This window comes from Haliea sp., from assembly GCF_041395985.1.
GTDB lineage: Bacteria > Pseudomonadota > Gammaproteobacteria > Pseudomonadales > Halieaceae > Haliea.
On record NZ_JAWKZJ010000003.1, the window covers coordinates 401,022 to 455,288 of the forward strand.

A 54,267-nucleotide genomic window follows, 5' to 3' on the forward strand; every position below is an offset into this window, starting at 1 on the left:
AACCGCGGATAGACATCCCCTCGCCCCTCCGCCAACTGGCAGAACTTGAGGGCGCTGCCGCTATTTTCGCGCTGTAGCGCGCCACAGCGCGACTCCAGCCACGCCAGACAGGCATCCAGCTGTGCATTGCGATGGCGTCGGCTGGCCAATACCGTCACGCCACCCGGAGCGTCGCCCAGCGCCCGGGTCGCCAGCGCCTGCTGCTGCCAACCGCCCTGGTTATCCGCGGTGAAGCGCGCCGACAGCTCCCCCGGCACACCGACACAGGCGACCTTCTGCAGCGGTATATAGAGCACCCCCAGCACAGGCCGGTGCGCGTCGATCAACGCGATATTGATGGTGAACTCGCCCGTACCGGCGATGAACTCCTTGGTGCCATCCAGCGGATCCACCATCCAGAAGCGGCCCCAGGCATGACGCCGGGCCTTCTGCGCGGGAGATGACTCCTCCGAGAGCAGCGGCAGGTCCGGCGTTAGCGCCGCCAGTCCATCGCGCAGGCAGGCATGGGAATCCATGTCGGCGTGCGTGAGTGGGGAATTATCCGTTTTGGCGCGCAGGCCACTGTCGCCGGGGGCGTGATAGTGCTCACAGATCAGTTCCCCCGCCGTCCGGCAGAGTTCGAGAAGCGGGGGTACGAGAGCGGTTAAATCGTGCACTGCGGGCGCCTGCAGAATCCAGCAGTGATTGTAACACCCTGTTTTGCCGCGCGCTGTCGCGCCGACCCCTTGCCCGGGGTAAATCCCGCCTGCTCCCAGCCCCCGGCATGCGGCTCGGGCCGAAAAACGGCATACTAGGCTGCCTCGAAACAACGGTGAACCGCTGGCATGATCAACTGGGACAGCATCGATACAGTTCTGCTGGACATGGACGGCACCCTGCTGGACCTGCACTTCGACAACTACTTCTGGCTGGACCACCTGCCCCGCCTGTACGCGGAGAAACACGGTATCCCGGAAGCAGATGCCACTGCTGCCCTGCACGGGCGTTTCGACGGCCGCCAGGGCACGCTGGACTGGTATTCGCTGGATTACTGGAGCGCGCAACTGGACATGGATGTACCGGCACTGAAGCAGGAACTGCGGCACATGATACGGCTGCGGCCCCACGCCCTCGAGTTTCTGCAGCGGCTGCACGCCGGCCCCCGCGAAGTGGTACTGGTGACCAACGCCCACCGCAAGACACTGGACATCAAAATGGCCCAGGTGGACATCACGCCGTGGTTCGATCGCATGGTGGTGTCCCACGATCTCGCCGCTCCCAAGGAGGATCAGGCCTTCTGGCACGCCCTGCAGGCACTGCATCCATTCAATCCTGCTCGCACCCTGCTGATTGACGATACAGAAAGTGTGCTGCAGTCAGCGCATGACTATGGCATTGCCCACCTGCTCACCCTGCTGCAACCCGACAGTCAGCTGCAGAAGCGTCTGGACACCCGCTTCCCCGGCATTCATCACTTTGATGAGATCATGCCGGATGCGCATTCAGCGAGTGCTATAACGTGAGCGAGCACAAACTTCGCATCGATAAATGGCTGTGGGCGGCGCGCTTCTTCAAAACCCGCAGCCTGGCCAAAACCGCCATCGAAGGCGGCAAGGTGCAACTGGACGGGCAACGCATCAAGGTGTCCAAGGAAATTGCCGTGGGTGACCGACTGCTGATTCGCCAGGGCTGGGACCTGCGCGAAGTGATCGTCGACGCGCTCTCCGACCAGCGCCGCGGCGCTCCGGAAGCCCGCCAGCTTTATACCGAAACCGAGGCCAGTGTCGCGCGCCGCGAGAGTGAAGCCGAGGCCCGCAAGGCGGCCGGGGGCATGATCGAGCGACCACTGCACCGGCCGACCAAGAAGCAGCGGCGACAGATCCACCGTTTCAAGGACCTGTCAGACAGCGAGTAAGTGGTAGTGCTACCACACGGAAATGATCGCAATCCTCTCCGAATACGCTAAAATCTGACCATGTTACGCGATATTCCTGTCACACTTCCCAGTACGCCCCTGCTGAGCGCCGTCGATCAGGGGCGCTCACTGCGCACGCTGAATGAGGCAGAGCTGGCCCAGTTGTGCGAGGAGCTGCGCGCCTATCTTCTTTACAGCGTGGGCCAAAGCGGCGGCCACTTTGGCGCCGGCCTCGGCGTGGTAGAGCTGACCGTGGCACTGCACACCGTGTACGACACACCGCAAGACCGCGTTGTGTGGGACGTTGGCCATCAAACCTACCCGCACAAGATTCTCACCGGACGCATGCAGCAGATGCGCAGCATACGCCAGTCCGGCGGCCTCGCCGGCTTCCCCAAGCGCAGCGAGAGCGAGTACGACACCTTCGGGGTTGGCCACTCTTCGACCAGCATTTCCGCCGCCATAGGCATGGCCCTCGCCGCACGCCAGCAAGGCGTCGACCGACACGTGGTGGCGGTAATCGGGGATGGCGCCATCACCGGGGGCATGGCCATCGAAGCGCTGGCTCACGCCGGCCATGTGCGGCCCAACATGCTGGTCGTGCTCAATGACAACCAGATGTCCATCGGCCACAACACCGGCGGCCTGGCCACCTATTTTGCCAAGATATGGGCCAGCAAGACCTACATCAGCCTGCGAGAGGGGTCCAAGAAGATCCTCAAGCGCATCAAACCCGCCTGGGACCTGGCCAAGCGCACCGAAGAACACATGAAGGGCATGGTCGCGCCAGGTACTCTGTTCGAAGAGCTGGGCTGGCACTACATTGGCCCGCTGGACGGCCACGACCTGCCCCAGCTGCTGCAAACCCTGGAGAACATGAAGGACCTGGAAGGGCCCCAGTTCCTGCATATCCGTACCATGAAAGGCAAGGGCTTCGCACCGGCGGAGAAAGACCCGGTGGGCTACCACGCCATCAACAAGATCGAAGCCGTGCCCAAAGGGCCACAGGCCAACCTGCCCGCCCCGCCCGCCGCGCCGCGCAAACCCAAGTTTCAGGACGTATTCGGGCGCTGGCTGTGCGATATGGCCGAGCAGGACCCAAAACTCGCGGGCATTACGCCTGCCATGTGTGAAGGCTCAGGCATGGTAGAGTTCGCCGAGCGCTTCCCCCAGCGTTACCACGACGTTGCCATCGCCGAGCAGCACGCGGTCACACTCGCAGCCGGCATGGCCTGCGATGGCCTGAAGCCCGTCGTGGCGATCTACTCCACCTTCTTACAGCGGGCCTACGACCAGCTCATTCACGATGTCGCCATCCAGAACCTGGACGTCACCTTCGCCATCGACCGCGCTGGACTGGTGGGCCAGGACGGCCCCACCCATCATGGCGCCTTCGACCTCAGCTACCTGCGCTGCATCCCGAACATGGTGATTGGCGCGCCCTCCGACGAAAACGAATGTCGGCAAATGCTCTATACGGCATACCAGCACCCGGGGCCCGCAGCGGTCCGCTATCCGCGCGGCACCGGCACCGGTGCGCTGATTGCGGAAACCATGACCGAACTCCCCATCGGCAAGGCCGTTACGGTGCGCGAGGGTCATCGCGTGGCCATTCTCGCCTTCGGGACCGTGCTACCCGCAGCGTTTGAAGCCGGCGCTGCGTTGGATGCCACGGTGGTCGACATGCGCTGGGTGAAACCGCTGGATGAAGCCCTGGTGCTCACACTCGCCGGCAGCCACGACCTGCTGGTCACGGTGGAAGACAACGCCATTGCCGGCGGTGCCGGCAGCGGCGTGCACGAACTACTCGCGGCAAGGCGCGTTGATACCCCATGCCTGCATGTGGGAATTCCCGATACATTTGTGGAGCATGGCAGCCAGGCCGAACAATACGCAGCAGCCGGATTGGACGCGGCAGGTATTGTGACAGCGGTGGAGTCTCGCTTGCTTGACGCGGGGCTGGCGCATGGCGAGGTTAGGGCCAATGCTGTGCCGGTGGTGGGGTGATTGCTTGAACACCGAGGGCGCCTGACACGTGGCCCCCATCAATGTGCTCTGCGCTGCCACCTCCTACCCTGCCGACAATGAGGACTGGCGAGGGGTGTTCATCCGGCATCTGGTCGATGCCCTGGCACGCCGCGAGGATATCCAACTTTCATTGTGGGCCCCACCAGGCCCCTTGCCCGACAACGTGCGCTACCTCCCCAACCATGATGAAGAGCGCATGCTCTCCGGACTAATGGCCGCCGGGGGTATCGCCCATCTGATGAGAAGCCGCAGCTTGAGTGGTTTCACTGCACCACTGAAACTATTGCGCTCCCTTCACTCCACGTTTCGCAGAGAGTCAAAAACCGATCTTTACCATCTGAACTGGCTACAAACGGCTCTGCCGCTTCCTGCCGATGGAAAGCCGGTGCTGGTTACGGTTTTGGGGACGGATTTGAAGCTACTGGCGCTACCCTTCGTCAAGTTTCTCATCCGTCGATCTCTGGCCTCTCGACCAGCAGCAATATGCCCGAACGCTGATTGGATGGTTTCGGAACTCAGGGACGCGTTTGGCGATAAGGCCCTGATCGAGCCGGTCATGTTCGGAATTGACCCCGTCTGGTATGCGGTGCAAAGACGACCAACCGCGCAAAAGCCAAAGTGGCTGGCAGTGACTCGACTGACGCGCGAAAAGCTGGGACCGTTATTCAAGTGGTCTGCACCACTTTTTAATGGGCAAGACCGAGAGCTGCATCTGCTGGGACCGATGCAGGAACAGGTGACTATACCTGATTGGGTCCACTATCACGGGCCCGCCTCGCCAGAGGCGTTAGCGAATGAGTGGTTTCCACAGGCCCACGGTTTGATCACACTTAGTCGACATGACGAAGGAAGACCGCAAGTGATGCTGGAGGCCATGGCTTCCGGCCTGCCAATTATCGCTTCTGATATGCCAGCACACGCCAGCCTTGTACAATCAGGCGTGACGGGTTCTCTGTGTGAGTCTCAGCAAACCTTCGCCGCAGCGCTCTCGGCACTGGAAGACCTGCCAAGCAACCGACACCATGGCGAAGCGGCTCGCGCGTGGGTGAAGGCAGACGTTGGGACCTGGGATGATTGCGCGCAGCGCTATGCGGCCATCTATAACCGACTGGCAGGGCACAAGATTGGATAATAAGGTCTTGGTCGTTGGTGCAGCCGGGTTTCTAGGCACAGCGATATGCCGCGGCCTGGTCGCAATGGGAAAGGCTGTTATCACAATGGGGCGCCACAGTGGCCCTCAAGCAACCCACCCCCAGCCATCGCTGGCAAAGGGCGTGCGGAGCGACTCTGTTCCCCGAATGATAGCCAGTGAAATTGGCTCTGTCATTTATCTGGCATCAGCAACTACTCCCGGGAGCAGCGCCGGACAGCCCACCCTTGAGGTAAACGAAAATCTAGCGCCGCTGGCAGACCTGCTTGAAGCGATGGGTGAATCAGCTGAAAGGCACCTCATCTACTTTTCTTCGGCGGGCGCACTCTATGGCACCTCTCCCGATGTCGCCTCCAAAGAAAGCGACCCACCGATGCCACGCTCTTATCACGGCGCGGCGAAAGTAGCCGCCGAGCAGTTTATTCGCGCTTGGACCGTGCAAACCGGAGCAAAAGCGACCATTCTCCGCCCATCCAACGTGTACGGTCCCGGGCAGGCCGAAAGACTGGGATTCGGCATTATCCCAACCGCACTCGGAAGTATTTTGAGAGACGAACCACTAACAATTTGGGGGAGCGGGGAAGCGGTAAGAGACTATCTGTATATTGATGACCTTGTTTCGTTGACTCTTAGCGCGATGGACAATGACATACACAGCGGGTGCCGCATCCTGAACGCGGCTGGTGGCCACGCGGTATCCATCAATGAACTCATGCTATTGGTCGAGAAAATAACGGGACGCCGCCTGCAGCGAATCTATTCACAAGGCCGCTCGATTGATATGGATCGCGTGCTAGTGGACATTCAGAAGGCGGAGGATATGTTCGGTTGGCAGCCAATTGTAAGCCTGGAGGAGGGTCTGGAACGCACATGGAACTGGTACGTACGCACTCATCCGTAAACAGGCCCCTCGCCCCTCTTTGTTCGATATGCATCGCACACTTTAGGGGCCATGAGTTAATAGCCGAATGTATCGAGTCCGTATTAGCGCAAAACTGCGATTTCTCATTTGAAATCATTGTTCATGACGATGCTTCTCCCGATGATTCGGTCGCCTTCATGCTAAGCCAATACCCGCAGATCGAAGTCTTGGAGAGCAAGGAAAACGTAGGCTTTTGTGTCGCCAACAATCGCATGGTGGAGTACGCACGTGGGAAGTACGTGCTGCTGCTGAACAACGATGCAGCACTTTTTCCCGATGCACTTTCCACTCTTGCAGACTCCGCCGAGAACAGCGAGGAAACAGGCATACTGACACTGCCTCAATACGACTGGGAGAGTGGCGAGCTTGTAGACCGGGGCTGCTTGCTGGATCCATTTTACAACCCGGTACCAAACCTTGACCCGGAGCGCACTGAGGTTGCAATGGTCATTGGCGCATGCCTGTGGATAAGGCGCGAAACATGGCAGGATCTGGGTGGTTTTCCTGAGTGGTTCGAGTCGATTGCTGAGGATCTTTACCTTTGTTGCTTGCTGAGACTGGGCGGCAAGAAAGTTGGCGTTACAAATCTGAGCGGCTACCGGCACAAACAAGGCACCAGCTTCGGTGGAAATAGAGCTACTGAAAAGGGTCTATCAACAACATACAGGAGAAGATACCTTAGCGAACGTAACAAAACCTACGTCCTAATTCTAGCGCAGCCCAAAGTGTTATTGTTACCAGCCCTGACTTTACACATCGCCTTTTTACTGGCAGAGGGTCTAATCTTGTCAGCATTCGCGCGCAACTTGAATCCCATCAGGAAAATCTACTGGCCAGCTCTTGCATCGGTGTTTTACGAAAGAAAATCACTGGCTCATAGGCGGCTGAGAATCCAGCAGGCACGGACTTGCCGTTGGCGAAACTACGGGGAAGTTTTCACCGTGGTACCCAGAAAACTTCAGTTAATCGCCGGGCACGGCATACCCAAAATAGAATATTAGCAAGCCACAATGAACAAGCGCATAGAGGGTCAACCTAAAGTCACGATCATCATACCGACCTTCAATAACTTGAAGAATATGCGCGGGTGTATCGAGAATGTAAAATTAGTTTTAGGCGCGGACCTGGGAAAGAACGTATTACTGCATATTCAAGACGGTGAATCTACAGATGGCACATATGACTTTTTGAATCAGCTGAGATCGCCTCATATTAGCTATGGAGTAGAGAGCGACCGTGGCGTATACGATGCGATGAATCGAGCGATCAACAAGGTGGTGACTGATTGGGTCTTCTTCCTAGGAGGCGATGATAGGCTTCTCCCTGGCTTCGTGTCCGCCATCAAAGAACTACATGGACCAAATATATACTATGCAAATGTACGTTTCGCCTCGGACAACCGAAGGTACGATGGGCGATTCACGCCCCGAAAGCTAGTTTTTCGAAACATCTGCCATCAAGCAATGTTCTTTCCAACTAGCGCCCTAAAAGTTAGGCCATATTCACTTGATTATCCTATAAACTCTGATTGGGCCCACAACATCATCCTTATGAGATACTATCCTTTCAAATACCTCGCAATTGATGTCGCTCGCTTTACTGACACTGGAGGCCTCAGTTCAACCAAAAATGATATTGCTTTTGATACGGACAAGGGGCGGCTTTTTTTAGAGAATCACGGCTACTTCGAATTTTTCTTGTGCCGATCGGCACCACTTCTAACAAATCTCTTCAGACTAGCAAAAAAACTCGCCAGATATTTCAAGTTACATCTTCAGCGTACTTCTAGAAAATATAACACCAAAAAGTGAAATTAGGTTCGCCAGCGACAGGCGTATACTACCAAGCAGTTTAGGGCCGTTAACCTGAGGCAACACTTTCCCGCCACACTGCTCAATCATCGCGATAGAGGCCTTCATCTCTCTTAAATAGGGACGATAAACGTATTTGATCAGCGGAGCCGGGAGGGGAAATTTGCCGACCAAAACTCTTCCTGAAGCAGTAAGTCTTAGCTGATGAAAATGATAAAAAATCCCCTCTGAGAAAGGGAACCTGGAAGCATTCCAAGGTCCTAGTGCTAGCGACTTATCGCGTAACACGTGGACATCGCTAAAAAACATGCTCACCCATGCTTCAAGATATTTTTGATCACCAAATTTACCGTCCTCTACACGAGCATAACACCATTCGATACACCTCTCCTCCCACCATTTCCTAACTTTTTCTCCACCATACCGATCGAACGTAATAAACTGAACACAATAAATACCATTGGGCTCAGACAGATCAAACGCAGGTGAGAACGCGTGCTCGGTAATGAGCACTGATTTACGCGATTCATCCAACTCAGAGAAAATCGCATCCGGGGGCTTGCGAAACCAAATGTCAGCATCGATGTATGTGACTCGCTGTACGGAAGAGTCGTGCTCAAAAACAAATCGCGGGGCATAGGGCGTAAGGGTCCAACAATATTCACCCCTACTTCTCTTGTGCTTTACGCTTAGCAACTCAGGCGTTTCGAGATCAGACAACTTCAGTAGTCGAACGTTTGACAGAGCCAAGCTCGACAATACCTGATGGGCCTCTTCGTCAACACAGAGTATCCATAGTGAATATTGTCCTGCGTGCCGCTCCATAGACTGATGCAACGTCACGACCTGGGGCAAAAACAGGCTATCGAGCAATGTAACATAATGCTCCACACTCACACCTCGAAGCGGTTGATAGTGGAAATCACTTTACTCACATCATCATCAGACAACTGTGGATGACATGGTATAGACAAACAAGTGTCTGCGTGGTGCTCCGCGGCTGACAGTCCATGCGCATCCCTTCGCAGGTGCAAGCAAGGTGGCTGAAGATGTATAGGTATAGGGAAATGAATTAGAGCCTGTATTCCGTTAAACCGAAGATAGTCTATCAGGCGATCCCTGTACGGCGTGGTCACGACGTAAAGATGGTGAACGTGGGCGGCCAATTCATTTGCAGGGGCAAGTTTATCGACGTGAACGTTCTCGATCTCCTTATGATACCGCGTCGCGATTGCCCGCCGCCGGCTTGTAAATTCATCCAAAAAATCAGCTCTCACTCGCAAGATAGCTGCTTGCAGCTCATCAAGACGACTGTTGAGCCCTACCACAGGGTGTGAATAACGGCGACTTTGTCCATAATTTCGCATCTTTAACGCCATTTCCGCTATCACCCCATCATTTGTAACAATCATTCCTCCATCACCGGCTCCACCTAAATTCTTAGTCGGATAAAAGCTGTAAGCGCCGGCTGCACCGAAGCTCCCAGCAACTTTTCCGTCACGCGAAGCCAGATGCGATTGCGCGCAGTCCTCTACGAGATAGATACCGTGATCGGCACAAAGCTCTTTCCATGAAGCCATGTCCCCCAGCTGTCCATACAGGTGAACCAAGACCAGAGCCCTTGTTCTAGAAGAAAGGCACCTTAAAACACTATCTCTATCTAACAACGCGGAGCTTGGTTCGATATCTGCAAGCACAGGTTCCGCGCCCGCTCGCAAAATTGCCAAAACCGTTGCAAAGGCGGTCATGGGTGTTGTTATGACCTCATCCCCGGGACCGACACCTAACGCCCTGAAGATAATTTCCAGAGCGTCCATGCCATTCCCCACTCCAATCGCGTGCGAAGTTTTACACCGTGCGCTCCATTCGCTCTCAAAGGATGCAACCTCATCGCCTAATACGAACTGACCAGAATCAATAACACGCCGCACAGCGCCATACATTGCTTCGCGGAGGGAGGAAGGCTCAGAACGAAAGTCATTCATCAAAATCATACGTACGCATCCAACTGGAAGGACGGAAACACCAAGAGACCAGTCATAGCCTTACTAAAGGTAATACGAAATATTCTCACGATAATAGGATATCGTTCTTTGCAGACCCTCCTTTAAGTCAACAACTGGAAGCCAAGAAAACTCTCTGTTCAAACGACTGAAATCACCATAGTAATCTCCAATATCAATCGCCTTACGTTCCGACGGAAACTCTACAATCTCATAAGAGGCCTGCGGCTCGATTTCTACCAGCAGCTCTGCTAAGGACAATAAGCTTACCACCTCCGAACTACCAAGATTGTAAACCTTCCCGTTTGAGACATCACTGGCACCGACCGCCAAAAGGGCTGCAACGCAATCACTAACATAGTTGAAATCTCTTAACTGATCGCCACTACCAAAAACCTGCAAAGGGCGCCCCTCGATGATCCTACTCACCCAGATTCCCAGAAATGTCTGCCGAGCATCCTTGACGCGCATCCCGGGCCCGTATGTATTAGTCAACCTCAAGGCACACGCACGAACACCGTAGACGTCGTTATACAGGATATGATATCCCTCGCCAGCCAACTTATTTATCCCGTTTACGTCAACAGGCCGTAGTGGGTGTGATTCATCAACGGGCAAATACAAAGGCTTCCCGTAAATCTGCCTGGTACTAGCAAAAACCACTTTAATCGAAGGATTGTGCTTTCGGCACACCTCCAAAATGGATAACTGAGCCGCCGAATTTATATCTAAATCGGTAAACGGGTCATGCATAGAATCAACGTGACTAGTCTGACCGGCTAAATTGAATAGAAAATCTTGCTCTTTGAGCAGATAAGCCATTGCAAACTCATCGCGTACGTCACACACATTAACCCTGACCTCTTCAATTATATCGTGGATATTAAAAAGATTGCCGCCATAAATAGGTATTAAGCTGTCAACTAACGTCACTTCTGCACCAAGGTGAACTAGCTGCCGAGCTAGACTGGACCCAATAAAACCGAGACCGCCCGTTATTATTACCTTCTTCCCAAAATATGGTTTCACACTGACCTCTCCGATATGACGACCTGGTCTAGGTACAAATCAGGATTTCCAGGAAGAATACATTTAAAAATTAGCCCCATCACGTTGAAAACTGGAACAACGGTTAGAGTAAAAAACAGTCGAACACTCCTCGGAGACGTCAAGGTGACTTTATAAATGTATGCATTCGCGAGCTGGCAAAGGATGCTGGCATCTGCTCCGAGCTTCTTGTGATGCTTGACGTCGAAACCGTTCCGATTCAATACTGACATCAAACCAAACGATGTGTATCTCGCAAAATCATTAGGTTGCTCGTGCTCGTCCCATACAAACGGCACACTAAGGAGGAGTGCAGCGCCCGGCCGCATGACGCGAAACAGCTCTCCAAGAAATCTATCTGGCTCGAAAACATGTTCGAGAACCTGATTACAGACAACTGTATCAAACACTCCATCGGCGAAGGGGAGCGATACACCATCATAGATCACATCTGCCCCTCCAACAGTCCCGAATACCTCAACACCTAAGTAGCTATCTGCCTCAAATAAGGATTCATAAGGTTTCGAACCACATCCTATATCGAGCACAAGCCCTTTGACTCTAGGCGCCACTTCCCGCATGGCTATTGCTAGGCCGCGACGTGCGAGATAAAAGTGACTAGAGAAAACTTCACGAAATCCAGGCATAAAAGGCTTTGGGGCCAAGATTCTAGGAGTTCTCACGACAAGGACTTCAGAATAATCGATTTAAAAGTAATGTCCCCTCTCCCTGCATCCATTACCCCATCGAACGAATCAGAAATCGAAACAACTTTCCAGCTCTCTTCGCACTGAGCTACAAACTTTGACTCACAGAAAATCCAGGATGGATAACTGGCCGGGTATATGCTGGAGGGAACCCTTTGCACCGTAATTCGATCTGAAGCTTCTTCGTGAAAGGGAATTCTATCAATAAATATGATGTCGGACCCCGTAGAAAGAATATCCTGTAAAGATTGGCGGGGATGCTCCAGATACTGGAGAACGCCCGACATGACGACAGCGTTTGGGCTTCTATCACTCAAACACACGTTTAAATCGTCGAAGAATACTACGGTTTCGTCTTCGACAAACTTTCTTCCGGCCTCAACAAACCGTGACTGCTCTACAATATTCCATTGTAGAGCAGGTAGACTACTGAGAATATCTTTATGCTGAAAATACAGGCTCCCCAACGCCCCGCCATAGTCGAGAACGCTCAACTTCCCATTCGAAACACCGGCGGCCCACATGAGAGCCGCCAGAAGACGCCAATTATATTCCATGACGTGGAATACCACGGAATCTCTCTCGTATGCGGCTTCTCCACGCTTCACCCTGAGGGTCGCATCCAAAACGCTGTTAAGAATAGCGTCAAGATCATAACCTAAAGAATTATCTAGAGCTTCCTGCCAAGATGAATAGTCGCCGCTGAACCGGATAGCACGCCCCGTAGCCTGCCGTAACCAGCGCATAGCCAGCGGTGGAATGACATGGCGAAACCAAGAAAAGTTAGCGACCATTGAATGAAACCGCTCCAAACAATGATGTGCAAAGCCGCCTAATCCGGCCGGCACCATTAATAGAATTAGTGGTTCGCAAATATTCTTCAAATCTATCTCTTACCCATTGGTTCGCGCAGAGATCGATTGCGTTCAGTTTAATTGGGGAGGAACTGAGTTCAGTATCGTATGCCTTCGTATGCACGCTATGCACACCGCTCATATCGTTCCCAATGTTGTGAACAAGACTCCGTCCGGGATAAAGCGTCAACCTGTCAGATAGCAGAGCAGACGCATACCAACGTATCGCCCATGAATCATTTCCTCCAAGTATCTGGTCTCTGAGCATCTTTGAAAAAGGAAAAGCACCGTTGTAGTCGAAGTAGTTTAGCAATTCGCGGCGCTCCAACTCATAAAGCAATTTCGCACCATCGGGTTCAAAGTCGGCCCAAGAATTCCTCCATGTAGCCCAGCCCCAACAGTCGGCGCCCGGTAGGAAAAACGCCTCCGGCAAATTATCTTTAACTGGGAACACGTATCCATGAATGCACGCAACGCTGTCTTCGTTTCGATAAATGCTTAGAGCTTGATTCATATAGTTTAAGAAATGTGGAGAAGTGACCATGTCATCCTCTAACACAATCACTCGGTCGTACTCGGTTAAAACCTGGCTCACACCTTCAACAATGGATTTAGAGAGGCCATAGTTATATGGTCTCTCAATAACGCGGACGTTTTTGAAGCCTTCGATATTCCGGAGCAACGCTCTTACTTCCGCAACGGACTTCGTGTCTGATTTATGTTTTGGGGCATCACTAAATACGATCAACTCTGAGTCGTCTGCTCCGTAGTTCGTCTTTAGCGACTCCAGAGTTAGACGGAGATGCTTTGCGCGCGCATAACAGAATAGCACTACAGGAGCATTCAAATCGATTCCTCCACAGCCTACAATCTTTGGAAATAAGGGCCACCGTATCCGTTCAAGCATCGCCACTAGTTGCCCTAGCCCAGAAGGATTAAATGTAGGCGATCAACAACTATTGCGACATTCAGAGGACCTCCAACCGTTTCCTCGACAACATAGTACCGTAAGCTCATAGGAATTGCGGTCAGGGCGTGCCTCTTGGACGCTTTCCCGTTCATAGAAGCAAAAAACATGCGCATTCACACCTAATCTAGCACCCTAAAGAACACCGTATTCATACATTTCGCATACACCTCATACCCCCTATCCCGCATGAAACGCCCAACATCGCTGCCTTCAACCTCGTGAAGGCTGCTCTTCAGCACTTCAACAAGAACATACTCCGGTCGGTACCGATTCCAGTCATTGGATTTGAGCACGTCAAGATCCAGACCCTCAACATCGACCGTCATAAAGTCGATCTGCTGGCCGGCAGGCAAGTGCGCTTCCAGTATCTCCGCGAGGGGCAACACCGGGATTTTTCGGGTCGAGATGATTCTGAATCGGTTGTCGGCCTGCGCACGCTCTTCTGATAGCGCAGCGGAAAACCCGTTCAACGCAGGCTCGTTGAACATGTAGTAGTCCAACTCCATTGCCACTGCCCCCACGCCCATTTCAAGGTTGATATCGCGCTTCCGCTGCTTGCGGAAGGCACGCATGCTATTGGGCATTGCATCGATGTTGATGCCGCGCCAGCCTGCCTTGTAGAACAGACAGGTATTCGAGTAACGCTGTGGATGATGCGCCCCAACATCGACATAAAAACCGTCTTTCTTTTCCGGGAAAATCCGCTTCAGGACGAGGTCTTCGCCTTCCTGCGCCCAAGAGCATTGTTGCCATTGATCCCAACGAATGTTGTAGAGCACGCGCCTGATGAGACTCTTGATAAAATCGGGCACGTATTCCCGTATAAATTCACGCATTAGCCATTCACCACCGAGACCGGGTCATCCTTGCCGTCACACCGACAATATTGAACGACGCCACCTTCATCGCGAAGATTCTTCGCGTCTCCCGCTGCAGCAGATCCGCAAAGAACGCAGCTGTCGCATAGGACAGGACCGTAGCCCATGCCGCACCCAACGCACCATAGGACGGAATGAGGAACAGGTTTAAAGCAATATTAGCCAGCATGCCCAAAACCGCCCTCTGCAAGCTCAGCACTTGACGGTTCTCGGCAAGATACCAGTTACTGCTGGCAACCCCCAAAAATACAAATATCGCCGCCCAAATGTGAACCGCCAGCACCTCGCCGGCAGCCGCATAGTCACTGCCAAACAGCAATGTCACCACAGCGGTGGACAGGAACGTCATAGGCACGGCAACACAGACTGACAGCCAGACCATAATATCGAACAGCGACTGCAGGCGCCTGTAGTACTGCGCTTCGTTGGCCATCCGGGACTCCAGAATAGCCGGCAGCACCGAGGCCATGACAGCCATGGGGACAAAGTACCAGACCTCACTGACGCGTGTCGCCGCGCTATAGACCCCTACCTCAGTATCACCAATCATTTGCCCAAGCATGATCTGGTCAACTTTCATATAAACGGTAATCGCCACACCGGACAGCAGCAGAGGCCAACTGGCTTCTAGCATAGCCCTTGCCCTGCTGGCAGAGGCTCTGAGTTCGACAAGTGGAAATCCATACAGCCCGAACACCCAAAGCAGCAACGCCGCGCCCACAAGCGCTTCGCCCATAACGGCCCAGGCGAAGAGCACCAGGGGAGCATCCAGCAGAATGAGTACCACTTTGACCACGGCAAACGCTAGAAAGGTGGCGTTCTGTACCATCACGGTGTATTTGGATAGCACCTGTGACTCAAACCAGTAGGCCGCGGCCTCACTGACCTTGAAGAGCATCATTGAACCGAGTATCGCAACCAGCGTTTGCGCCAGCCTGTCCTCGGGGCGCAGCCAGAAGATAACCAGCAAAATCAGGCCGTAGGCCAGCGTTCCGCCCGCAAATTGCAGGGCAGCGGTGGTACCTATGGTCACCCCCCTGCCGGCCGGTTCGCGCACGATATCCCGCACAACAATACCCTGCAGCCCGAGCCCTGCAACGGCTCCGAAGAGCCCCACAAACGCAGTGGTGTAGCTGAGCAGGCCAAACTGCTCGGGGCCTAGGTAGCGGGCAATCCACACCCCAACCAACAGCCCCACGCCCATGCGCAGGACCTTGTCAAGAAATAGCCAACCGATGTTGTCAATGATCTTCAACAGGCTGGGGCGATGGGCGATACGACGCCTGACAATGTCGGGGACTATGCTCAAATCGATAGCTGGCGCCACATCATCGGAGCCCTCCAGCCTCGAATAATGGCGCTTCAGTCTCGCGACCGGTTGCGGACTTCACCACGAATTCCCTCTCCATACTTCGTACGAGCAACAAAATACGTTCGGCGCTAGCGCGGCACCCCCTTTCCGGCCAGGAAACCACACAACCCGACCCGATGCTGGCAGTACAACAATACTGCTCAAGCAATGCTAGACTTTCCACCGAAAACATCCGGAACCCAAAAGGCCACAGCATTGTCCAAAATAGCACTCATAACCGGCGTCACCGGCCAGGACGGCTCTTATCTCGCCGAGTTACTCCTGGACAAGGGCTATGAAGTACACGGCATCAAACGCCGTGCATCATCGTTCAACACCCAGCGTGTGGATCACATTTACCAGGATCCTCACGTAGATAACCAGCGCTTCATCCTTCACTACGGCGACCTGACTGACTCTTCCAGCCTCACGCGCATCATCCAGCATGTCCAGCCAGACGAGGTCTACAATCTGGGTGCACAGAGCCATGTCGCAGTGAGCTTCGAAGCACCTGAGTATACTGCTGATGTGGATGCCATGGGCACCCTGCGCATTCTGGAAGCCATTCGGCTGCTCGGTCTGGAGCGCAAAACGCGATTTTATCAGGCATCAACCTCGGAGCTGTATGGGCTCGTACGAGAGACGCCGCAACGCGAATCAACGCCGTTTCACCCACGGTCACCCTACGCGGTTGCCAAACTCTACGCCTACTGGATCACGGTGAACTACCGCGAAGCCTACGGCATGTATGCCTGCAACGGGATACTCTTTAATCACGAGTCTCCCCGTCGAGGCGAAACCTTCGTAACCCGAAAAGTCACCCGTGGCCTCGCCAACATTGCCCAGGGGCTGGAATCCTGTCTGTACATGGGGAACATGAATTCTCTCCGTGACTGGGGACATGCAAGAGACTATGTGCGCATGCAGTGGCTGATGCTTCAGCAAAGCGAAGCCAAGGACTATGTTATTGCCACCGGCAAGCAACACTCAGTGCGTGACTTCGTGCGTTGGAGCGCAGAAGAACTGGGTATCAAACTCGAATTCGACGGCAATGGTATCGATGAGCGGGGTATCGTGGCAGAGGTCCGCGGGACCAGCGCGCCGGCGGTAAAGACCGGAGATGTGCTGGTGCGTATCGACCCGCGCTATTTCCGACCGGCAGAAGTAGAGAGCCTAATGGGAGATGCTTCGCGTGCACGGCAGGAGCTGGGTTGGGAACCGGAGATTTCGGCGCAGCAAATGTGCGCAGAGATGGTCGCGGAGGACCTCAAAGTCGCAAAGCGAAACGCATTCCTCAGGCAACACGGTCACGATGTGTCCGTCACGGTAGAAAACTGATGACTCAGACAGCCATCTACGTTGCCGGTCACCAGGGCATGGTTGGTTCTGCCATCTGTCGACTGCTTGAACGGCGCAGAGACGTCACTGTGGTCACCGCGACTCGTGGCGACCTGGACCTGTCCCGACAGACGGCGGTAGAAGCCTTCTTCGCCGAACACGCTATTGATCAGGTGTACCTGGCGGCGGCCCGGGTCGGGGGCATACACGCGAACAACAGCTATCCTGCTGAGTTCCTGAGTGAGAATCTCCTCATCCAAACGCATATCATACAGGCAGCCCACCGGACGAATGTGCAAAAGTTGCTGTTCCTCGGCTCTTCCTGTATCTACCCGAAGTACGCCGAGCAACCCATCCGCGAGGATGCGTTGCTGACCGGCGCTCTGGAACCTACCAACGAGGCCTATGCCATCGCCAAAATAGCCGGCATAAAACTCTGCGAAAGCTTCAAACGCCAATACGGACGCGATTACCGATCAGTCATGCCAACAAATCTGTATGGGCCTGGCGACAACTTCCACCCGGAAAACAGTCATGTGATTCCCGGCCTACTGCGCCGGTTCCATGAAGCGGCACAGGCAGAGGCGGAGAGCGTGCGCGTCTGGGGAACGGGCACGCCCAGGCGCGAGTTCCTCCACGTCGACGATATGGCAAGTGCCTGCCTGCACATCATGGAGCTTCCTCTCGAGCAGTATGAGCAGCATACACAACCCAGGCTCAGCCATATCAACGTGGGGACGGGAACCGACTGCTCGATTCGCGAGCTGGCAGAGACCATTGCCAGGGTTACGGGCTTCCAAGGGCGACTGGAGTTTGATGCCAGTAAGCCGGACGGAGCCCCACGTAAACTACTGGATGTGTCCAAATTGATTGCCCTCGGCTGGCGAGCGACGACAGATCTGGAGGCAGGCTTGAAGGAAACATATAAGTGGTTTCTTGAGCACGATAGGTCTGAGCCTGCCTGACAGGACACCCTGATACTACCCAACCAACCTGCGACGACTGGTATCATACCCCCACCCCAACCCACACAGCCGGACCCCATGACCAAGAAGCAGCCACCCACCTTCGCCGAGACCCTGAGCCAGCTCGAAGCGCTTACCGCCCGCCTCGAAGACAGCGAGACCTCTCTGGAGCAGTCGTTAAAGGACTTTGAGCAGGGCGTTCAACTCATTCGCCAGGCACAGCAGTCCCTGCAGGAAGCCGAGCAAAAAGTGCAGCTGCTGCTCGAGAAAGAGGGCAAACCTGTCGCGGCGCCATTCCACGACGAAGACGAGGAAGGCGCAGCAGAGTGAACCCGGCCCTGAGTACCTTCATGGCCCACAGCCGCGCGCGCTGTGAGGCTCGATTGCGGGCCGTGAGCCGCTTAACCGCGCAGGATCCTCGCGCCGCAGCCTCGCTCGGCGGCCTTGAGGCGGCGGTGAGCTATGCGCTGCAGGCCGGTGGCAAGCGCATCCGGCCCTGTCTGGTGTACGCCGCGGCGCAGGCCGTTGACAGTAACGGGCCCGCGGAAGTGGCGCTGGACAATGCCGCCTGCGCCATAGAGTTGGTGCACACCTACTCCCTGATCCACGACGACCTGCCAGCCATGGACGACGACGCGCTGCGCCGCGGGCGGCCGACCCTGCACAAGGCCTTCGATGAGGCCACGGCTATCCTGGTTGGTGATGGCCTGCAGGCGCTGGCCTTTGAGTTGCTGAGCGAGGCACAAGGCGTGCCGGCGGAAGATCAGATAGCCATGGTCAAGGTGCTCGCACAGGCCAGCGGCCTCGGCGGCATGGTCGGCGGCCAGTATGTCGACATCGCTGCCACCGGCAGTACCCTGACCCTGCAAGAACTGCAGGGCTTGCATGCGCTGAAAACCGGCGCCCTGATTCGCGCCGCATTGAGCCTGGGTGCCGTCGCAGCCGGCGCATCAGCCTCCGAACGGGCAGCGCTGGAGATGTTTGGCCAGCATCTCGGCCTGGCCTTCCAGGTGGTGGACGACATACTTGATGTGGAGGGCAGCGCTGCCACTCTTGGCAAAACTGGCGGCAAGGACGCCCTCGCGGGCAAAACCACCTATGTCAGCCTGCTCGGGCTGGAGGGTGCCCGCACCGCCGCAGACGCGCTGCTGGCCGACGGCCTGCGTGCGGTCGAGGGCTTTGACCAGCGCGCCGATCCCCTGCGCGCGCTGGCCGAATTTATTGTTCAACGGCAGACCTGACCACAAAAAAGTCCGCCACAGTCGACCCACGGCTCTGCCTTTTTGAACCAGATATTAGCGTTTTGCGTTTTTTCATTGCCCTTATTGACGCAAACCGACATATCTACCATCCTGAAGACTGGAAATGGCCGAAAAGCCGCTCCATCAAAGCGCGACAGACGCTCGCCCACACACGCTTACCGCACCCTACGGGGGGAACCACAATGAACAAACAACGCCTCATGCTTGCGATCACCGCTCTTAGCGCTGGCCTGCCCGCCGCCGCACTGCCTACGCTCGGCCACGCCGCCACACTCGAGGAAGTGGTGGTGACTGCCCAGAAGCGCTCTGAGAACCTGCAGCGCACACCCATTTCGATTACCGCGCTTTCAGGAGAGGATCTGGCTCGTGCCGGCATCAATCAGCTCACCGCCATCGAACGCCAAACCCCAAACCTGAATTTTACCGTTGGCACTGGCGGCGGCAGTTCCACGGTCAATGCGTTCCTGCGCGGCGTGGGTGAATCCGATTTCATTCTCACCACCGACCCGTCTGTCGGCCTCTACCTGGACGGCATCTATCTGGCGCGCGCCTTTGGCGCCAACATGGAGTTGGCGGATGTGGAGCGCATCGAGGTCTTGCGCGGCCCCCAGGGCACGCTGTTCGGCAAGAACAGTATCGGCGGTGCCATCAGCGTGATCACGCGCAAACCCACTGGGGAAAACAGTGCTGAATTTGGCCTGGCATCGGGCTCACGCAATCTGGGCGAGGTCTCGTTCTACGGCCAGAGCGCGCTTAGCGACACACTTTCCGGCAGTATCTCCTATCTGCGACGCAAGGCCGACGGCTGGCAGAGTCGTCCGGGCGACGATGCCGGTGACAGTGACCTCTCCACCGCCCGCGCCATCCTCAACTGGGCCCCTGTAGACAGTTTCGAGTCAACACTTTCCGTCGACTGGCACGAACAGGACCAGACGGGCTACCCCAACGTAATGCTCACTTGGCAGGACGGCACTCTGTTTGGCGACCTGTGGAACCAACTGAACCCGGATAACCCCTGCTGCACCCCAAACGCCGACATCGATGTGTCGGGCATTGCAGGCCCACTGCCGAGCGATGACGTGGAGGGCACGGGCGTCACCTGGACCAATACCTGGCAGGTCAGTGACGCACTGGAGTTCAAATCCATCACCGGCTACCGCGAAACGGAAGCGCTGTTCGGCCGCGACGGCGACAACAGCGCACTGAACTACTCGGGCGATATTCACGACCAGGACCACGACCAGTTCAGCCAGGAACTGCAGCTGGTAGGCACAAGTGGCGCCCTGGAGTGGGTCGGCGGGCTCTACTACTTTGCGGAAGACACCCGTGACCTTACGGACCTGATCATCATTCAGGGCCTTGGCACGTCGGTATCCTTCGATAACCGTCAGGAGACCACCAGCTACGCCGCCTACGCACAGGCCAGCTATGCGGTGAACGACCAGCTGGATGTATTTGCGGGCATTCGCTACACGGAAGAAGAAAAAGACTTCACCCAGCAAATCAGCAATTACGACTTCGGCGTGCCCCACGTCTTCCCCATTCCCGGCGCACCCGTAAGCAGCTGCGCATTTGATGAAGCCATCGCGTATTTTGACTGCTCGCAGGACTGGTCGAATACGTCACCGAAAGTGGGCGCATCCTGGCAAGTAAACGATGACGTCATGGCTTACGCCCACGTGAGCCGCGGCTTCCGTAGCGGCGGCTATAACGGCCGTGCCTTCGGCAGTGCGGCAGATCTGCAAGAGTACGAACCGGAAACCCTCACCGGCTACGAGGCGGGCATCAAGGCCGACCTGCTTGGCCGCAGCCTGCGCTTGAATGGCGCCGTGTTCTACAACGACTACGAGGACATCCAGGTTCTGATCACCCGGGCGGGCTCCGTAGCGGTGGAGAATGCTTCCAACGCAAGCATTGAGGGTGTTGAACTGGAAGCCACCTGGCTGCCCGCCGAAGAGTTCCAGCTGCAGGCAGGGGTGGGTTACCTGAATGACGATTCCGATGGCTGGATCGATGTCACCGGCGACTTCACCGACACCGAGCTCAAGCATACGCCAGAGTGGACCTTCAACATGGCGGCGGACTACCGCTACGACCTGGGCGATATGGGCGACCTGCTGTTCCGTGCAGATATGCGCTATACCGACAGCTATTTCCTCAATGCGGTAAACAGCGCCGTGTTGCAGGTGCCCGGCCATACACTGTTCGGTGCAGGCCTGATCTACACCTCGCCCAGCGAGCTGTGGGAAGTAGGGCTGATCGGTACCAACCTGGGTGACAAGCGGGTGCTCAACTCGGGTTTCGATGGCAGCGGCTTCTTCGGGTATTTCGAAGGCAGCTACAACCGTCCTCGCACCGTTGAACTGAGCCTGACCTTGCGCATCTGACTGAATGGCAACACCCTCCGCCTATCAGCCTGACGCCCTCGACGCCGCCATCATAGCGGCGCTCGAGGGTGATATCCGGCGCTCCACCCAGTCGCTTTCCAACACCGTAGGTGCGACTCCAATAACGGTGCGGCGGCGTATCGAACGTCTGCTGGAGCAGGGAGTCATCAGTCTCGCGCCCCTGGTAGACCTGCACGCAGCCGGATACCCCAACCTGCTGCTGATCGGGGTCAACGTCGAGCACATCTCGCCGTTTGACGTGGCCGGTGACATCGCCTCACTACCCGCGGCCCTGACGGTCAATGTGGTTCTGGGACGGCACGACATCGAACTGGTCGCTGCCTTGCCCAGCCGCGAGGAGGTAAGCACCTTTCTCACCGAGACACTGCCCCGTGTCGCCGGCATCGCGCGGGTAACCCCGGCCCTGGCACTGGACGTATGGAAATTTCGACGTGGCTGCCAGGCCCACTCCACAGAGGATGTGCCGCGCCGACAACCGCCGCTGGACACCACTGACCGCAAAATCGTCGCCAGCCTGCGACAGAACGCGCGCAAGAGCAACCGCGCCGTAGCCGCTGAAATCGGTGCTTCGGAATCAGCCGTGCGCAGCCGCATCAAGCGTATGCAAAACACGCGGCAAATCAGCTTCGAGTACCTGCAGGTGCACCCGGATGGCCCGATGAGCGCGGCGTTCGTCGGCATTGACGTGCATGGAGGCAGCGGGCGCTCGGTATGCCGCGCGCTGGCCACCATTCCGGAAGTCAGCTTCGTCGCCACCACACTGGGACGACACGACCTCATCTGCACGCTGAACGTCACGGAGGTGGAGCAGCTGACGGCACTGCTGCACGAAAAAGTGGTACCCATCGAGGGGGTTAAAAGCACCGCGCCCTCGCACTGCCTGCAGCAGATTGCCCATCAGTCAGAGCTGGGCTTTATTCTCTGACTGCAGCGCGTCCTAGCTTGTCCGCCCGGTAAACAGGTGCCCGAGCTTCGCACCCTTGGTTTTCAGGTATTTTTCGTTGTGCGGATTACTCGCGCAGTGCAGCGGCACGCGTTCTACCACGCTCACCCCGTTTTCCTCCATCGCGGCAACTTTACGGGGGTTGTTGGTCATCAGCCGCACCCGGGTGATCTTCAGGTGCCTGAGCATCGGTCCGAGGATGGAATAGTCGCGCATGTCAGCGCCGAACCCGAGCTGTTCGTTGGCCTCGACGGTATCGGCGCCGGCGTCCTGTAACTTATAGGCCTTGATCTTGTTGAGCAGACCGATACCGCGGCCCTCCTGGCGGAGGTAGAAAATGGCGCCACGGCCGGCTTCTGACACTGCCTTCATCGCCGCCTCCAGCTGGTTACCGCAGTCGCAGCGCAGGCTGAACAGGGCATCGCCGGTCAGGCATTCAGAATGGATACGTGCCAGCACCGGTTCACCGTCGCTGACATCACCCATGGTGAGCACGATATGCTCCTTGTTGGAATCCGGATCCTCAAAGCCGTGGATATCAAACACGCCCCAGGCAGTGGGCAGGCGGGAGGTCTCTACGTAGCGTACTGGCACGGGGAAATCCGGTGGCGAAAAAAAGGGGCGTAGTTTAGCACTTAATCGCCCCGGGTGTGGGGCCGGCCATTACCATTCACGGGACAGCGACAGCACCCCGTTACGCTCACGCATTTCCACATGCTGCAGGTAGCTCATGCCGAGCAGGATGGTGCTGGGGTACTCGCCAACCACCACGGTGGCCCGCACACCTTCAACCGGGATGCCGCCCACTTCGACCCGTTCGAGGTTCAGCAGCCAGGCATCGACAACGCCGCTGGCGGTTTCCAGCGTCGAGGGAATGCCGGCGGCATAGTCAAGGCCCAGCGCTTCGGCCTGACGGGTGTTGAGCGCCACCACGTTGGCACCGGTATCCACCATCACCTGCACGCTGCGACCGTTGATCAGGGCACTGGTGATGTACTGCATGCGATCGTTCCGGGGGATCTGCAGTTCACGCCGCTCGGGCGCCACGTAGTTGGTGGTTATATTGCGGTTCAGGCCCACGCGCTGGCGTGTGCCGTTGATCTCCAGCACCGCCCCGCTGGCGTCGGCGCTGAGCAGCTTCACCCCGTCGACGCTGTCGCCGGCGCGCAGGGTCTTGCGCTGGCCGTTGATCATCAGCACCGCGGTGTTCGGCAGCAGGGCCTCCACCGTAACCGAGGCGGCAAAGGCAGCGCCACTGCCCAACCACCACAGCAGCAGTAGCGCGGGCAGCCATGCGCGGCAAGGGGCGTTGCGGGACGTGAACACCCCGCAGTGCTGTCGCTGGGCCCGTTGCATCACACTACCCCGCCGCCATCAACCAGAGCGCGATGTGCAGGGTGATGCAGGCCATCACGCCAGCCACCATGTCATCGACCATGATGCCGAAACCGCCGCCGACCCTGCGATCCAGTGCCCCTATCGGCCAGGGTTTGGCGATGTCATACACCCGAAACACCACAAAACCGATGATCACCCACATCCAGCCGGCCGGCACCGCCCACATGGTGATCCAGTAGCCCACGAACTCATCCCAGACGATACCCGGGTGATCGTGCACGCGCAGTTGCTGGCTCGCGCGCTCGCAAATCCAGACGCCCGCCACGGCGGTCGCCAGCACAAACAGGGTGTACCAGAGCAGGGGTAGTGCGGTGCGCGCCAGGAGGGCGTCCACCAGCAGGAACAGTGGCACCGCGGCCAGCGTACCCACCGTACCGGGGGCCACCGGCGACAGGCCGCTGCCAAAACCGAAGGCGAGCAACTGCACGGGATTGCGCAGCAGCGCGGGAGGCGGCGTGGCAGCGGGCTTGGCCATGGGACATCTATCCTTCCTGACGTCGTGTCAGTTTACTGCGCTTTGGCGGCGGAACAACCGGTCATTTCCCCTGGCGGGCACCCGCAACCGAACCCGTGCGCCTGCAATCGCGAATCAGAAATGGCGGTAGCCCGTCGCGAGGTGCTCGAAGCCGGGGCAGACGACACCGGCGCCCGCTGCAACCTCGCCGATGCGGGTGCAGCCGGCGGGTGGCGATGCACCCGCAGGCAGGCAAAAACACAGTTCGTAGTCATCGCCGCCGGCCAACGCCCAGGCCAACGCCTGCGCACGGTCCGGATGGGCCTGCAACGCAGCGGACAGTGGCAGCGCCTGGGCATCGATGCGCAGCTGCACGCCGCTGGCCGCGGCGATGTGGCCGGCATCCGCGAGCAGGCCATCGGACAGGTCGATCGCCGCCGTGGCGTCATGCAGCAGCGATGCGCCCAGTTGCAGCCGTGCTGTCGGCCGGAAAAAACGGCCCTCAAGGTATTCAGCGACCTCAAGCTCCGGCCGGTAGCGACCCTGCAGCACCGCCAGGCCCGCTGCAGCATCCCCCAGCGTACCCGACACATACAGGCCGTCCCCCGGCCGCGCTGCGCCGCGCGTGAGTGCTCGGCCGGGCGGCAGGGCACCCAGCACCTGCACGGTAATGGTCAGGGGCCCGCGCGTGGTATCGCCTCCCACCAGTGGCAGTGACAGCTCGCTGGCGGCTGCGGCCAGACCCTGACTGAAACTGTGCAGCCACAGCTCGTCGGCGGCGGGCAGTGTCAACGCCAGGGTCATGCCCAGCGGGCGTGCCCCCATCGCGGCGAGGTCTGAGGCAGCTGCCGCCACCGCGCGGTAGGCCACGTCCTCGGGCAGACTGTCAGCGGGGAAATGTACCCCCTCCAGCACGGTATCCACCGAGGTGGCCAGGCACTCGCCGGGAGCAAGCTGCAGCAGGGCACAGTCATCGCCCACCCCCAACACCACGGCCGGGCCGGCACCCAGAGAGGAGAAATAGCGGGCTATCAGAGAGAATTCGTCAGCCGGCATCAGGCGCTGGCGTCGGTTTCGGCCTTGCGCAGCTGGCGAGCCGCCTTGTCCAGCACACCGTTGATGTACTTGTGGCTGTCCGTGGCACCGAATTTCTTGGCCAGGGAGACGGCTTCGTTAATCACCACTTTCCACGGCACATCGATGCGCTGCTGCAGCTCGAAGACACCCATGCGTAGCAGGCTGCGCTCAATTGGGTCCAGCTCGTCGAGTTTGCGGTCCAGCAGGGGCGCCAGCACCGCCTCGAGTTCGTCCACGCAGCCCGGCACCCCGTGCAGCAACGCCTGAAAGTACTCAATGTCGACATGATTGAAGTCGTAATCCGTGCGGAACTCGGCTTCGATCTGGTTGATCGGCGCCTCCGCCATGTGCCACTGGTACAGCGCCTGCATGGCATAGTGCCGGGCCTTGTGGCGCTCGGCCGCCAGAGTATTGCGGGCTTGTTTGCTCACGGCAGCGGTCAGCTCCCGATCCGGCCCAGCAGGCTGACCATTTCCAGCGCTGACAGCGCCGCTTCGGCGCCTTTGTTACCGGCCTTGGTGCCAGAGCGCTCCACCGCCTGCTCGATGGAGTCCACGGTGAGCACACCGAATGAGATGGGAATGCCGTGTTCCAGGCTCACCTGGGCGATGCCCTTGGTGCATTCGCCGGCCACGTAGTCGAAGTGCGGTGTGCCACCGCGAATCACGGCACCCAGGGCGACGATCGCGTCGAAACCGCCCTGTTTTGCCACGCGCTGGCAGACCAGCGGTATCTCGAAGGCACCCGGCGCACGCACCACCGTCATCTGCTCATCCTTCACGCCGTGCCGACGCAGGGCGTCGATTGCACCCTCCAGCAGGTGTTCGACCACAAAACTGTTCCAGCGGCCCACCACCAGTGCGTAGTGACCGCTGGCCCCCGTGAAATCCCCTTCGATCGTCTTGATGTTTGTCATGCGAAATCCTTGTTCGTGTGTGCCCGGCGCTAGGGTGCCAGGTATTCGAGCACTTCCAGGTCAAAACCCGAAATGGCATTGTACTTGATGGGTGCGCCCATGAGGTGGATTTTTCCCACGCCCAGGTCCTTCAGGATCTGGGAACCCAGGCCCACCTTGGTGTAGGTATCCGGCAGGGCACGCGCGCTGGAAGGCGCCCTGCCCAGCGCCATATCGATACTGTCCAGCAGTTGCTCACTGCTCTCATCGCCCGCCAGCAGCACAATCACCCCGCGGCCCGCTTCGGCCACGCGCTGCATACAGGCGCCGAACTGCCAGGAGGCGCGCCCGTCGATGCGACTGGCCACCATGTCGCGCAGGGTCGACGCCACGTGTACCCGCACGAGCGTGGGCTCTTCAGCCGTGATTTCGCCGCAGGTCAGCGCCAGGTGCAGATCGCCGGCGGTGTTGTCGCGGTAGGCCAGCAGGCGAAAACGACCCCAGGCGGTGTCGATGTCACCTTCGCGCACGCGCTCAATGGTGCGTTCGTTGACCATGCGGAAGTGAATCAGGTCGGCAATCGTGCCTATTTTCAGCCCGTGGCTGCGTGCGAACTCGACCAGTGCCGGGCCATCTGCCAGCAGCCCTTCCGGCGTGAGGATGTCAGCGATCACCGCCGCTGGCAGCAGGCCCGCCAGCGCCGCATAGTCGCTGGCCGCCTCGGTGTGGCCGGCCCGCGTCAGCACACCGCCAGGCAGCGCCGTGAGGGGAAAGATATGCCCCGGCTGGACGATATCGGACGGCACCGCCTGGGGGGCGACGGCCGCCTGCACGGTGCGGGCGCGATCTGCCGCCGAGATGCCGGTATCGATGCCCTTCGCGGCTTCAATGGACAGGGTAAAGTTGGATTTTTCCCCGTGGGCGGCGGGCACCATGGGCGGCAGGTCGAGCTGGCGGCAACGCTCCTCGGTCAGCGCCAGACAGACCAGCCCGCGCGCCTGGCGGGCCATGAAATTGATATGCGCCGCGCTGACATGATCGGCCGCCACCATCACCACGCCTTCGTTGTTGCTGTCGTCATCGTCATCCATCAGCACCACCATGCGGCCCTGACGGATGTCACTGATCAATTCGTCTACGCTGTTTCTCTGCATGCCTTTGCAATCCTTATGGGACAGTGCGCGCCTAACCGCGCAGGTAGCCGTTATCGGCGAGGGTCGCGAGGGAGATACCCGCCTCATGCTGCGGTACAGCGGCCGCATCCCCCAGCACCAGACGCTCCAGGTAGCGCGCAATCACGTCCACCTCCAGATTCACGCGGCTGCCCGGACGGTACTCGGCGAACACGGTTTCCGCACGGGTCTGGGGAATGATGTTGAGGTCAAATTCCGCACCGCGCACGGCATTGACGGTGAGGCTGGTGCCGTCCACGCAAATGCTGCCTTTGTGGGCGATGTACTTTGCGAGGCCGTCCGGCGCGCGCATCACATAGCGCCAGGAACGGCCGTCCTCCACCGCGCTGACCACCTCACCGACCCCGTCGATGTGGCCGCTGACGATATGGCCGCCGAGGCGGCTGGCCGGCGTAAGGGCCTTCTCCAGGTTGACCCGGCTGCCCGGCTGCAAGCCGCCAAGCGTGGTGAAGTCCAGAGTTTCGCGGGACACGTCTGCCCAATAGCCGTCACCGGGCAATTCAGTCACTGTGAGACACACGCCATTCGTGGCGATACTGTCGCCGAGCTGCACATCGGCCAGATCCAGCTTGCCGGTGTGTACCCGCAGGCGCAGGTCGCCCCCGGCGGGCTGCAGGGCGGCGATGGAGCCCACGGCCTGGATGATTCCTGTGAACATAGTCTGTCCTGTGTCGTTTGACGCGAGCCCGGCGTCGGGGCCAACGCTCAGCTCGCGGGAACGGCGGTAAATCGCCAGTCCTGGCCCACTTGCCGCACATCGCGCAGGAGCAGGGGCACGTTGTCCGCCATGTGCTCCAGCGGCAACTCCAGCAGCGGTCGCGCTGCGCTCCCCATCAGGGTTGGTGCCATGTATACGATCAGTTCGTCCAACAGGCCCAATTGCAACAGTGCACCCGCCAGGCGGGGGCCGGATTCTACCAGAATTTCGTTGCACTGCCGCCTGTTGAGTTCGGCAAACAGCCCCTGCAGGTCAAGACCGTGGGCCAGACAGGGCAACGCCAGCAATTCGGTGCCTGCGGAGGGCGCAGGCCTGACGGCCCCGAGGGCCGCGTCGTGGCACCAGAGTGTGGGCGCCTCGGCACTGAACACACGCGCCGTCACCGGGGCACGCTGCTGTGAATCCAGCACGACGCGCAGGGGCTGACGAGCGCTGGCGCGCGCGGCGGTGGCGTCCGGTAAACCCAGTTCCTCCGCGCGCACAGTCAGGGCACAATCGTCGGAGAGCACGGTACCGGCCCCCGTCACCACGGCGCAGCTCATGGCCCGCAGGCGCTGTACGTCACGCCGGGCCGGCGCACCGGTGATCCATTGGCTTGCGCCGGAGGCCATGGCCGTGCGGCCATCCAGCGACATGGCCAGCTTGGCCCGAACCCGTCCGCGGCCACGCCGCATACGGGCGATAAATCCGGGAATCACCGCTTCAGCCTCGGCCTGTAACACACCGCATTCCACCGCCACACCCGCGGCGCGCAAGCGGGCGAGACCCTCACCGGCCACCTGCGGATTCGGGTCCTGCATTGCCGCCACCACCCGCACCACACCGGCCGCCAGCAGGGCGTCGGCGCAGGGCCCGGTTTTGCCCTGGTGGCTGCAGGGCTCCAGCGTCACGTAGGCCGTGGCGCCGCGCGCGTTGCCGGCCATCGCCAGTGCTTCAATTTCCGCGTGGTTGCCGCCGGCAGGCTGGGTGAAACCCTCGCCAATCACCTGACCGTCGCGCACCAGCACACAGCCCACATGAGGGTTGGGCATCGCGGAATAACGGCCTTTACGGGCGAGCTGCAGCGCCCGCGCCATCATCCGGGTATCGAAAACCGGGTCAGGCATGACGTCCGGCAGCGCCACTCAGGCGCTGCCGCGCTCCGGCCGCGGCTCGGACTCCAGGAGTTCAATGGCATCGCGAAACTCGGCGATATCCTGGAACTTCCGGTACACCGAGGCGAAGCGCACGTAAGCGACCTGATCCAGCTGCTTGAGATGCTCCATCACCAGCTCGCCCACCACCCGGGAACCCACCTCGCGCTCGCCGGTAGCGCGCAGGGCATGCTTGATATGGTTGATCGCCGCCTCGACCTCTTCCACCGGCACCGGTCGCTTCTCCAGTGAGCGCTGGAAGCCAACGCGCAGCTTGGCCTCATCAAAGGGCTCGCGGTTGCCGTTATGCTTGATCACCCGCGGCATGACGAGCTCCGCTACCTCGTAGGTGGTGAAACGCTCGTGGCAGCTCAGGCACTCACGACGGCGCCGTATCTGGTCGCCACCAGCGACCAGCCGCGAGTCGATCACCTTGGTATCATCAGCAGCGCAGAACGGGCAGTGCATTGGCTCTCACCTTCAGTACAAGTGCCTGAAGACTAACACATTTTGGCTCTGACTAGCGCGGCAAAGGCAGCGCGATTGGGGTCACCGCCGCAACTTTGCTATCCTCCAGAGTCCACCAGAGGAGACGCTCATGCCCCAGAGCCTGCAGAAACACCTTTTTCACCGCGCCCTGGCGCTTACACTGGCCTGCAGCATGGTCTGGCCCACGACCGTGTTGGCACAGAAGACAGCGCGCCCCGTACTCCTTGGCAAACACTGGGTGGCGGTGACCGGCAAGCCTCAGGGCGCTACCGCCGGCGCCATGATTTTCCAGCAGGGCGGCAACGCGATTGACGCGGCCGCTGCGATGCTGGCGGTCACCGCGACCCTGTGGGACGTGCTCGGCTGGGGCGGCGAAACCCAGGCGCTGATTTACAACCCGAATACCGGCAAGGTCATCGGCCTGAACGCCCTGGGTGTCGCACCCACCGGCGCAACGCCTGAGTTCTTTCGCAACCAGGGCATGCTCTACCCGCCCGAATATGGGCCGCTGGCGGCGGTTACCCCGGGCACGCCGGGTGGTCTGATGGTCATGCTGGCGGAGTTCGGCCGGCTGAGCCTCGCCGAGGTGCTGGCCCCCGCCATGGAGATGGCCCGGGGATATCCGATTGAGGCCACCCAGGCACGCTTCATCGAGAGCCGCCGCGACATCCTGCAGCAGTGGCCCGACTCGCAGCGGGTATTCCTGCCCCACTACAACAGCGACAGACCGGAACAGCGCGCGGCACCGGCGCCCGGCGAGATATTCCGGCAGGCCGATCTGCTCGCCACGCTGCAGAAACTGGTGGATACGGAGGCCGCTGCACTGGCCGCGGGCGCCGACCGCAAGGCGGCCATCATGGCTGCCTACGAACGCTTTTACCGCGGTGACATCGCGGCCGAAATCGTGCGCAGCAACCGCGCCGCCGGCGGGCTGATCACCGCGAATGACCTCGCCGGTTGGGAGGTGATTCTGGAAGAACCCGTGAGCGTCAATTACCGCGGCATCGATGTCTACAAGCTCACCACCTGGACCCAGGGACCGGCCATGCTGCAGGCCCTGAACCTGCTCGAGGGCTTCGACCTCAAGGCCATGGGCTACAACAGCACACGCTATATCCACACGCTGTACCAGGCCATGAACCTGGCGTTCGCCGACCGCGATTTCTACTACGGCGATCCCTACATGCCCCCGGAGGAACCGGTTGCAGGGCTGCTCTCCAAGCGCTACGCCGAAGAGCGGCGCAAGCTGATGCCCGCAGACCACAACCTCACGGACCTGAAACCGGGTGACCCCTACCGGTTCCAGCGCGGCAAGAACCCCTTCGAATCTCTGCGCCAGCAATGGACGCCAATACCGCCCGCCGCCGACGCCGCTGGTGCCGAGAGCTTTCAGCAGGCCAGCCGCATGACGGCGGACGAGGCTTTTCTCGCCGGCACCACATCGATACAGGCGGCGGACGCAGAGGGCTGGGTGATCTCTGTAACCCCCTCCGGCGGCTGGATTCCGGCGTTCATCGCCGGCAACACCGGCGTTGGCCTGAGCCAGCGTATGCAGAGCTTCGTGCTGGACGAGGCCCTGAACCCCTACAATGTCGTGCAACCTGGCCAGCGTCCACGGGTGACGCTCACACCGTCGCTGGCGCTGCGTGACGGCAAACCTCTCATGGCCTTCTCCGTGCAGGGCGGCGACACCCAGGACCAGAACCTGCTGCAGTTTTTCCTCAACATGGTGGAGTTCGACATGAACGTGCAACAGGCGGCGGAGGCGCACAATATCCTCAGCTACCAGATGCAGAGCTCATTCGGCGCGCACCAGTCCGAGCCTGGGCGGCTGCAGGTCACGCCGCTTGTATCACCGTTTACGCGCGCCGAGCTGGAACGCATGGGGTACGACGTGGAGGTGGTGGAGCGCACCTACAACCCGACCACGGCGATCTGGTTCGATCACGAGCATGGGGTGATGCAGGGTGGGGCGTCGGATTACGGGGATGACTACGGGATTGCCTGGTAGCTGCTGACGGGCTGTCGCTCTTACGTATTACCGCTCTGCCGTGCTACCGGGCTGGCGGGCTGGCGGGCTGGCGGGTATAGCGCTTCGTAGCAGCGAGACAACCTGGGAGATCGCGGCGAGAACGGCCACTCGTTTTCCATCATCTCCGGGCGGCTGCGCAACTCGACCATTTTTGCTGCGCAAAAATTGGGACTCGAACAGTGCTCGCCGTAAAGCCCCCTCCGATAATGGAAAACGAAAGCTGTGGCCTGGTTGTTCTCGCCGCGATCTCCCAGGTTGTCCCGCGTACAGTGCGTATTTCTCAGAGGCGACCGGCTCGCACAGTGGGGATTGCCCAGAGGTGGCCGAGTTGACACGCTCCCTGGCTTGAGGTGGATTAAGCTAAACCGTGTCGCTTATTCTGAATGTTGCGGCGTTGACCCGACGCGTTCTGGACTTGCCGCCTGCTATTTCCCCAATTCCTTTCGCAGGCTCCGTCTTCAGGCCCGATGCGGTGCACGGATGGGCGAACAATCAGGCCACAGCTTTGGCTCGCGATCACCGTAGGGGGCAGTCCGCGAGCACTGTTCGAGTCCCAATTTTTGCGCAGCAAAAATGGTCGAGTTGCGCAGCGGCCCGGAGGTGATCGCGAGACAGTGGCCGTTCGCCCATCCGTGCACCGCATCGGGCCGCGCTACGAAGTCCCAACCACAGCCCAGCCCACAAAAAAGGGGAGCCAAAGCCCCCCTTCTTGTCAATCAGCCACTCGATTCACCGATACACAGGAAACCGCGCACAGATGTCCAGCACCTTGGCCTTCACATCAGCAATCGCCGCATCCGCGGAACCCTGCTCCAGCGCCTCCAGCACATCGCACATCCAACCCGCCAGCTGCACAGTTTCCGCCTCCTTGAAGCCGCGGGTGGTGATGGCCGGCGTGCCCACCCGCAGGCCGGAGGTGATAAATGGCGAGCGCGGATCGTTGGGTACCGCGTTCTTGTTCACCGTGATGTTCGCGTTGCCCAGGGCCTCATCGGCATCCTTGCCCGTGTAGGGCTTGCCGATGAGGTCAACCAGCATCAGGTGGTTGTCGGTGCCCCCGGATACGATATTGATGCCGCGATCGATGAAGGTCTTCGCCATCGCCCGGGCGTTGGCCACAACCTGCTTCTGGTAGGCGACAAACTCGGGGCTCTGGGCCTCTTTGAAACTGACGGCTTTGGCCGCAATCACGTGCATCAGCGGGCCGCCCTGGCCGCCGGGGAAGACGGCGGACTGGAACTTCTTCTCCAGCTCTTCGTTGGCGCGCGCCAGAATGATGCCGCCGCGCGGACCGCGCAGGGTTTTGTGGGTCGTGGAGGTGACTACATCGGCATGGGGAACCGGGTTGGGGTAAACCCCGGCGGCCACCAGACCAGCGACGTGTGCCATGTCCACCAGCAGGTAGGCGCCCACCTTGTCAGCTATTTCGCGAAACCGTGCCCAGTCCATGACACGAGAGTAGGCGGAGAAACCGGCCACGATCATCTTTGGCTTGTGCTCCAGCGCCAGCGCCTCAACCTGGTCATAGTCCACCTCGCCGGTGCTCGCCTTGAGGCCGTACTGCACCGCGTTGTACATCTTGCCGGAAAAATTGGGTTTGGCACCGTGTGTCAGGTGACCGCCGTCGGCGAGGCTCATGCCCAGTACCGTGTCGCCGGCCTGGCACAGGGCCTGGTAGACCGCGGAGTTGGCCTGGGAGCCGGAGTGCGGCTGCACGTTGGCGTAGTCCGCCCCGAACAGGGCCTTGGCGCGGTCAATCGCCAGTTGCTCGGCCTTGTCGACGTACTCGCAGCCACCGTAGTAGCGCTTGCCGGGATAACCCTCGGCGTACTTGTTGGTGAGCACGGTGCCCTGGGCCTGCATCACGCGCGGGCTGGTGTAGTTTTCCGAGGCGATGAGCTCGATATGCTCTTCCTGGCGACGCTCTTCCTCCTTGATGGCGGCGAAAATCTCGTCGTCAAATCCCTCAATGGTCATGCGCTGGTCAAACATCGGTGTCCCCTGGCAGGCGGGGCCGCGGTGGCCCGTGAAAAGAGCGCTGCATTTTACCCAAATTCGGTCCGGCATATAAGTGGCGAGTCACCCGGAGGGGATTCCTGTATTATTTCTGTCACTGTTATGACATACAGTGGGCAGCCATCAGTAAACGGCGATACAGGAACCCCCGGAAATCGATGAATATCAGCATATTTGGCAGCGGCTACGTGGGCCTTGTACAGGCAGCGATTTTTGCGGATGTGGGCCACAGGGTGATCTGCATGGATATCGACGCTGCGCGCGTGGACCACTTGCGCGAGGGCGATGTACCGTTCTACGAGCCGGGCCTGTCGCAGCTTATCCGCAACGGTATCGGCAGCGGACTGCTGTCATTCACCACGGATGCGAAAGAGGCCGTGCAGGCCAGCGACTACCTGTTCGTTTGCGTGGGCACGCCTGCCGGCAATGATGGCTCCGCCGACCTCACGTACGTGATGCAGGTAGCGGACTCCATCGCCCGCTACATGACCAGCCGCAAGGTGGTGATCACCAAATCAACGGTGCCGGTAGGCACGACCGACAGGATTCATCGGCATATCCTGGACGCGCTGCATAAACAGGGCCGCTCGATTGCCGTCGAGGCCGCCTCCAACCCGGAGTTCCTCAAGGAGGGCTCCGCGGTCGCCGACTGCCAGAGCCCCGACCGCATCATTATCGGCACCGAGTCCCCCCGCGTGCTGGAAGAGCTGCGGCGCATGTACCAGGCATTCAACCGCAATCACGAAAAAGTGATGCATATGGATCCGCGCAGCGCGGAGATGACCAAACTGGCCGCCAATGCCATGCTCGCCACCAAGATCAGTTTCATGAATGAAATGGCCGCCATTGCGGAGGTGGTGGGCGCCGACATCGAGCTGGTCCGGCGCGGCATGGGTTCGGACCCGCGCATTGGCTACCAGTTCATCTACCCCGGTTGCGGCTACGGCGGCTCCTGTTTCCCCAAGGATGTGCGCGCGCTCAAGCACCTGGCAGAGCAGCATGGACACCGCGCGGGCATTCTCACTGCCGTACACGACACCAACCAGCGGCAGAAAAACAAGCTGGCAGAGCGCGTCATGGAGCGGCTCGGTGCCGACCTCAGCGGCAAGACCATCGCGGTATGGGGATTGTCGTTCAAACCCAACACCGACGACATGCGCGAGGCCCCCAGCCGCTACCTGATCGAGGGCATCTGGTCCTGTGGCGGTCGCGTACAGGCCTTTGACCCACAGGCCATGCAGGCCTGCCGCGACATCTACGGCGAACGCGATGAACTGGTACTGTGTGCGCACAAGGAAGATGCCCTGAAAGGCGCTGATGCGCTGGTAATCTGCACCGAGTGGAAGGCCTTCTGGTCACCCGATTTCGAGCTGATCAAGCGCGAGCTCAGCACGCCACTGATTTTTGACGGCCGCAACCTGTATAACCCGGCACAAATGGAAGAGCTGGACATCGAATACTACGGCATCGGCCGCGGCCGCTCACTGGCCAGGCCGGCGTGAACGGGCAGGTCACCCTGGGATGGCGGGAGTGGCTGGGGCTGCCAGAGCTCGGCATTGCCCACATCAAGGCCAAGATCGACACCGGCGCGCGCACCAGTGCCCTGCATGCCTTCTACGTTGAGCCATTTGAACGGGATGGTGAGCTGTGGGTGCGTTTTGGCATCCACCCGCGCCAGGGCGACACTGAACAGGTGGTGGACTGCGAAGCACGGGTTGTGGACCAGCGCCAGGTCACCGACTCGGGCGGTCACCGGGAAAACCGCTACGTCATCCAGACTCTGATCGAGCTCGGTGGCGAGCGCATCGAGGCGGAAATCACACTCACCGACCGGGAGAACATGCGCTTTCGCATGCTGCTGGGCCGCACCGCCATGCGTGGCCGCTGCCTCGTCGACCCCGGCCAGTCCTACCTGCTCGGCAGGCGGGCACGCACGCAGGATTAACGGCAGATGCCGGCAAACGGCAAGGTACTGGACATAGGCGGCCAGCGGGTTCAGCCCGGCGAACGCAAGGTGATCGACATCCCCGTCGCGCCCACCTACACCCGCGACAACCTGTCCATCAGCGTGCAAATCGTGCGCGGCAGGCGACCCGGGCCGGTGATGTTCGTCTGTGCCGCGGTACACGGTGACGAAATCAACGGTGTGGAAATCATCCGCCGTATTCTCAAGGATCCGCATCTGGACCGGCTGCGCGGCACCCTGATCGCGATTCCCATCGTCAACGTGTACGGTTTTATCAACCACACGCGCTACCTGCCTGATGGCCGCGACCTCAACCGCTCATTCCCGGGCTCTGCGCGCGGCTCGCTGACCGGCCGCATTGCACACACCTTTCTGCAGGAGATTGTGGCGCACTGCACCCATGGCATCGACCTGCACACTGGTGCACGCCACCGCAGCAACTTCCCGCAGATCCGCGCCAACCTGGAAGATCCCGTGGTGCTGGGCATGACCGAGGCGTTCGGCGCGCCCATCGCCATTGATGCCAAGATACGCGACGGCTCCCTGCGCCAGGCCGCGGGTGATCTCGGTGTCCCCGTGTTGCTCTACGAGTCCTGCGAGGCACTGCGCTTTGACGAGATCTATATCCGCGCGGGGGTTAAGGGGGTGCTCAACGTGATGCGCCATATCGGCATGCTGCGTCGCTCGCGCGCGCGCCCTCGACCGCCGACCATCAGCCGCAACACGCGCTGGCTGCGCGCTCCTGAGAGCGGCATTCTGCGCGTGCTGGTGCCGCTGGGCGCGGAGGTGCAACAGGGGCAGACCATCGGGTTTATTGCCGACCCCATGGGGACCAGTGAAACGGACGTGGTGGCGGACATCCACGGGATCGTCATCGGCCGCACCAATCTGCCCCTCGCTTATGAGGGCGACGCGCTGTTCCACATTGCGGAGATCAGTGACAAGGCCAACTGGGAGGTGGATGAGTTCCACGAGGCGCACGAGCCGGATGCGTCGGAGCTGGACCCGGAGGATTTGAGTTCGGCGCCGATTGCGGATTGACGGAGTTGGTGCCTTCGTTCGGGACCGGCCGGGGCGACGGTGGGGGCGATTCGAGGCGCGCTCAAGCCCATCGCTTACTGCTGAGGCTGCGGGCGGTGCAGGGCTGCCGAGACTGTCCGAGACAGGATGTCGAGGTCAAGCGAGCCATGGATGGCCTTGAGCGTGTCCCGGCAGCCCTGCACCGTTCGCGGCCGGCACCTGAACGGAGCTCTGATACCTGAACGCACAAAGCACGGCACTGAACCCAGCCCCGATTCCTGCTAGAATCCGCCCACATTTTTACCACCACAGGCAACGCATACAGATGGCCCAGTACGTCTACACCATGAACCGCGTCGGCAAGGTTGTGCCGCCGAAAAAGAAAATTCTCGAGGATATCTCCCTGTCCTTCTTCCCGGGTGCCAAAATCGGCGTGCTCGGCCTGAACGGCTCGGGCAAGTCGACGCTGCTGCGCATCATGGCCGGGATAGACACGGATATCCTCGGCGAAGCACGGCCACAGCCCGGCATCAAAATCGGGTATCTGCCGCAGGAGCCGCAGCTCAACCCCGAGAAGGATGTGCGCGGCAATGTCGAGGAGGGCCTGCAGGAAGCGGTCGATGCGCTGGCGGGGCTGGAAAAGGTGTATGCGGCCTACGCCGAGCCGGATGCGGATTTCGACGCGCTGGCAAAGGAGCAGGCGCGGCTGGAAGACATTATCCAGGCCACCGACGCCCACAACCTTGATCACAAGCTGGAAGTGGCGGCGGATGCGCTGCGCCTGCCGCCCTGGGATGCGGACGTGACCAAGCTGTCCGGCGGTGAGCGGCGCCGTGTGGCACTCTGTCGCCTGCTGCTGTCCGCGCCCGACATGCTGTTGCTGGACGAGCCGACCAACCACCTGGACGCAGAGAGCGTTGCCTGGCTGGAAAAATTCCTGCACGACTTCCCGGGGACCGTGGTCGCCATTACCCACGACCGCTATTTCCTCGACAACGCCGCCGGCTGGATTCTGGAGCTGGACCGGGGTCGCGGCATCCCTTACGAGGGGAACTACTCGGATTGGCTGGCCGCCAAGGAAGCCCGCCTGGAACAGGAGAAGCGGCAGGAGGCCTCGCACCAGAAGGCCATCAAGGCCGAGCTGGAGTGGGTGCGCAGCAACCCGAAGGGTCGCCAGGCCAAGAGCAAGGCGCGCCTGCAGCGTTATGAGGAGCTGCAATCACAGGAGTTCCAGGCCCGCAACGAGACCAATGAGATCTACATTCCGCCGGGGCCGCGCCTCGGTGACAATGTGGTTGAGGTGACCAACCTCAAAAAAACCTACGGCGAGCGGCTGCTGTTCGACAACATCAGTTTCACCGTACCCAAGGGCAGCATTGTCGGCATCATCGGTGCCAACGGCATGGGTAAATCCACACTGTTCCGCATTCTCATGGGCGAAGAGCAACCGGACGGCGGTGAAGTGAAGGTCGGGGAGACGGTGAAGCTGGGCTATGTCGACCAGTCCCGCGACGACCTGGACGGCAGCAAGACGGTCTGGGAGCAGGTGTCGGGCGGGCAGGACGTGATCCGCATCGGCAATTACGAGGTGAATTCCCGCTCTTACCTCGGGCGCTTCAACTTCAAGGGCTCGGACCAGCAGAAGTTCGTCAAGGACCTGTCTGGCGGCGAACGCAACCGGCTGCACCTGGCCAACCTGCTGAAGCAGGGCGCCAACGTACTGCTGCTCGACGAGCCGACCAACGACCTGGACGTGGAAACCCTGCGCGCATTGGAAGAAGCGCTGCTGACCTTCCCCGGCAGCGCCCTGGTGATTTCCCACGACCGCTGGTTCCTGGACCGCATCGCAACGCACATCCTGGCCTACGAAGATGATGGCAACGTGGTGTTCCACGAGGGCAACTTCACCGAGTATGAGGAAGACCGCAAAGCCCGCCTCGGTGCCGCCGCGGCACAGCCTCATCGGGTGAAGTACCGCAAACTGAAGTGACCGCGGGCACCACCATGACCCGCCCGCTGCGCCGGCCTCGCAATGGGCCCGCAGCGGGGCTATGATTTATCCAATTTGATCCGCACGAGACCAGGCATGACCGACTCCCCTATCGAACGCCGAGCCTACACCCGCGTCGCTATCGACCTTCCCGTCGAGGTGCAACAGGGCGGCAGCAGCTGGCACCAGCGCCTCATCGACATTTCCCTGGGCGGTGCCGCCACGGATCAGCCGGATGTCTGGGACGCACAATACAACGAGCCCTTTACGCTGCTGATCGACACTGGCGAGGCAGAACCGCTGGAGTTGTATGCCTACCTGCAACATGTGGAAGCCGGGCGCCTGGGTTTCAAGGTTGACCACGTCGACCGGGAGAATATAGACCCGCTGCGGCGCCTGCTGGCCGCCCACATGAGCAACCCCGACGTGCTGGACACGGAACTGCGCCAGCTTGAGGAAGAGGCCGAAGACGAGGACGATTGAGATATCGGTCCCTCGTCGCCGAGATCACTCGACGGCGGCGAGGGCCTCTTCCAGCCGCGACACCGCGATCACCTGCATGCCGCGAATCTCGCCGCGCGGCGCATTGGCCTTGGGCACTATCGCCCGCCGGAATCCGTGTTTCGCCGCCTCCGAGAGGCGCTCCTGACCGCTGGGCACCGGGCGAATCTCACCAGACAGGCCCACTTCCCCAAAGATCACCATGTCGCGCGGAAGCTGCCGGTCGCGGAAGCTGGAAACGATGGCCAGCAACAAGGCGAGGTCGGCACTGGTTTCCAGTACTTTCACGCCGCCAACCACGTTGGCAAACACATCCTGGTCGCCCACCTGCAGCCCACCGTGTCGATGCAGCACCGCCAGCAGCATGGCGAGACGGTTCTGCTCCAGACCCACCGCCACGCGGCGCGGATTGCCCAGCGCGCTGGCATCGACCAGTGCCTGGATTTCCACCAGCAGGGGTCGCGTGCCCTCCCAGACCACCATCACGGCGCTGCCCGAGGCCGGTTCGCTGCTGCGATCAAGGAAAATGGCCGACGGATTGCGCACCTCCCGCAGGCCCTGCTCGGTCATGGCAAATACCCCCAGTTCATTCACCGCGCCGAAGCGGTTTTTCTGCCCGCGCAGGGTGCGGAACCGGGAGTCGTGCCCGCCTTCCAGCAGGATGGAGCAATCGATCATGTGTTCCAGCACCTTGGGCCCGGCCAGTGAGCCGTCCTTGGTGACGTGCCCCACCAGAAACAGCACGGTGCCGGTACGTTTGGCGAAGCGCGTGAGGAAGGCGGCGCACTCGCGCACCTGGGAAACGCTGCCCGGCGCAGAGCTCAGGTCATCGGAGTGCACGACCTGGATCGAGTCCACCACCAGAACGCGTGGACGGTGGGTTTCGGCGGCGGCAATGATGGCTTCGACACTGGTTTCGGCCATCAGTCGCAGACGGTCTGTGGCCAGACCCAGGCGGCGCGCCCGCATCGCCACCTGCTGCAGGGACTCCTCACCCGTGATGTACAGGGCATCCATGCCCGCGGCCAGGTGGCACATGGTCTGCAGCAGCAGTGTGCTTTTCCCCGCGCCCGGGTTGCCGCCCACCAGGATGGCGGACCCGGGCACCAGCCCGCCACCCAGCACGCGGTCGAACTCCTCGGCGCCACTGGAGAAACGCGGCAGCTCGGCGAGGTCGATGTCACCCAGCAGGCGCGCCTCACTGACGCTGCCGGCGAAGCCGCCGCGGGCCTTGCCGCCCCGGGACGCAGCGCCACCCCCGGTCGGGCCGCCCAGTCGAATCTCCGACAGGGTGTTCCAGGCCCCGCAATCGTTGCACTGACCCTGCCACTTCGCATAGTCCGAGCCACACTCGTTGCACACGAACGCCGTTTTGCTCTTCGCCATGCCCTGCCCTGCTCCTGTCTCATCGGAAAAAATCGGCCACCCTGCTATCAGACGCCGGGTCAGGTCGGTATCCTAGTGCACACCACCACCACTTGCCCAACACTAACGGACAGTCCATGCCCCATTCCTCCCTGATTCCCGAACCGCCACTGGTGTTTTCGCCCGGGCTGGCGGCGACGATCGGGCTGGAGGAGGCTATTCTCCTGCAGCAGCTGGCCACGCTGTTCGCGCACCGCCAGGCCCAGCCGCATGGCGGCTATCGCTGGCTGCGGGTTGAGCGCGACGTCCTGTTGCAGCAGATGCCGTTCTGGGGCCCCGCTGACCTCTACCGCATCTGCCGCAGCCTGGTCGACAAGGGCGTCATTCTGGTGGAGTCCCCGCCCCTGCACAGCCACCCTGAACTCCTGTTCGCCATGAACGAGCAGCACAGCCATGCACCGACTGCAGCCCCCGCCGGTGCCAGTGGACAGCCAATGGGCATGGCGAACCCCTCCGACGAGCCGGCGGCACCTGCGCCGCGCAGTGCAGCCCAGCTACCCGCCAGCTGGGGCCCCAGCGAAGATCTTCTGCAGTTGCTGGCGCTGAACCACAACATACCGCGCCAGTTCGCCCTGGACCAACTGGAGGATTTCATCTTTTACTGGCGCGAACGCGGTGAGCCCAGCCACGCCTGGGAAAACAAGTTCCGCCAGCATGTCATCAGCTGCTGGCGGCGTGAGCAACAGCACCGAGCCGAGGCGTTTCGCGTCGACCAGCAGGTGCCGCTGGACAATCACTGGCAGCCCAGCCGGGATGCGCTGGAGATCATGCTGCGCGGCGGCATCGACCCCGATTTCATTCGTGAAGCCACCCCGGAGTTCATCCTCTACTGGCGCGAACGCGGCGATGCACCGAAAGAACTGAACTCAAAATTCATCCAGCACATCCGCATACAGTGGGCCAAGTACACCTCCAGCATGCGCCACAGCACAGAGCCACGACGCATCACCGAGGACTGGCAGCCCGATGACGATGTTTTTGATATCCTGCGCCTGTCCCACATTGATGAGGACTTCGCCCGGGGGCTGCTGCCGGAATTCATCGTCTACTGGCGCGACAGTAACCAGGCCCACACATCCTGGAACAGCAAGTTCCTGCAGCACGTGAAGTTCCATTGGGCAAAACAGCACCGCATTGACCAGGCAGGACACAGCCATGACGGACAGCAAGGATCTTCTCGAACGGGTCGCACGCGGGATCGAAGCCTCGCAGACGACCTCAACGACACCTCCTGGGCCGACTGATGCCCGCCGTCGGCCTGCCAGCGACGCCCATGTCGAAGCCATCAACCAGGTCTTTGCCCTGTTTCGGCTGAACTACCACAACCAGTATTACGCGGCCTACCCCGACGCCGAGCAGCTCAAGCAGATCAAGAAGCTGTGGCTGGAATCCCTTGCGGACTATCCGGTTGAACAAATCCTGCGCGGCGCCCGCCATGCCATCGAGAACAGTGAGTATCTGCCCACGCTGCATCGCATGCTGGAGTGTTGCCAGGAAAGTATCGCCAGCCTCGGTCTGCCCGATGCCTACACGGCCTACCGCGAGGCCTGTGATGCCCAGAGCCCCCGTTCGGCGCAGCGCTGGAGTCACCCGGCGGTCTACCTCGCCGGCCGGGACAGCGACTGGTTCTTTCTCGCCAACAACCCGGAACGCCTGACCTGGCCGGTGTTTCGCAAGCACTACCAGGCGTGGTGCACACGGGCTCTGCGCGGCGAGACGCTGACGATACCCCGGGAGGCGGCACTGGAGCAGCACGAGCCGGCGCCGCTGTCGGCCGCACAACAGCTCGAGGCACTCGCCAGGCTGCGTCGCGAAACGCAGCTCTGAGCGGGCGCGCGCGGCAGCGATGTGTTGCCGAGTCTGCAGGCAACTGTTATTTTTGCGGCGTATTCCGGTGCACTTACTCCCAACAATAATAACGGACACCCAACATGACCCAGCACAACAAGACGATCCTGGCAGTCGCCGTGACGGCACTGCTCGCGGGCTGCAGCGATGGCAGTGACCAGGTGGCAGAGGTGCTGCCGCCGCCCAATCCCTGTGACGGCACGGAAACCGCGTCCTCGCGCCTGTTCCTGCAGCAGCTGACCAGCAGCAGCGTGATCATCAAGTGGCGCGGGGAAGCCACCGCCGCCTGCATCAGCAGCAGCGCCGACGGCCTGGCGATGCGCTTTGCCGCCGAGGACACAGAGGGCGACCACAAGGAAGTCCGTATCGATGGCCTGGAAGCGGGCACCACCTACTACTACTCTGTGGGCGGCGCGCCTACCGCACCCGCTGGACAGCAGTTCACCACGGCGCCCGCGCGGGGCGACGCGGCAGCCGGTGGCACGACGCGCCTGTGGGTGATCGGTGATTCAGGCACCGGCGGCGATGACGAGCGCGAAGAGCACGAGGGCGAGGCCGCCGAGGTTCTGGCGGGCATGGAAGCCTTTGTCGAAGCTGACGGCAAGGCCATTGACCTGTTCCTGATGCTCGGTGACAACGCCTACAACGTGGGCAGCGACTTCAACTACCAGCAGGCAGTGTTCGAGACCTACCCCGACCTGTTGAAATCGGTCTCCCTGTGGCCGACCATCGGCAACCACGAAATGGGCCTGGGCTTTCTCTCCCCGACCCTGGGCCTCCCCGGGCTGGGCACCAGCGCAGACCCGGACTCCTACCAGGCCACAGCCGATGACGAACCGGGGCGCATGCCGTATCTGGACATCTTCTCCCTGCCTGCCGAGGGTGAGGCGGGCGGCGTCGCCAGCGGTACCGAGCAGTACTATTCCTTCGATCACGGCAACGTGCACGTGGTGAGCCTGGATTCACAGCTCTCGGCACGGGATCCGGAGCAGCTGGCGACCATGCGCGAGTGGCTGATTGATGACCTCAGCAGCAACGACCTGGACTGGACGGTGGTGATCTTCCACCACCCACCCTATTCCAAAGGCGCGAACCACGACTCGGACGATGTGGAAAAGGTCAACGGCTTTGACCGCCCGCAACGGGACATGCGCGAGCAGTTCGTGCCGATCTTTGACGCCTACGGCGTCGACCTGGTGTACAACGGCCATTCACACTCCTACGAGCGCAGCTACTACATCACCAGCCACACCGGCACCTCGGACACATTCTCCACCGCGGAGCATGCCGAACTGCTGGACGGCGACCCGGCACAGCCAGCGACAGGCCGCGGTGATCAACCCTACGCCCAGCTCAGCCCGACCAGCGGCGGTGTCGACGACCGGGTGATCTACAGTGTAGTGGGCAACTCGGGCAAGGCGGACAAGGACGCCGGCAGCCTGACTGCTGCGGACGAGTGGCTGCGCCATCCGGCCCACATCGAGCAGCCTGTGGATACCGAGGAACCACCACGCCGCGGCCTGCCGGTGCTCGGCTCTGCCATCATCGACGCCAGCGACACGGCCCTGACCCACTCCTTTATCGACGTCAACGGTCAGGTGCTGGATCAGTTCACGATAACCCGCTGACGCCCGTGTGGCCGCGGCGCAGTGCCGCGGCCCGGTTACCCGCGAGCACTTCAATGATGTCACGCCCCCTGTTGCTACTGCTGCTATTGTGCCTGGCGCCGGCAGGCGCTGCGCCTGTGGTGGCGCATCCCGGCCATGAAGACCAGCTGAAGGCGATCGAACAGGCCCTCGCCAAAGCGCCCGGGAACCAGGCGCTGTATCTGCAGCGGGGCAAGGTCTACGGGGAGATCGGCCATTTCGCCGAAGCACAGGCAGACTTTGCCCGGGCCCGGGAGCTGGGCCCTGCGCAGTACGCGGACCTGCCCGAAAGCATCATGCTCTACGGCAAGGGCGACCTGGAGCAGGCCATGGCTCTGGCAAATCGCCACATCGCGGCCTTCCCCGATGACCCGGAGGGCTTTCGCCACCGGGCCCTGATCGCCCGCGATGCCGGCGATCACGAGCGCGCACTGGCGGACCTGCAAACCCACTTCAGGCTGCAGGCCAGACCCAGCCCCGGGCTGTTCGTCTCCGCCGCCACTATGCTGGTGGCATCCGGTCGCCCGGACGATGCGCTCGCCGTGCTCGACCAGGGCCTGGAGCAACTGGGGCTGGTACCGCAGCTGCAGCGTGAGGCAATCGCACTGGAACTCGGCGCCGGTAGGCTGCAGGCAGCCCTTGCCCGGCAGGAAACCCTGAGGATACCCTTGCGTGACAGCGCACGCTGGAAACTGGAGCGGGTGGACCTGCTATTGCAGGCCAACAGGCAAGCGGAAGCGCGCGCACTGCTGGCCGAGGCCGACGCGCAACTGGCCGGCCAGCGCGACACGCCTGCCCGTCGGGCGCTGGAGACGCAGGCCGGGCGACTGGCAGAGGCCCTCGCGGACTGATATAACGGGGGCCGGAAAAGCGCACACCGGAGCCCGCCATGACCGCCTTGCAAAATACTGCCGAACGCGCCTCGGCGCTCGCCGATACCCACACCGTCGAAAACGTATCGCGGGAGCTGCAGGACTACAACCTCTACACCGAGGACAGGGCGCTGCAGGAGGCGGTGGCCCGCGAGGGCGCAGCCTGGGCCGGGGAGAGCCTCAGCGCCTTCGGCCACGATGTCGGCAGGGCGGAGTACCTGCAACTCGGCTTCGCCGCCAACAAGTACACCCCGGAGTTCGACACCCACGACCGTTTCGGCAACCGGGTGGACCTGGTCAGCTACCACCCGGCGTACCATACCCTGATGGATACCGCGATCCGCCACGGGCTGCACGCCTCCCCCTGGACGGAACCGCGCGCCGGGGCGCATGTCGCCCGCGCCGCACACACCTACCTGCACAGCCAGGTGGAGGCCGGTCATGGCTGCCCCATCACCATGACCTTCGCCTGTATTCCCTCAATCCGCACGGCCCCGGCCATTGCGGCACTCTGGGAGCCGAAAATCACGGCTCGGGAATACGACCCGCGCAACGTGCCTCACAGCGAGAAGCGCGCGGTCACCATCGGCATGGGCATGACCGAGAAACAGGGGGGCTCGGACGTGCGCAGCAACAGCACGCGCGCGCACCCGCTGGGCGCCCGCGGTACGGGGGAGGCCTACGAACTGGTCGGTCACAAGTTTTTCCTGTCGGCTCCCATGTGCGACGCCTTCCTGGTACTGGCGCAAACCGAAGCCGGCCCCAGCTGCTTCCTGGTACCGCGCTGGCGCCCGGATGGCAGCAAGAACCCCCTGCAGGTCCTGCGCCTGAAGAAGAAGCTCAGCAACGCCTCCAATGCGTCCAGCGAGATTGAACTGCGCGGCGCACTGGGCTGGCTGCTGGGCGAAGAGGGTCGGGGCGTGCGCACCATTGTGGAAATGGTCAGCCTGACCCGCTTTGACTGCATGATTGGCTCTGCCGCCGGTATGCGCATGGCGACATCGCAGGCGCTGCACCATTGCAGCATCCGCGAGGCATTCGGCCGCGTGCTGAACGCACAGCCACTGATGCAAAACGTGCTGGCCGACCTCGCCATCGAGAGCGAGGCCGCCCTGGTAACCGGCATGCGTATGGCGCGGGCACTGGACAATACCGGGGATGAGCGCGAGGCACTGTTCATGCGCCTGGGCGTTGCCGTCGGCAAGTACTGGGTGTGCAAGCGCGCCCCCAACCATGCCTACGAGGCCATGGAATGCATCGGCGGCAGCGGCGTCATGGAAGACAGCATGATGCCCAGGCTGTATCGCGAAGCGCCCGTGAACGCGATCTGGGAAGGCAGTGGCAATGTACAGTGCCTGGACGTGCTGCGCGCCCTGCAGAAATCACCCCGCGTGGTCGAGGTATTTCTCGATGAACTGGGCGCGGCCCGCGGCGCGCACACCGCGCTGGATCGCGACATGCAGCGTCTGCAGCAGGATCTCACCGCGCCCGAGGATTTTGAGTACCGCGCGCGGGACATCGTGGACCGCATGGCACGGGCGCTACAGGCCTCGCTGTTGCTACAACATGCGCCGTCCGGGGTAGCGGAGGCATTCTGCAACTCCCGTCTGGGCGCTGAAGGCCAGCACAACGTCGGGGCCCTGCCCCGCGGCGTGGACTGTGCAGCCATTATCGAGCGGGCAACACCGAGAGTCTGAGCCCGCATTGCCATTGCGCCCGGCGAGCCGTTTGACGGGCGCTATTCCTCGTCGTAGTGCCCGCGCGCGAGATTCTCGAATCGGGTGAACTGGCCGATGAAGGTGAGCCGGCAGGTGCCGATGGGGCCATTCCGCTGCTTGCCGATGATGATCTCAGCGGTGCCTTTGTCCGGGGAGTCCTCGTTGTACACCTCGTCCCGGTAGATGAACATGATGACGTCGGCGTCCTGCTCGATTGCGCCCGATTCCCGCAGATCAGAGTTCACCGGGCGTTTGTTCGGCCGCTGCTCCAGGGAGCGGTTCAGCTGTGACAGCGCGACCATGGGGCACGCAAACTCCTTGGCAATGGCCTTCAGGCTGCGGGAAATCTCGGAAATCTCCGCGGTACGCCCTTCGGTGGACCCGGCCACCTGCATCAGCTGGATATAGTCCACCATGATCATGCCGATCTGACCGTGTTCGCGGGCGATCCGGCGGGCGCGGCTGCGTAATTCGGTGGGCGTCAGCGCCGGCGTATCATCGATAAACAACGGCACATCCTTCAGTTTCGATACCGCGCCGCTGAGCTTGGGCCAGTCCTCCTGCTCGAGCTTGCCGGTGCGAATGCGCGTCTGGTCGATACGACCGATAGACGACAGCATGCGGATGATCAGCTGCTCCGCCGGCATTTCCATACTGAACACCAGAACCGGCCTGGACTGGCCGAGTACCGCGTTCTCCACCAGGTTCATGGCAAAACTGGTCTTACCCATGGAGGGGCGGCCTGCGACGATCACCAGGTCCGACGGCTGCAGGCCGGAGGTCTTGCGATTGAGTTCGATAAAGCCGGTGTCCAGGCCGGTGATGTCGCCGCCGGAGTGAAACAGCTCCTCGATGCGCGCCAGGGCCGATTGCAGCAAGGGGTTCACGTCCCGAGGGCCGCCGGCTTTCGGGCCCTGCTCCGAGATTTGCATGATCAACCGCTCGGCCTCGTCGATCAGCTCATCGGAAGTGCGGCCCTCGGGGCTGAAGCCGCTCTCGGCGATGGTCTGCGCCGCCTCGATCAATTTACGCAGGCTGGCGCGCTCGTTGACCACCTCCGCGTAGGCGCGAATATTGGAGGCACTCGGCGTATTGCTGGCCAGCTCGGCGAGGTAGGCGAGCCCCCCCGCCGCCTCCAGTTCCCCGTTGGCGGTGAGCCGATCGGCCACCGTAATCACGTCGATGGGCTGGGTCGCCTCGGCAAGGCGGGCGATCTGGCGAAAGATGAGACGGTGGTCGGGCCGGTAAAAATCCTCCGCGGTGACCGTTTCAGCCACGGCGTCCCAACCATCGGCCGACAACAGCAAGCCGCCCAACACGGACTGCTCGGCCTCGATGGAGTGGGGCTGCATCTTGATGCGCGCAACATCCCGATCGAAACTGCGCCCGCCGCCGGCAAAGGGCGGTTCGGCGATCATCTCGGGATAGTCGGGCTTGGACATAACAAAGGGCTGCGGCCAACGCGGCCGCACAGATTAGCGGATTTTAGCCCGTAAGGTAACCATGCCCCCGGGTTTCGTTCGCGACGCATAGCAGGGCACGCATCACCCCGTGCGCGGCGTTACGGCGGGATACACCCCGGCCTGAGCCGGGGCCGCTGGCTGCCTACTCGGCGACTACCGCAATGACAACGGTGGCGGTGACGTCACCGTGCACCTGGATATCCACCTCGAACTCGCCCAATTCACGCAGCGGGCCCTGGGGCAGACGCACTTCGGACTTGTCCACTTCACAACCGGCTGCTGTGACGGCCTCGGCGATGTCACGGGTGCCGACCGAACCGAACAGCTTGCCTTCCTCACCCGCGTTGGCGCCAATGGTGACCGGCTGCAGGGCGTTGATCGCCTCGGCGCGCTGCTCGGCCGCGGCCAGTGCTGCAGCGGCGGCCGCTTCGAGCTCTGCGCGACGGGTTTCGAACTCGGCGATGTTGCTGCGCGTAGCAGGCACGGCCTTGCCCTGGGGCACCAGGTAGTTGCGACCATAGCCGGCTTTCACGTCCACCTTATCGCCCAGGCCACCCAGGTTGCCGATATTTTCCAGCAGAATGACTTCCATTTTGACTTCCTCTTTTCGGGAGCCAGGCCCCCTTACGTGTAAATGCTCAGTGCCGGTTGTCGCGATCGTCTTCGTCGCGCCGGCTCACCTCTTTTCCGGCCGCTGCTGCCGCCCAGCGCTGGCGGAACCCCCACCAGCTGTCTACCACCGCCAACAGCACCACCATCAGCTTGACCAGATCTACCAACATCCAGCCCACATATAACGCAGTAAGCAAGCCGCCACCCCGCCCCCGCTCGGCGACCCGCGCATGCGCCAAAGCCAGGCCAGCGGCCGTCAGCGGTACCGCGCACACCGCTGCCCAGGGCCGAAACTCGGCACCTAGCGCCGCCAGGGCTGCGGCCACAACCACCAGCAGTGTGCTGACCACCGGTGGGTAATACAGCGCACGGAACTCGCTGCCAAAGCCGCCCGGGTTATACAGGGCCGCCTGCCACCAGCGAGCCAGCAGCAGGCACAACACGCTGAGCATGGCATTCGCGGCACCGAGCATACCGGCCACCTGCGTTGCCGTGGGCCGTGGCAGCGTGACCGCCGCGCTTTCCGCCGCCATCTGCTGCTCCAGTCCAGCCAGAAACTGGTCGAAGAACACCAACATCTGCGCCAGCAACTCGCCGCCAAACACCGCGATGGCCAGCCCCGTCAGCAACCCCACCGGCACACTGGCCAGTAGTGCCAGCGGCAGACTTACGGTGACCCGCAGCACCAGCGCCAGTGCCGTGGTGCCGAGCAAGAGGGCAAACGGGCCGCTGTCGCCAAACACCACCATCAATACGGCTGCCGGCAATACCGCCCACAACAACAGCCAGAGACCCTGCCCCGGCCCGCGGCGCAGCGCCACCAGCGCGATTGCTGCGGCACTGATCCAGCAGAACAGCAGACTGCCGGAACCGGCAACAGCCACCAGCAATGCCTGCAGGCGGCCGCGCATGATGAAACTGGCCAGGCCTTTCAATCTGGGCCTCCCGTGACCGGATGACCGCTGACGGTCATCACCCTGGGGACTTCCTTACTTGTGGGAATCCGAATAGGGCAACAGCGCCAGAAAACGCGCACGCTTGACGGCGGTAGACAGCTGACGCTGATACCGGGCCTTTGTGCCCGTAATGCGGCTGGGAACAATCTTGCCGGTTTCGGAAATGTACGCCTTCAGGGTTTCCAGATCCTTGTAGTCGATTTCCTTCGTGCCTTCGGCAGTGAAGCGACAGAACTTACGGCGACGGAAAAAACGTGCCATGGTGCTACTCCTCGTAAACTTTGCTAGTCGTTACAACGTGACCGTCAGCTTATTCGCCGGACTCGTCATCGCCCTTGTCAGCCGAATCATCGCTGCTGCTGCGCGCACTGCGCTCGGCATCAGCTGACTGGCGCTCCTCGTAACGGGTTTTGCGCTCGCGGCTTTCCTTTTCAGCCTTCATGATGAATGACTCATCAGTGATGGCTTCGTCGCGGCGAATCACCAGGTTACGCAACACGGCATCGTTGTAACGGAATGTCGTAGTGAGTTCTTCCATCGCTTCGTTGGACGCTTCAACATTCATCAGCACGTAGTGTGCCTTGTGAATCTTGTTGATAGGGTAGGCCAACTGGCGGCGACCCCAGTCTTCCAGACGGTGCACACTGCCGCCGTCTTTCTGGATGGTGTTGGAGTAGCGCTCGATCATGCCGGGCACTTGTTCGGACTGGTCCGGGTGGACCATAAAAACAACTTCGTAATGACGCATGGTGGCTCCTTACGGGTTAATGCTACCCGCCGCAGCGGTGTAGCAAGGAGAATCGGCTGCCAAAACAGCCGGGCAAAATTCAGGCCGCGGATTGTATAGACATTGTTTGTCTACCGCAAGCAGTCAGGAAGTCGCTGCGCCGCCGCGCTGGCGCACCACCTCGAACAGGCAGATACCGGTCGCCACCGAGACATTGAGGCTGCTCACGGTCCCCGCCATCGGCAGCTTGATCAGGTAGTCGCAGAGCTCCCGGGTCAGACGACGCATGCCATTACCTTCGGCGCCCATGACCAGGGCCACGGAGCCCCGCAGGTCAGTCTCGTAGAGCGTCGCCTCTGCCTCACCGGCAGTACCGTAGATCCATACACCGCGCGCCTTCAGGGCCTCCAGTGTGCGGGCAATATTGGTCACGCGGGCAAACGGCACCACTTCCGCAGCGCCGCAGGCCACCTTGCTTACCGTCGGACCGAGGTCGGCGGACTTGTCCTTCGGCACAATCACTGCATCTACCCCAGCGGCGTCGGCGCTGCGCAGGCAGGCACCCAGATTGTGCGGGTCTGTCACCCCGTCCAGCACCAGCAGGAGCACCGGGTGGGGACTGTCATCCACCCGCTGCAGCAGTGCCACTTCATCCAGCAGGTTGTCACCCACCGTCTCCGCCGCTGCCGGCGCGAGCGTGGCGACAGCGCCCTGGTGGCGACCGGCGACCCGCTGATCAAGCACCGCACGGGGCTCACGCACCACAGCAACCCCCTGATTGCGTGCCAGGGTTTCCAGCGCGGCAATGCGCTTGTCCGAACGGCCCTGCTGCAGCGCGAGCTCGCGGATCGATTCGGGCTTGCGCCGCAGCAGACCGTCTACGGCGTGAATGCCGAACAGATACTGCATGGCTGATCAGCGCCTGCGGCGCCGGGATTTGCCCGCGGGCCTGGCGCTGCCGTCGGCGGCACCCTTGCCACCGCCAGCCCTCGACTTGGTGGCCGCCCTGGGCTTTGCATCACCGGCCTTTTTACGCGACGCGCCCGCTGTCTGTGCCGTGGTTTCCGCCTTGCGCTTGCGCGATTTACCGGCCTTGCCCTTGGTGGCCGAGGGTGCGTCGATCAGTTCCAGATCGATCTTCTTGTCATCGAGGTCAACCCGCGCCACCTGCACACGCACCCGGCCTCCAAGCCGATAGCTGCGACCACTGCGCTCACCCACCAGTCGCTGTTTGGCGGCATCGAAACTGTAGTAGTCGCCGGGCAGCGCGCTGATATGCACCAGACCTTCGATGTAGATGGGCTGCAGCTCGACAAACAGCCCAAACGAGGTGACTGCGGCAATGACGCCATCGAACTCGTCGCCGACATGCTCCTGCAGGAACTCACATTTGAGCCAGGATTCCACATCACGGGTGGCATCGTCCGCACGCCGCTCGGTCATGGAACAGTGCAGGCCCTGGGCGACCATATCGCGCTCGGTATAAGGGAAAATGGCCTCGCGCGCAATTTCCGGCGCACCGCGCTGGCGCTGCACGGTTTTGGCGCGCACCTTGGAGCGGATAATATGGCGGATACCCCGATGCACCAGCAGGTCGGCATAACGCCGTATGGGTGAAGTGAAGTGCGCGTAGGCGGGGTAATGCAGGCCGAAGTGGCCTTCATTCTCCGGGGTGTAGACGGCCTGGCGCAGGGAGCGCAGCAGCATGGTCTGGATCACATTGACGTCATCGCGCCCCTGCACCGCGTCGAGCAACTCACCGTAGTGCGCCGGCGTGGGCTTCTCGCCACCGCGCAGTTCCAGCCCCAGTTCGCCGAGAAAAGCGCGCAGGTTCTCCAGTTTCTCCGGCGTGGGGCCCTCATGCACCCGGTACAGCACCGGGAGCTTGTGTTCCTCGTAAAACCGGGCAGCCGCCACGTTGGCGCAGAGCATGCACTCTTCGATCAGTTTGTGGGCATCGTTGCGCACGACCGGCACAATGGCGTCGATCTTGCGCTGCTCGTTGAACAGAATGCGGGTTTCCGTGGTTTCGAAATCAATGGCCCCGCGCACGTCCCGCGCCTTGCGCAGCACCTTGTACAAAGACTGCAGGCGTTTCAGATCCTTGAGCCGGGCCTTGTCGATCTGCGGGTGACTACCGGCCTCCAGTGCTTCGCCGACCTGGGTGTAGGTGAGCCGCGCCTGCGAGTGGATAACCGCCTCGTAAAAGCGATAGCCGGTCAGTTTGCCCGCGCCGCTCAGTTCCATTTCACACACCATAGCGAGCCGATCGACCTGTGGCTTCAGCGAACACAGGCCGTTGGACAGCGCCTCCGGCAACATGGGGACCACCTGCTCCGGAAAATACACCGAGTTGCCGCGCAAGGCAGCCTCTTCGTCCAGTGCGGAGCCCGGGCGCACATAATGCGATACATCGGCAATGGCCACCCAGAGTCGCCAGCCACGCAAGCGCTTCTCGCAGTACACCGCATCATCAAAGTCGCGTGCATCTTCACCGTCGATGGTGACGAAGCCCAGATCACGCAAATCCGCGCGATGCTTTTTGTCCTCTTCCCGAGGCTCCTCCTCCAGCGAACCCGCCTCGCGCAGCACCGCCTCCGGCCATTCGTGCGGAATGCCGTGTGAACGAATGGCAACATCGATCTCCAGCCCCGGGTCCAGATGGTCACCCAGCACCTCGACGATCTGCCCCTTGGCACCCAGGTTGCGGGTGGGGTAGTCGGTGATCTCCGCGGTCACGATCTGGCCCGACTTCGCACCCCCCTTGAGCTTCGGGGGAATCAGAACGCGGTGATTGACGCGGCTGTTGTCAGGCACCACAAAACCGATGCCGCTTTCTTCTTCATAGCGACCGACAATACGCGAGGTGCCGCGATGCAGCACCTCCACCACCCGCCCTTCCGGGCGGCCGCGACGATCCAGCCCGATAATACCCACCAGCACTTCATCGCCATCGAACACAAACTGCATCTGGCGGGAACTGAGGTAGACGTCATCACCTTCGTCCAGCGGCACGGCAAAGCCATAGCCGTCGCGGTGCCCCTGCACACGGCAGCGCAGCAGGTTCAGTTTGTCCACCAGTCCGTAGGCACCGCGGCGATTGACCATCAGTTGTCCGTCGCGCTCCATGGCGCGGAGCCGCTTGCGCAGGGCCTCCACCTGCTCTTCTTCATGCAGGTCAAGTTCACGGGCGATGTGCGCATGGCTGAGCGGTTTATCCGCTGCAGTGAGCAGGTCGAGTATGACTTCGCGGCTGGGGATGGGGTTGTCGTAGCGGGCGGCTTCGCGCTCGGCGTGGGGGTCGGCAATCTTGCCTTTTTTGGCCATAGGTAAAGGGGCTTCCTGTCGTGTTTTGACGTTGTCGAAATTTTAATTGGCGACAGTATACGCGAGGATTGACAAAGCTGCTGCGGAAAAGTAAAGTGCGCGCCCTCGGGTAATCCACCGCGATTGCACGATGCCCAGGTGGTGAAATTGGTAGACACGCTAGCTTCAGGTGCTAGTGCTCGAAAGGGCGTGGAGGTTCAAGTCCTCTCCTGGGCACCATTTTGAAAAACGTCGAAAGACCACGAGAGACCATTTAAGAT

The 54,267-nt window shown here is 60.8% G+C and carries 52 protein-coding genes and 1 tRNA gene (1 of these 53 cut by a window edge); 25 read left to right on the top strand and 28 right to left on the bottom strand.

Annotated features, from left to right (window positions below):
* A protein-coding gene (gene cysQ / locus R3E49_RS08315; RefSeq protein WP_371294602.1) for a 3'(2'),5'-bisphosphate nucleotidase CysQ crosses the window boundary here: on the bottom strand, positions 1-656 show its 5' portion. Its footprint begins 214 nt before the window's first position; 656 of the gene's 870 nt are visible here — the first part of the coding sequence; its start codon is at positions 654-656; the stop codon falls past the left edge of the window.
* Positions 657-824: 168 nt separating this feature from the next.
* Here cysQ and yrfG point away from each other — a divergent pair, with 168 nt between their 5' ends.
* Genes yrfG through R3E49_RS08350 form a run of 7 tightly spaced genes read left to right on the top strand, consistent with a single transcriptional unit; the run spans position 825 to position 7,805 of the window.
* Positions 825-1,502 carry a GMP/IMP nucleotidase gene (yrfG, locus tag R3E49_RS08320; protein WP_371294603.1) on the top strand — a complete coding sequence of 226 codons (678 nt, stop codon included), beginning with the start codon at positions 825-827 and terminating at the stop codon, positions 1,500-1,502.
* Positions 1,499-1,894: an RNA-binding S4 domain-containing protein gene (locus R3E49_RS08325; RefSeq protein ID WP_371294604.1), complete on the top strand. Its 396-nt coding sequence runs from the start codon at positions 1,499-1,501 to the stop codon at positions 1,892-1,894. The genes yrfG and R3E49_RS08325 overlap by 4 nt, the downstream gene beginning before the upstream one ends.
* Positions 1,895-1,954: 60 nt before the next feature.
* A complete protein-coding gene (dxs, locus tag R3E49_RS08330) occupies positions 1,955-3,901 on the top strand; it encodes a 1-deoxy-D-xylulose-5-phosphate synthase (RefSeq protein WP_371294605.1) in 1,947 nt (648 codons plus the stop codon).
* A gap of 28 nt (positions 3,902-3,929) precedes the next feature.
* Positions 3,930-5,054, top strand: coding sequence for a glycosyltransferase family 4 protein (locus tag R3E49_RS08335; protein ID WP_371294606.1), 1,125 nt, complete (start codon positions 3,930-3,932; stop codon positions 5,052-5,054).
* Positions 5,011-5,973, top strand: a complete 963-nt coding sequence (locus tag R3E49_RS08340; RefSeq protein WP_371294655.1) for an NAD-dependent epimerase/dehydratase family protein — start codon at positions 5,011-5,013, stop codon at positions 5,971-5,973. The genes R3E49_RS08335 and R3E49_RS08340 overlap by 44 nt, the downstream gene beginning before the upstream one ends.
* Positions 5,943-6,995 carry a glycosyltransferase family 2 protein gene (locus R3E49_RS08345; RefSeq protein WP_371294607.1) on the top strand — a complete coding sequence of 351 codons (1,053 nt, stop codon included), beginning with the start codon at positions 5,943-5,945 and terminating at the stop codon, positions 6,993-6,995. Before R3E49_RS08340 ends, R3E49_RS08345 begins: the two co-directional genes overlap by 31 nt.
* A gap of 9 nt (positions 6,996-7,004) precedes the next feature.
* Entirely contained in the window at positions 7,005-7,805 is an 801-nt protein-coding gene (locus R3E49_RS08350) for a glycosyltransferase (RefSeq protein ID WP_371294608.1), read from the top strand.
* On the opposite strand, the gene R3E49_RS08355 is transcribed toward R3E49_RS08350, so the two are convergent.
* The 8 genes from R3E49_RS08355 to R3E49_RS08390 all read right to left on the bottom strand — a co-directional run bounded on the left by R3E49_RS08355 (position 7,761) and on the right by R3E49_RS08390 (position 15,591).
* A complete protein-coding gene (locus R3E49_RS08355) occupies positions 7,761-8,696 on the bottom strand; it encodes a hypothetical protein (RefSeq protein WP_371294609.1) in 936 nt (311 codons plus the stop codon). The genes R3E49_RS08350 and R3E49_RS08355 overlap by 45 nt on opposite strands.
* A 2-nt stretch (positions 8,697-8,698) precedes the next feature.
* On the bottom strand, positions 8,699-9,799 hold the full coding sequence (locus R3E49_RS08360; protein WP_371294610.1) for a DegT/DnrJ/EryC1/StrS family aminotransferase: 1,101 nt from the start codon (positions 9,797-9,799) through the stop codon (positions 8,699-8,701).
* 54 nt (positions 9,800-9,853) lie between these two features.
* Positions 9,854-10,837 (bottom strand): NAD-dependent epimerase/dehydratase family protein, encoded by a 984-nt coding sequence (locus R3E49_RS08365; RefSeq protein WP_371294611.1) that lies wholly within the window; start codon positions 10,835-10,837, stop codon positions 9,854-9,856.
* A complete protein-coding gene (locus R3E49_RS08370; protein ID WP_371294612.1) occupies positions 10,834-11,436 on the bottom strand; it encodes a methyltransferase domain-containing protein in 603 nt (200 codons plus the stop codon). Before R3E49_RS08370 ends, R3E49_RS08365 begins: the two co-directional genes overlap by 4 nt.
* Before the next feature lie 98 nt (positions 11,437-11,534).
* On the bottom strand, positions 11,535-12,356 hold the full coding sequence (locus R3E49_RS08375) for a methyltransferase, TIGR04325 family (protein ID WP_371294613.1): 822 nt from the start codon (positions 12,354-12,356) through the stop codon (positions 11,535-11,537).
* Positions 12,346-13,263, bottom strand: a complete 918-nt coding sequence (locus R3E49_RS08380) for a glycosyltransferase (RefSeq protein WP_371294614.1) — start codon at positions 13,261-13,263, stop codon at positions 12,346-12,348. Before R3E49_RS08380 ends, R3E49_RS08375 begins: the two co-directional genes overlap by 11 nt.
* A gap of 242 nt (positions 13,264-13,505) precedes the next feature.
* A complete protein-coding gene (locus tag R3E49_RS08385) occupies positions 13,506-14,222 on the bottom strand; it encodes an FkbM family methyltransferase (RefSeq protein WP_371294615.1) in 717 nt (238 codons plus the stop codon).
* Positions 14,223-14,229: 7 nt separating this feature from the next.
* Positions 14,230-15,591 (bottom strand): flippase, encoded by a 1,362-nt coding sequence (locus R3E49_RS08390; RefSeq protein WP_371294616.1) that lies wholly within the window; start codon positions 15,589-15,591, stop codon positions 14,230-14,232.
* Positions 15,592-15,783: 192 nt separating this feature from the next.
* On the opposite strand from R3E49_RS08390, the gene gmd reads away from it, so the two are divergent.
* The 6 genes from gmd (at position 15,784) to R3E49_RS08420 (ending at position 22,513) form a co-directional block, all read left to right on the top strand.
* Positions 15,784-16,953, top strand: a complete 1,170-nt coding sequence (gene gmd / locus R3E49_RS08395) for a GDP-mannose 4,6-dehydratase (RefSeq protein WP_371294617.1) — start codon at positions 15,784-15,786, stop codon at positions 16,951-16,953.
* On the top strand, positions 16,953-17,918 hold the full coding sequence (locus R3E49_RS08400) for a GDP-L-fucose synthase family protein (protein ID WP_371294618.1): 966 nt from the start codon (positions 16,953-16,955) through the stop codon (positions 17,916-17,918). Before gmd ends, R3E49_RS08400 begins: the two co-directional genes overlap by 1 nt.
* 78 nt (positions 17,919-17,996) lie before the next feature.
* Positions 17,997-18,248, top strand: a complete 252-nt coding sequence (locus tag R3E49_RS08405) for an exodeoxyribonuclease VII small subunit (RefSeq protein WP_371294619.1) — start codon at positions 17,997-17,999, stop codon at positions 18,246-18,248.
* 20 nt (positions 18,249-18,268) lie between these two features.
* Positions 18,269-19,159 carry a polyprenyl synthetase family protein gene (locus tag R3E49_RS08410; protein ID WP_371294620.1) on the top strand — a complete coding sequence of 297 codons (891 nt, stop codon included), beginning with the start codon at positions 18,269-18,271 and terminating at the stop codon, positions 19,157-19,159.
* A 203-nt stretch (positions 19,160-19,362) separates the two neighbouring features.
* The gene (locus R3E49_RS08415) at positions 19,363-21,567 is read left to right on the top strand and encodes a TonB-dependent receptor (protein ID WP_371294621.1); all 2,205 of its coding nucleotides are present in this window, start codon (positions 19,363-19,365) and stop codon (positions 21,565-21,567) included.
* A 4-nt stretch (positions 21,568-21,571) separates the two neighbouring features.
* Entirely contained in the window at positions 21,572-22,513 is a 942-nt protein-coding gene (locus tag R3E49_RS08420) for an Lrp/AsnC family transcriptional regulator (protein WP_371294622.1), read from the top strand.
* Between the two features lie 12 nt (positions 22,514-22,525).
* Here the strand turns inward: R3E49_RS08420 and ribA are convergent, their stop codons facing one another.
* The 10 genes from ribA to nrdR all read right to left on the bottom strand — a co-directional run bounded on the left by ribA (position 22,526) and on the right by nrdR (position 29,867).
* Positions 22,526-23,125 carry a GTP cyclohydrolase II gene (gene ribA / locus R3E49_RS08425; protein ID WP_371294623.1) on the bottom strand — a complete coding sequence of 200 codons (600 nt, stop codon included), beginning with the start codon at positions 23,123-23,125 and terminating at the stop codon, positions 22,526-22,528.
* A 69-nt stretch (positions 23,126-23,194) separates the two neighbouring features.
* Positions 23,195-23,887, bottom strand: a complete 693-nt coding sequence (locus tag R3E49_RS08430; protein WP_371294656.1) for a TIGR02281 family clan AA aspartic protease — start codon at positions 23,885-23,887, stop codon at positions 23,195-23,197.
* A gap of 4 nt (positions 23,888-23,891) precedes the next feature.
* A complete protein-coding gene (locus tag R3E49_RS08435) occupies positions 23,892-24,404 on the bottom strand; it encodes a phosphatidylglycerophosphatase A (protein WP_371294624.1) in 513 nt (170 codons plus the stop codon).
* Positions 24,405-24,518: 114 nt separating this feature from the next.
* Entirely contained in the window at positions 24,519-25,439 is a 921-nt protein-coding gene (gene thiL, locus R3E49_RS08440) for a thiamine-phosphate kinase (protein WP_371294625.1), read from the bottom strand.
* Positions 25,439-25,891 carry a transcription antitermination factor NusB gene (gene nusB / locus R3E49_RS08445; RefSeq protein ID WP_371294626.1) on the bottom strand — a complete coding sequence of 151 codons (453 nt, stop codon included), beginning with the start codon at positions 25,889-25,891 and terminating at the stop codon, positions 25,439-25,441. The genes thiL and nusB overlap by 1 nt, the downstream gene beginning before the upstream one ends.
* 8 nt (positions 25,892-25,899) lie before the next feature.
* Positions 25,900-26,376: a 6,7-dimethyl-8-ribityllumazine synthase gene (ribE, locus tag R3E49_RS08450; protein WP_371294627.1), complete on the bottom strand. Its 477-nt coding sequence runs from the start codon at positions 26,374-26,376 to the stop codon at positions 25,900-25,902.
* A 29-nt stretch (positions 26,377-26,405) separates the two neighbouring features.
* On the bottom strand, positions 26,406-27,509 hold the full coding sequence (gene ribB, locus R3E49_RS08455) for a 3,4-dihydroxy-2-butanone-4-phosphate synthase (RefSeq protein ID WP_371294628.1): 1,104 nt from the start codon (positions 27,507-27,509) through the stop codon (positions 26,406-26,408).
* Between the two features lie 31 nt (positions 27,510-27,540).
* A complete protein-coding gene (locus tag R3E49_RS08460; RefSeq protein WP_290746302.1) occupies positions 27,541-28,206 on the bottom strand; it encodes a riboflavin synthase in 666 nt (221 codons plus the stop codon).
* A 47-nt stretch (positions 28,207-28,253) separates the two neighbouring features.
* Entirely contained in the window at positions 28,254-29,372 is a 1,119-nt protein-coding gene (gene ribD, locus R3E49_RS08465) for a bifunctional diaminohydroxyphosphoribosylaminopyrimidine deaminase/5-amino-6-(5-phosphoribosylamino)uracil reductase RibD (protein ID WP_371294629.1), read from the bottom strand.
* 18 nt (positions 29,373-29,390) lie between these two features.
* On the bottom strand, positions 29,391-29,867 hold the full coding sequence (gene nrdR / locus R3E49_RS08470) for a transcriptional regulator NrdR (protein ID WP_290746308.1): 477 nt from the start codon (positions 29,865-29,867) through the stop codon (positions 29,391-29,393).
* A gap of 130 nt (positions 29,868-29,997) precedes the next feature.
* Here nrdR and R3E49_RS08475 point away from each other — a divergent pair, with 130 nt between their 5' ends.
* On the top strand, positions 29,998-31,899 hold the full coding sequence (locus R3E49_RS08475; protein WP_371294630.1) for a gamma-glutamyltransferase family protein: 1,902 nt from the start codon (positions 29,998-30,000) through the stop codon (positions 31,897-31,899).
* A 750-nt stretch (positions 31,900-32,649) separates the two neighbouring features.
* Here R3E49_RS08475 and glyA read toward each other — a convergent pair.
* Positions 32,650-33,912, bottom strand: coding sequence for a serine hydroxymethyltransferase (gene glyA / locus R3E49_RS08480; RefSeq protein ID WP_371294631.1), 1,263 nt, complete (start codon positions 33,910-33,912; stop codon positions 32,650-32,652).
* A gap of 182 nt (positions 33,913-34,094) precedes the next feature.
* On the opposite strand from glyA, the gene R3E49_RS08485 reads away from it, so the two are divergent.
* The 5 genes from R3E49_RS08485 to R3E49_RS08505 all read left to right on the top strand — a co-directional run bounded on the left by R3E49_RS08485 (position 34,095) and on the right by R3E49_RS08505 (position 39,395).
* Positions 34,095-35,438 carry a UDP-glucose/GDP-mannose dehydrogenase family protein gene (locus R3E49_RS08485; protein WP_371294632.1) on the top strand — a complete coding sequence of 448 codons (1,344 nt, stop codon included), beginning with the start codon at positions 34,095-34,097 and terminating at the stop codon, positions 35,436-35,438.
* On the top strand, positions 35,435-35,881 hold the full coding sequence (locus R3E49_RS08490) for an ATP-dependent zinc protease (RefSeq protein WP_371294633.1): 447 nt from the start codon (positions 35,435-35,437) through the stop codon (positions 35,879-35,881). Before R3E49_RS08485 ends, R3E49_RS08490 begins: the two co-directional genes overlap by 4 nt.
* Before the next feature lie 6 nt (positions 35,882-35,887).
* Positions 35,888-36,943, top strand: coding sequence for a succinylglutamate desuccinylase/aspartoacylase family protein (locus tag R3E49_RS08495; RefSeq protein WP_371294634.1), 1,056 nt, complete (start codon positions 35,888-35,890; stop codon positions 36,941-36,943).
* 304 nt (positions 36,944-37,247) lie between these two features.
* Complete coding sequence (gene ettA / locus R3E49_RS08500) at positions 37,248-38,912, top strand: energy-dependent translational throttle protein EttA (RefSeq protein WP_371294635.1); 1,665 nt, start codon at positions 37,248-37,250, stop codon at positions 38,910-38,912.
* Positions 38,913-39,008: 96 nt separating this feature from the next.
* Complete coding sequence (locus tag R3E49_RS08505) at positions 39,009-39,395, top strand: PilZ domain-containing protein (RefSeq protein ID WP_371294636.1); 387 nt, start codon at positions 39,009-39,011, stop codon at positions 39,393-39,395.
* A gap of 24 nt (positions 39,396-39,419) precedes the next feature.
* Here the strand turns inward: R3E49_RS08505 and radA are convergent, their stop codons facing one another.
* Positions 39,420-40,799, bottom strand: coding sequence for a DNA repair protein RadA (gene radA, locus R3E49_RS08510; RefSeq protein WP_371294637.1), 1,380 nt, complete (start codon positions 40,797-40,799; stop codon positions 39,420-39,422).
* Positions 40,800-40,915: 116 nt separating this feature from the next.
* Here radA and R3E49_RS08515 point away from each other — a divergent pair, with 116 nt between their 5' ends.
* The 5 genes from R3E49_RS08515 to R3E49_RS08535 all read left to right on the top strand — a co-directional run bounded on the left by R3E49_RS08515 (position 40,916) and on the right by R3E49_RS08535 (position 46,901).
* Positions 40,916-42,082: a DnaT-like ssDNA-binding domain-containing protein gene (locus R3E49_RS08515; RefSeq protein ID WP_371294638.1), complete on the top strand. Its 1,167-nt coding sequence runs from the start codon at positions 40,916-40,918 to the stop codon at positions 42,080-42,082.
* Entirely contained in the window at positions 41,994-42,665 is a 672-nt protein-coding gene (locus R3E49_RS08520) for a replication protein P (RefSeq protein ID WP_371294639.1), read from the top strand. Before R3E49_RS08515 ends, R3E49_RS08520 begins: the two co-directional genes overlap by 89 nt.
* A gap of 104 nt (positions 42,666-42,769) precedes the next feature.
* A complete protein-coding gene (locus R3E49_RS08525) occupies positions 42,770-44,314 on the top strand; it encodes a purple acid phosphatase family protein (RefSeq protein WP_371294640.1) in 1,545 nt (514 codons plus the stop codon).
* A gap of 53 nt (positions 44,315-44,367) precedes the next feature.
* Complete coding sequence (locus R3E49_RS08530; protein ID WP_371294641.1) at positions 44,368-45,183, top strand: hypothetical protein; 816 nt, start codon at positions 44,368-44,370, stop codon at positions 45,181-45,183.
* 38 nt (positions 45,184-45,221) lie between these two features.
* Positions 45,222-46,901: an isovaleryl-CoA dehydrogenase gene (locus R3E49_RS08535; RefSeq protein WP_371294642.1), complete on the top strand. Its 1,680-nt coding sequence runs from the start codon at positions 45,222-45,224 to the stop codon at positions 46,899-46,901.
* A 41-nt stretch (positions 46,902-46,942) separates the two neighbouring features.
* Here the strand turns inward: R3E49_RS08535 and dnaB are convergent, their stop codons facing one another.
* From dnaB to rnr, 7 genes are all read right to left on the bottom strand, one after another.
* Complete coding sequence (gene dnaB / locus R3E49_RS08540) at positions 46,943-48,340, bottom strand: replicative DNA helicase (protein ID WP_371294657.1); 1,398 nt, start codon at positions 48,338-48,340, stop codon at positions 46,943-46,945.
* Between the two features lie 187 nt (positions 48,341-48,527).
* Entirely contained in the window at positions 48,528-48,977 is a 450-nt protein-coding gene (gene rplI / locus R3E49_RS08545; protein WP_371294643.1) for a 50S ribosomal protein L9, read from the bottom strand.
* A gap of 46 nt (positions 48,978-49,023) precedes the next feature.
* The gene (locus R3E49_RS08550) at positions 49,024-49,932 is read right to left on the bottom strand and encodes a hypothetical protein (protein ID WP_371294644.1); all 909 of its coding nucleotides are present in this window, start codon (positions 49,930-49,932) and stop codon (positions 49,024-49,026) included.
* Positions 49,933-49,986: 54 nt separating this feature from the next.
* Positions 49,987-50,214: a 30S ribosomal protein S18 gene (gene rpsR / locus R3E49_RS08555; RefSeq protein WP_290746364.1), complete on the bottom strand. Its 228-nt coding sequence runs from the start codon at positions 50,212-50,214 to the stop codon at positions 49,987-49,989.
* Between the two features lie 49 nt (positions 50,215-50,263).
* A complete protein-coding gene (gene rpsF, locus R3E49_RS08560; RefSeq protein ID WP_290746368.1) occupies positions 50,264-50,701 on the bottom strand; it encodes a 30S ribosomal protein S6 in 438 nt (145 codons plus the stop codon).
* A 123-nt stretch (positions 50,702-50,824) separates the two neighbouring features.
* Positions 50,825-51,589: a 23S rRNA (guanosine(2251)-2'-O)-methyltransferase RlmB gene (gene rlmB / locus R3E49_RS08565; protein WP_371294645.1), complete on the bottom strand. Its 765-nt coding sequence runs from the start codon at positions 51,587-51,589 to the stop codon at positions 50,825-50,827.
* 6 nt (positions 51,590-51,595) lie between these two features.
* Positions 51,596-54,007, bottom strand: coding sequence for a ribonuclease R (gene rnr / locus R3E49_RS08570; protein WP_371294646.1), 2,412 nt, complete (start codon positions 54,005-54,007; stop codon positions 51,596-51,598).
* Positions 54,008-54,139: 132 nt separating this feature from the next.
* Between rnr and R3E49_RS08575 the strand changes: the two genes are divergently transcribed.
* Positions 54,140-54,226, top strand: a tRNA-Leu gene (locus R3E49_RS08575).
* Positions 54,227-54,267 lie beyond the last annotated feature (41 nt).

Excerpts from the sequence above, each read along its gene's own strand:
- R3E49_RS08345 (WP_371294607.1), top strand. The coding sequence starts at position 5,943 with ATGGAACTGGTACGTACGCACTCATCCGTAAACAGGCCCCTCGCCCCT.
- rnr (WP_371294646.1), bottom strand. The coding sequence starts at position 54,007 with ATGGCCAAAAAAGGCAAGATTGCCGACCCCCACGCCGAGCGCGAAGCC.
- R3E49_RS08400 (WP_371294618.1), top strand. The coding sequence starts at position 16,953 with ATGACTCAGACAGCCATCTACGTTGCCGGTCACCAGGGCATGGTTGGT.
- ribD (WP_371294629.1), bottom strand. The coding sequence starts at position 29,372 with ATGCCTGACCCGGTTTTCGATACCCGGATGATGGCGCGGGCGCTGCAG.
- R3E49_RS08410 (WP_371294620.1), top strand. The coding sequence starts at position 18,269 with ATGGCCCACAGCCGCGCGCGCTGTGAGGCTCGATTGCGGGCCGTGAGC.
- R3E49_RS08475 (WP_371294630.1), top strand. The coding sequence starts at position 29,998 with ATGCCCCAGAGCCTGCAGAAACACCTTTTTCACCGCGCCCTGGCGCTT.
- glyA (WP_371294631.1), bottom strand. The coding sequence starts at position 33,912 with ATGTTTGACCAGCGCATGACCATTGAGGGATTTGACGACGAGATTTTC.
- thiL (WP_371294625.1), bottom strand. The coding sequence starts at position 25,439 with ATGCCGGCTGACGAATTCTCTCTGATAGCCCGCTATTTCTCCTCTCTG.
- R3E49_RS08340 (WP_371294655.1), top strand. The coding sequence starts at position 5,011 with ATGCGGCCATCTATAACCGACTGGCAGGGCACAAGATTGGATAATAAG.
- R3E49_RS08375 (WP_371294613.1), bottom strand. The coding sequence starts at position 12,356 with ATGGTCGCTAACTTTTCTTGGTTTCGCCATGTCATTCCACCGCTGGCT.
- R3E49_RS08415 (WP_371294621.1), top strand. The coding sequence starts at position 19,363 with ATGAACAAACAACGCCTCATGCTTGCGATCACCGCTCTTAGCGCTGGC.
- R3E49_RS08535 (WP_371294642.1), top strand. The coding sequence starts at position 45,222 with ATGACCGCCTTGCAAAATACTGCCGAACGCGCCTCGGCGCTCGCCGAT.
- rpsR (WP_290746364.1), bottom strand. The coding sequence starts at position 50,214 with ATGGCACGTTTTTTCCGTCGCCGTAAGTTCTGTCGCTTCACTGCCGAA.
- R3E49_RS08525 (WP_371294640.1), top strand. The coding sequence starts at position 42,770 with ATGACCCAGCACAACAAGACGATCCTGGCAGTCGCCGTGACGGCACTG.
- R3E49_RS08405 (WP_371294619.1), top strand. The coding sequence starts at position 17,997 with ATGACCAAGAAGCAGCCACCCACCTTCGCCGAGACCCTGAGCCAGCTC.
- R3E49_RS08420 (WP_371294622.1), top strand. The coding sequence starts at position 21,572 with ATGGCAACACCCTCCGCCTATCAGCCTGACGCCCTCGACGCCGCCATC.
- ribE (WP_371294627.1), bottom strand. The coding sequence starts at position 26,376 with ATGACAAACATCAAGACGATCGAAGGGGATTTCACGGGGGCCAGCGGT.
- R3E49_RS08505 (WP_371294636.1), top strand. The coding sequence starts at position 39,009 with ATGACCGACTCCCCTATCGAACGCCGAGCCTACACCCGCGTCGCTATC.
- R3E49_RS08435 (WP_371294624.1), bottom strand. The coding sequence starts at position 24,404 with ATGGCCAAGCCCGCTGCCACGCCGCCTCCCGCGCTGCTGCGCAATCCC.
- dxs (WP_371294605.1), top strand. The coding sequence starts at position 1,955 with ATGTTACGCGATATTCCTGTCACACTTCCCAGTACGCCCCTGCTGAGC.
- R3E49_RS08350 (WP_371294608.1), top strand. The coding sequence starts at position 7,005 with ATGAACAAGCGCATAGAGGGTCAACCTAAAGTCACGATCATCATACCG.
- R3E49_RS08385 (WP_371294615.1), bottom strand. The coding sequence starts at position 14,222 with ATGCGTGAATTTATACGGGAATACGTGCCCGATTTTATCAAGAGTCTC.
- yrfG (WP_371294603.1), top strand. The coding sequence starts at position 825 with ATGATCAACTGGGACAGCATCGATACAGTTCTGCTGGACATGGACGGC.
- R3E49_RS08520 (WP_371294639.1), top strand. The coding sequence starts at position 41,994 with ATGACGGACAGCAAGGATCTTCTCGAACGGGTCGCACGCGGGATCGAA.
- R3E49_RS08370 (WP_371294612.1), bottom strand. The coding sequence starts at position 11,436 with ATGCGGGAAGTGGCGCCTAGAGTCAAAGGGCTTGTGCTCGATATAGGA.
- ribB (WP_371294628.1), bottom strand. The coding sequence starts at position 27,509 with ATGCAGAGAAACAGCGTAGACGAATTGATCAGTGACATCCGTCAGGGC.
- R3E49_RS08430 (WP_371294656.1), bottom strand. The coding sequence starts at position 23,887 with ATGCAACGGGCCCAGCGACAGCACTGCGGGGTGTTCACGTCCCGCAAC.
- rplI (WP_371294643.1), bottom strand. The coding sequence starts at position 48,977 with ATGGAAGTCATTCTGCTGGAAAATATCGGCAACCTGGGTGGCCTGGGC.
- radA (WP_371294637.1), bottom strand. The coding sequence starts at position 40,799 with ATGGCGAAGAGCAAAACGGCGTTCGTGTGCAACGAGTGTGGCTCGGAC.
- R3E49_RS08495 (WP_371294634.1), top strand. The coding sequence starts at position 35,888 with ATGCCGGCAAACGGCAAGGTACTGGACATAGGCGGCCAGCGGGTTCAG.
- nrdR (WP_290746308.1), bottom strand. The coding sequence starts at position 29,867 with ATGCACTGCCCGTTCTGCGCTGCTGATGATACCAAGGTGATCGACTCG.
- R3E49_RS08360 (WP_371294610.1), bottom strand. The coding sequence starts at position 9,799 with ATGATTTTGATGAATGACTTTCGTTCTGAGCCTTCCTCCCTCCGCGAA.
- R3E49_RS08515 (WP_371294638.1), top strand. The coding sequence starts at position 40,916 with ATGCCCCATTCCTCCCTGATTCCCGAACCGCCACTGGTGTTTTCGCCC.
- R3E49_RS08460 (WP_290746302.1), bottom strand. The coding sequence starts at position 28,206 with ATGTTCACAGGAATCATCCAGGCCGTGGGCTCCATCGCCGCCCTGCAG.
- dnaB (WP_371294657.1), bottom strand. The coding sequence starts at position 48,340 with ATGATCGCCGAACCGCCCTTTGCCGGCGGCGGGCGCAGTTTCGATCGG.
- rlmB (WP_371294645.1), bottom strand. The coding sequence starts at position 51,589 with ATGCAGTATCTGTTCGGCATTCACGCCGTAGACGGTCTGCTGCGGCGC.
- rpsF (WP_290746368.1), bottom strand. The coding sequence starts at position 50,701 with ATGCGTCATTACGAAGTTGTTTTTATGGTCCACCCGGACCAGTCCGAA.
- R3E49_RS08485 (WP_371294632.1), top strand. The coding sequence starts at position 34,095 with ATGAATATCAGCATATTTGGCAGCGGCTACGTGGGCCTTGTACAGGCA.
- gmd (WP_371294617.1), top strand. The coding sequence starts at position 15,784 with ATGCTAGACTTTCCACCGAAAACATCCGGAACCCAAAAGGCCACAGCA.
- ettA (WP_371294635.1), top strand. The coding sequence starts at position 37,248 with ATGGCCCAGTACGTCTACACCATGAACCGCGTCGGCAAGGTTGTGCCG.
- R3E49_RS08530 (WP_371294641.1), top strand. The coding sequence starts at position 44,368 with ATGATGTCACGCCCCCTGTTGCTACTGCTGCTATTGTGCCTGGCGCCG.